We start from the raw sequence: 47504 nt of genomic DNA on the forward strand, positions 1-47504 counted from the left end.
CTCGGGCAGCACGTTCACGACGAAGCCGAACCGTCTAGCGCTACCGCCGCTGACCGGGTATCCCGTCATCCCTTCGTTCCGCCCGCTGTCATGCCACTCACGAGGAAGCGCTGGCTGAACAGGAAGATGATGAGGATGGGAAGGATCGACAGGAGCGTGGCGAGTGCAAGCGTCGGCAGTTCAATCACGCTCGTTGCAGCAGTCGTCGGGTTGAACTGCGGAACGTTCGCAAGCATGTTCGCGAGGCCCACCTGCACGGGGGACTTCGTCCCTCCGACCATAAGGAACGGCAGGAAGTAGTTGTTCCAGTTCCCGGTGAAGTTGAAGAACGCCGTCAACGCGATCACCGGCGCCGCGAGCGGCATGGCGATCTGCGCAAACACGCGGAGCTCCCCCGCGCCGTCGATACGGGCAGCGTTCAGCAGGTCGCGCGATACCGTCGTCGAGAAATAGATGTAGGTGAGGTAGACGCCGAACGGGAAGAAGGAGAACGGGAGGATCACCGCAAGCGGGGTCCCGATGAGCTTCAGAGCCGAGAGTTCCAGGAAGATCGGCAAGACGAGCGCCGTATTGGGAATCAGCATGACAACGAGCGTCGTCATCAGGAGTGTCTTGCGCCCCTTGAAGTCCGTCAGGGCGAGCGCATAGCCTGCCGGAATCGTGACGATGAGCATGATGAGGATCGCGCCGAACGAGTACAGCGTCGAGTTGCCGAGCCACGTCAGAAAGACGCCGTCCTGAAACCCGAAGAGCGAGTTCCAGTTCGCGGCGAGCTGCTCAAACGAACCAAACGAGAAGGGCCCGTCGAGCAAGAGCTGCTTCGGGTTCTTCGTTGGGGCAAGGAGCAGCCACACGATCGGCAGAATAAAGAAGACCGCGAAGCCGATGAGCACGACCCCGATCGTCACCCGCGAGAGCCACTGCTTCGGGTCGACTGCTGCGCGCGCGCCGCCGCGCTTCTGTGAGACCTGTTCGCTAGTCACTTTCAAACAACTTTCCGCGGAAGATGAAGATCGACGAGAGGATCAGCGCGATCGCGAGCAGCACGATCGAGATTGCCGCTGAGCCTGAGAAGTCGTTCTGCCTGAACGCATAGAGGTAGGCGAGCTGATTGAGTGAGTAGTCTTCGGGCACGACGCCGCGCGTCGCCTGCGAGAGGATTCGTGGCTCGACGAAGAGCTGAGTTCCCGCCGCGAGGCTCATCACTCCCATGTAGGAGATCCACTTCGTCATCATCGGCAGCTGGATGTGCCATGCGGTCTGCACAGCGTTCGCCCCGTCGATTCGCGCGGCTTCCATCACCTCGGCGTCGATGTTATTGAGCGCACCGTACATGATGACGATCCAGGAACCGGCGCCAGTCCAGAACGCAATGATCGTAAAGATGACTGGGAGGTTGTCGATCGAGACAGTACGCACGAGCGTGTCCAGACCGATCCCGCGGAGTAGGCCCGCGACGGGGCTCACAGTCGGGTCGAGCAGAAACAGCCAGAGCATCACGCTTGAGGCGCCGGCGATTGCCCCCGGGATGTAGTACAAGAATCGCGCGCTCGCCGATACCCATCGCACCTTGATCGCATGCACGATCAGCGCGAGGGCGACCACGACGACGATCAGGCTGATGAGCCAGAACAGAATGTAGACAGCGACGTGGGTTGCGGCTGGCCAGAACCTGTAGTCGGCGAAGATGCGGGTGAAGTTCTCAAAGCCAACGAATGCGCCGTTTCGCGTAAACGAGAGGTACAGCGCGTAGAGCGCTGGGACGATGCCGAACGCAAGCAGCAGCAGCGTGTAGCCGCTGATGAAGATCTGGCCGAACCGCGCTTCGCGGTGCCACAGCGATGTGCGCTGTCTGGGTACTGCCCGCCGCCGACGCGGCCCGTTTTGGGCCGCGTCGGCGAGCAGGATTGTGCGGGTTTCAGACAATTACTTCACCGTGTACCCGTTGACCGTGGCTTCATTCTTCAGCTTCTCTTCCCAGGCTGGGAGCAGCGACTCGATCGTCTTTCCCTCGGCAACGCCGGGGATCACAACTGTTGCCCAGGCGGTTTCAGGGCTCCACTTCGTGACCGACCAGCCTGACCAGATTGAATCGGCCGCGGACGTCATGATCTCCTTGAAGTCGGCGTTCACGAAGTAGTTGGTCTCCTCGAGCTTCGCGAGCCAGCCCTCCGCCGCCGCCGTGTATGCGGGGTAGGCAGCCGAGGCCTCAACCTGGAACTCCGGTGCACTCGTCACGAATGTCATGAACTCGGCAACAGCCGCGAGGTTCTTGCTGTGGCTGGATGCGTACCAGATTCCGCCGCCAACGTTGCCCGTGGCAACCTCGCCGCCTTCCCACTTGAGCGGCGCCGCTACGCCAATCTTGCCCGCGGGAGTTGCAAGTGCGCCCTGGAAGATAGCTCCCGTGTACCACACCGGCCCAGGCAGAGCGACGATCTTGTCCGCGTACTTGTCGGCAAACGTCGCGCTAAAGAAGCTGTCCTGCACGAGGGTGCCATTCTGCAGCATGCGGTCAAGGATCTTGGTGATCTTCTGAGTGTTCTTGTCAGAGATGTCGGTAGAGAACTCTGTCCCTTCAGCTTGGAAGACTGGCGACTCGGTGCCGCCGTAGTAGACATATGTCATGAAAGCGTCACCAAGGCTTCCGAGAATGTATCCCGGGTGCTCCTCTGCAAGTTTGTCGCCCAGTTCGCCATACTCTTCCCACGTGGTGGGAACTTCGTAGCCGAACTCATCGAGCAGGTCTTGGTTGTAGTAGGTCACCACCTGCGCGAGGTCGTTGCGAAGCCCGTAGACGGTACCGTCGACGGTGCCATAGTCGAGCGATCCCGCAGCGAAGCCCGCAAGGAACTCATCAGATAGGAGGCCCTTGTTCAGCGGTGCGGCAAATGGCTGCACACCATTTGTCTCCTGCGACGCCCAGATCGCGTCGTTCTGCTGCGACGAGAACACGACGTCCGGCCAGCCCTCGCCTGATTGGTCCATGAGAGCGACCTTCGTCTGGAAGGTACCTGAGCCACCCGCATTGCCGTCGTACACCTCGTACTCGACGGCAATATCTGGGTGCGCCTCTCGGAACGCAGCGATCGCGGGCTCGCGCGACGCGTCTACCCACACCGTGATCGGGCTGTCGGCTACCTGTTCTGCCGCCGCGAAGCCGAATTCCGACTCGTCGGCGCCGCCGCCAGCACCCGAGGCGCAGCCCGTGAGAGCAAGGGCGCCGGCGAGCAGCGCACTCCCCACTGCGAGCAACTGGGTACGACGGGAGATTGTTTGCTTTGGCATGTCGGTCCTTTGCTGGTCGACGTCGTTGACGACTAATGTTCCGGTCGGAATAAAGTTATTACATCATACGTGTGACCTTAGGCACAAGTGCGCGCTCAATCTCCCCCCAGGGCTGACGAAAAAGAGCGTGGCGCGGGACGCACACACTGCTCCCGAGCCACGCTCACTCTATTTGGTGGCAGTTCAATAACTGCCCCATCGACTACCTCTCAGCGGCGATCCTCCGCTGCCCCGCCATGAACTCGCGAAGCCCAACCGACCATCGCGGCAGCTCAGACATTCGTCGGACCGTGTTTCGCAGCGTCCCCAGATGTGGGCTACGAATCGTGACACTGTCCCCATACTCGTGGGTAAACCCAAGACCAGGCTCGCCACGGTCCGCCGTCGGGGCAAACAGGGTCCCAGTGAACAACACAAACCCATCGGGGTACTGATGATGCTCACCGTAGGTTGCGTCGACAAGATCCTCGAACGGCCGACTGATCCGCGCGACCGAGTTCACGCCAGTCATCACGTACCCATCCACGCCCTCAACTCTGAGCTCGATGTCCTCGCTCCGCACCGACTCAAGGGTGAAGTGCTCGTCGAACAGCCGCAAGAACGGCCCGACCGCGCTTGAGGCATTGTTGTCCTTTGCCTTTCCAAGCAGCAGCGCGCTCCGCCCCTCCACGTCGCGCAGGTTCACGTCGTTGCCAAGCGTGACACCGCGAATCTCGCCACGCGAGTTCACCGACAGCACGAGCTCTGGCTCAGGGTTGTTCCATGCCGAGAAGTCGGGGACACCAATACCCGCGCCGACTCCGACAGACGCGAGCACAGGCGCCTTCGAGAACACCTCGGGGTCAGGGCCGATTCCAACCTCAAGATACTGCGACCAGAACCCGCGATCCTGCAACACGCGCTTCGCATCGAGCGCCGCGGCCGAGCCAGGCTGGAGCGAGGCAAGGTCCCCTCCGATCGCCGCGGCAACTTCCGCTCGCACCGCCGAGGCGGCCGCCGGATCGCCCCCACAGCGCTCCTCGATGACGCGTTCTACCATCGAGTCAACGAAGGTGACGCCGCACGCCTTCACAACCTGCAGGTCAATCGGCGCGAGCAAGTGCGGTCGCTCAGTATCGCCCGCAAAGCTCGCCTCGAGCACCTCATCAAGGCTCCAGCGACGCGTTGACTCTGTTTCTCGGAGGCGAGCGACAGGGTCAAGCTCATCAAGCAAGTCAGATACGGTGGCGATGTCTCGGCTCAGGTCCACAAGCTCATCTCCGCGCACGACCGCGACTCGCCCAGCACGAACCACCGGGTCCCATACTCGGGCTATGAGCGTCGCCTCCGCAGCGTCGACAGGGAGCACATCAATTGATTTCAACACCATTGTCCTTTCAAATTCTTGCAGCAAGGCCGCCGCTCCCCTGCCCTCGGCAGGAGCGCGGCGGCCCGAGTGTGGAGGCGTGAGTTACGCCGTCGGCCGAAGCCGCAGTCCGTCCATACCGCCGTCGACGGCGATCGCGGTGCCCGTCGTGGATCCAGCGAGCGGGCTCGCGAGGTAGGCGACCGCGGCCGCAACCTCCTCGGGCTGCACGAGCCGCAGGTGCGGCTGGCGCGCCTCAAGCGCTGCGCGCTCCGCCGCTGGGTCCGGTGCCGAGTCCAACAGCCGCTGCACCCAGGGCGTGTTTGCCGTCCCGGGGTTCACGCAGTTCACGCGGATTCCCTCGCGAAGGTGGTCGGCAGCCATCTGCAGCGTGAGCGAGTAGACGGCTCCCTTTGACGCGCCGTAGAGCGCGCGCTCGGGAAGCCCGGCCGTAACAGCGATAGACGCCGTGTTGACGATCGCCGCCGATGGCGACTTACGCAGCCATGGCAGCGCTGCGCGCGAGACGCGAACGAGCCCGAGCACGTTGATGTTCAGCACGCGCATCCACTCAGCGTCGTCGTTGGCCTCGATTGTGCCCTGCGCGCCGACGCCAGCATTGTTCACGACAATGTCGATGCGGCCGAAGCGCTCGGCAACTGCTTGAATGCCGGCGTTCACGCTGTCGGTGTCAGCGATATCGACACGTACGGCGAACACGCCAGCTGGAACGTTCTCGGTGTTCAGGTCGAACACAACCGCTTCGGCACCGCCCGCGCGGAATCTGTCGACGATCGCGGCTCCGATACCTGAGGCCCCACCCGTGACGATCGCTACGAGTCCTGCAAACTCTCCGCTCATCAGTTCGCCGCCTCGTACGCGACGTACTCCTGACGCTGGCCGCCGAGGCCGTCAATCGACACCTCGACGACGTCGCCTGCCGAGAGGTAGGGGAACCGGCCAGAGAGCGCGACGCCCTCAGGGGTGCCGGTGAGCACAAGGTCGCCCGGCTCAAGCACCATGTACTGGCTCAGCTCGTGCACGATGTGCGCGATGCTAAAGATCATGTCTGAGGTCGACGAGTCCTGCCGAGTCTCGCCGTTCACGCTGCTCCGCAAGCGAACGTTCTGGGCGTCAATCTCATCGCGGGTGACGAGCCAGGGGCCAGTCGGCGAGAAACCGGGGGCAGACTTGCCCTTGCCCCACTGGCCTCCCGACAGGTCGATCTGCCAGGTGCGCTCCGATAGGTCGTTCACCACGACGTACCCCGCGATGTACTCCTCGGCCGCCTCGAGTGACTCGATGTAGCTCGCGCGCTTACCGATCACGACGCCAAGCTCGACCTCCCAGTCGGTCTTCACGCTTCCCTTCGGAATGACGACGACGTCGTTCGGCCCAACAACCGTGTTGGGCAGCTTGTTGAAGATGACCATGTTCTCGGGCGGCGCGGAGCCTGATTCGGCGGCGTGCGCGGCGTAGTTCATGCCGACGCACACGAGAGCGGAGGGTCGCGCGATGGGCGCGCCGACGCGCATCTCGGCTGCGCCCTCAAGCACTGGCAACTCGCCAGCGTCGAGTAGGCGCTGAACCTCGGCGGTACCCGCCTCGAGGAATGCGCCGTCAATCTTCGCCGTGATGGCACGCAGGTCGTACGTGGCCGAGTCGGTCACGAGGGCGGGAATTTCAGCCCCAATGGGACCAAGCTGGGCGAACTTCATTGAACACTCGTTTCTCGCAAAGGTGGGATGTTTACAAGAAACTGTACCCGAATCTAGGCGAGAAGCGCACCGAGTCTCCTACAAATGGGCTGAATATCCCTGCGGCCAGCCCCAAAAGTGGGATCTCTAAGGCTGTGCCGTGCCAGTCGGAGCCACGGTTGCCTCCCGCAACCAGCTCTCGATGCCCGCGATATGCGCGGTCATGAGCGCCGCGGCAAGCTCAGAGTCTCCTGCGGCGATTGCCTGAGCAATCGCGCGATGCTCGGACACCGTTCGACCGGTCGCGCCATCCTGCGTGAGCGCGCGCCAAACGCGCGCGCGCACTGTGTGGGCCGCGAGTGACTCGACGAGGCTCGACAGGTACCCGTTGCCGACCGCAGCGACGATCGCGCGGTGAAAGTCGGAGTCGTGGCGCACGAGCGCATCGGTGTCGGTCTCCTCGCTCACGCTCGCGACCTCGCGTTCAAGGTCGGCGATCGCCTGAGCGTCCATGACACGGGCCGCCTGCGCCGCGGCCTGCGGCTCGAGCATCCGCCGCACCGCGAACATCTCAAGCACCGAATCGTCGCTGTGCAGGTCTGCAGCGAAGTTCATCACCTCGAGCAGCATGCTCGGCTCGAGGCTCGTCACGTAGGTGCCGTCGCCGCGCCGCACGTCGAGCACCCTGATCACCTCGAGTGCCTTCACAGCCTCGCGCAGCGAGTTCCGGGAGGCGCCGAGCAGCTCACCGAGCTCCTTCTCCGGGGGCAATCTGTCGCCAGGCGCGAGATCCCCGGTCCGGATCATTTCCTTAATTCGAAAGATCACATCGTCAGTGACTGCCATGCTTTCGATCCTAGAGGAGGACGCCCGCCACGATTCCCCATTACGCTTGACAGCGCAGGCACCAGCAGGGGTGACCGCGCATACTCCCGAGGGGATCATCCATGGCTTCACACCCGGATCACTCACAGGCTGACCCGCACGCCTTCGCGTCTGTGTACGAACTGATCCGGTCGCGTGTGCTTCGCGAGGAGATCCCGCCGAACGCGCGCATCAACATTGACGCGCTTGCCCGCGAGCTCGAGGTGTCCTCGACCCCCGTGCGGGAGGCCCTCAGGCAGCTCCAGGGCGACAACCTCGTCGTGCAGGAGCCTGGTCGTGGCTATCGAACGACGCCGATCTTAAACGCCGCTGAGCTTCGCGAGCTGTTCGAGTTCAGGCTGCTCGTCGAGCCGTGGGCGGCAAAGATCGCCGCCACCGACAGGCTACAAAACCCCGGCTACGTGCTTGAGCGGGAGATCGCAGACATCACCGACCTCATCGGCCGACAGGCTGACATTCGCTACGAACTCATGGACCACGACATCAGGTTTCACGACGCGATCCTCAGCAGCACAGGCAACGAGGTGTTGCGCACCGCCTACTCGCAGACTCACTGCCATCTTCACGCATTCAGACTGCACCCTGGCGAGCGCACCGGGCAGTACACAGTCGCCGAGCATCGGGTCATCCACGAGGCGATTCGCAGCCGCGAACCAGAAGCCGCCGAGCAGGCAATGCGCGATCACCTCACCGCCGCCTACCTGAGGTTTGAGGTCGCGCACGGGGTGAATTCGGGTGCGCCGTACTTGCCGGGAGCCCATCAGGATCGGCCCGCACCGACAACCTCGCTCGCCCTCTGAGTGGGCGAGCTACTCGTGGTGGAAGACCTCGGGCAGCTCGGTCCACCAGTCGCCCTCTGCACGGTCGGGAAGCGGCTGCTGCAGCGGTTGCTGCACTGACCACCACCGCTGCGTTTCGGGGTCTGCGGCCATTTTCGCCATGTCGGCTTCGTAGTCGTCGCCCACGTACTCGAAGTACGAGAACAGCAGTTCGCCGTGGCGAAAGATCGAATAGTTCTGAATGTTGCTCGCGGTGATTCGTTCAAGTACAGTCGGCCAGACGTCGGCGTGATAGCGCTCGTACGCCTCGCGATGCTCTGCTGGCAGGCCGATGACCTGCGCCACCCGCTTCATCGCGCGCTCCCGGCCAGCGCCGCGGCAGCGGCACCGACAATTCCAGCGTCTGTGACGTCGAACTCAGGGGCACCGCCCCCTGGGCCGCTCGGGGCCGTACTCGTCGAGGGGCGCTTCGCCGAGAGATGGATCGCGGCGATCCCAGTCGCCACGAGCGTCGGGATCGCGTCGACTGTCACTCCGCCACCGGCCATAATGTCGAGTCTGTCTGCCGCGGCTTCGACGAGACGCGCGAGCGTTTCGGCGCCGTCGAGGCTCTGCGCGGCACCACCGGAGGTGAGTATCCGCGTGACGCCCGCGTCGACGAGCGACTCGAGCACTCCCTCCGGCCGCGCAAGAGTGTCGATCGCACGATGGAACACGAGATCGGCAGCGCCTGCCGCGTCGCGCCAGCGCGCGAGCGCCTCGGTGTCGACAAGCCCCGCCTCAGTGAGCGCGCCGACGACAACGCCGCCGGCTCCTCGCTTCGTCGCTTCGGCAATGTCACGGCTCACAAGCTCGATCTCGTCGGCGTCGTAGACGAAGCCACCGGGCCTCGGCCGCACGAGCACTGCGATCCGCTCGCCGCCGACGGCGTCGACAACCTGTTCAATTGTGCCGATCGAGGGAGTCAGCCCGCCGACGCCGAGCGCCTGGCAGAGCTCCAGGCGATCCGCACCAGCTCCGATCGCGGTGCGGGCACCGGCGACGTCTTGGACGGCGATTTCGAGGAGAGTCATACAGTGATCCTTACACGTTGACTGTGAGCATCGCGACAGGCTCGGCGCGAAGACCAGCGGGGATCGAGACGCGAACGACGCCGTCGGCGCCGGTCTGCTGCACCGCCGCGCTCCCGTCGGCCCAGACGGCGTCGCGACCCACGAGCTCGGCTGGCAGCTCGACCTCGCCAACCTCGGGCTCCATGACGTGCACGTGCACCGCCCCGGCCGACGTTGTGTACCGGCGAGAGACGCCGACGCGCTCCTCGGCACGGATCCACGGCCTGGTGCCATAGATGCCCTCGCCGTTGACGTTGAGCCACGCCCCCATCTCGCGCATCGCTTGGAGCTGCAGCGGCGGGATCTCGCCGGCGGCGGTGGGTCCGACGTTGATGAGCAGGTTGCCGTTCTTCGAGACAACATCTACGAGGTGGCGCACGAGCTGCGTGCCCGACAGTGAATGCTTCTCGCTCTCGTCTTGGTTGAACCCAAACGAGAACCCGAGGCCGCGCGTCGACTCCCACGGCTGCTGCTGGATCTCTGCAACGTTCGTGTACTCGCGCGTGAGGTAGCCGTTGTAGGGCACACCCCAGCGGTCGTTGACGACGCCGTCGGGGACGGCATCGAAGTAGCGCCCAAGCAGCGACGCAACGCCATAGTCCTCGTGACCTTTGCCGCCGTCAGGCCAGTCGATGTCGTTCCAGAGCACGTCTGGCGAGAAGCGCGCGATGAGCTCGTCGACCTGCTCGGCCGAGTAGCGTGAGAAGGCGGGGTCGTTGCGACGGAACCTGAACAGGTCGGTGTCCGACTCGATCGGCGGAAAGTCACTCACGTGCCAGTCGAGGGCCCCAGAAAAGTAGACGCCGAAGCGGGCGTTTGCGCGACGCGTTGCGTCATGCAGCTCGCCGATGAGGTTACGCTTTGGGCCGCGGGCGACCGAGTTGAACCCAGTCGTCTCGGTGTCCCAGAGACAGAATCCCTCGTGGTGCTTCGTGACGGGAACGATGTACTTCGCCCCGGCTCCGAGCAGCTCACCCACGAACTGCTCGGCGTCGAACGCGGCCGCGTCCCAGCGGTCCGCGAGATCCTCGTAGCTCACGCCGGGCCCGTAGACCTCCTGATGGCGCTCCCACGTCGGGCTCCCCGCGATGCGCACAGTGTTCCCGTACCACTCGGCGTACTGGTGCCAGGCGTACGCATCCTCCGTCGGAATGAACCGCTCGCCGTGCTCGACTGCCCAGGCAGGAACCGAGTACAGGCCCCAGTGAATGAAAAATCCAAGCTTCGCATCGCGGTACCAGTCAGGCACGCCGTTCGTTGGGTAGGTCGGGGCATTGTCGCCGAAGTCTGGTCCGACCCGAGACTCAAAGTTCATCATGAGAGGAGTACTCCTTAATCGTCTTCGCCACGGCGGCCGACGACAGCCGTGAGTGCGGGCGTCCCGCTGGTATCGAACGGGTAGACCCCCGAAGCGAGCTTGTGGTGGCCGAGCCGCAGCAGATCCTGATCCACGCCGCCCGGGGTGAGCGCGAGCGTCCACCCGCGCTGCAGGTCGTAGAGTTCTGGCTCGAGGTAGCCAATCTTCACGACGACGATGTCTGCCGCTTCGGGGTCGAGTCCGAGCATGCGGAAGTCGTCGAGGTGGTGGAAGGGTTTGCGCCGCTCGGTGATGATCGCATGCACGCCGCCGACAGCGATGACAACCTGCGTGCCAGCGTCGGGGTCGCCGTCGGTGATTGAGAAGACAGTGCCCCTGAGTTCTACCGGGCCGCTCGGGCCTGCATCGACTCGCGCGCCGGCGGTCACCAGCACGTCGGCGCCAACGCCTGCAGCCACCGCCTGTGCGACCGCATCGGCGTCGAAGATTGACGCGACAAGCGTCGTGACGTCGCCGTTCGTGAGTTCCTCTCGCTTCACGAGTTCGGTGAGCGTCCAGGTGACATCGCCAGCACCGCCAGCCGTCGGGTTGTCGCCAGAATCCGAGATGAGGTATGGGCGAGCGGCACCAGGAGCGAGGGCGTTCTCAAGCGCCCCATCGAGCGAGGCGGTCTCTGCAACGAACACGAAGTCCTCACGGGCGTCCCAGTACATCCTGGCAACGCGTTCGGCCTCTCGAGCAATGACCTCACTGTCGTCGCCGGTAACGACGACGTAGGCCTGGCAGCGCGGCTCGTCTGCCCACGCGTAGCCCACCCAGACGGCGGCGTCGACGACGCCATCGAGCGCCTCGATGCCTGGTAGCTCGGCGTAGATGCTCCGCGCGGGCTCGAGCCGGGTACTCGTTTTCTCGCCAGGCAGCAGCACGGGCACGGGAACCCAGGCCTTCAGCGGCCGACGCGCGAGCGGATCGGTGCCGTGCTCGCCGCGGAGCCGCGTGAGCAGCGCGTGCACCGCCCGCTCCTTCGTATTCAGCCAGTCCTCGTGTGGGGCCATGCGGTAGCAGGTGAGTAGGTCGACGGCGTCGCGGAGCGTCTCGGAGACGTTGCCGTGGAGGTCCATCGACGTCGTCACGAGGGTGTCGGGGCCGAGGGCCTCGCGCACCGCGGTCGCGAGGTCGCCCTCGGCGTCGACCATGCCCTGCACGCTCATCGCGCCGTGGATGTCGAAGAAGAAGCCATCGAAGGGGCCCTCGGTGCGGATCGCGTCGAGAATCGCCTGCTTCATGCGCTGATACGTCGCGGGGGCGACGGCGCCGCCAGGCAGCGAACGGCCGTGGTAAAGCGGCACCCACTCGGCGGCGTCGCCGAGCTCGCGCCCCTCGTCCAGGAATGGGTAGTACCCGCGCAGGTCTGCGCCTGTCCTGATCGTGAACGCCTCGTCGCCGGAGACGTGCGGGGAGAAGGTGCTCGATTCGATCGATATGCCCGCGATCCCGATCCGGGGCCTCGCCATGCCGCCCTCGGACAGCTCAGGCAGAGGCCCCATCCAGATCTCGTGTGCGTCAAGGTCGTTCTTCACCGTGCGGCTCCTTCACTTGTCTGTGTGCTCAACTGTGCGTGGGCGAGGGTCGCCCTGAGAAGCTTTTGCGCCGACGCTGCAGCGCCGAGCGCGACGGCGTCGCCGCCGCGCTTCGCCCGCTGGATCCGGAGCGGGGTTCCGGTGATTGGCGCCGCGGTCCGCAGCGTCTCGTCCATCGCCGGCGAGAGCAGATCCCACGCGTGCGAGACCCCACCCCCGACAATCACCTCGGCGACGTCAAGGAGGGTCGACATCGACGAGCAGGCGAGCGCGACCGCTCGCCCAGCGTTCTCGAACACGGCGCGCGCGTCGGCATCGCCCGCGCGCGCCCGATCCGCAATCTCCTTCGCCGTCAACCCGGACACTCCCGTGCGCTCCGCGTACCGCAGCCCGATCGACGTCCCCGACGCCAGCGTCTCAAGGTGGCCGGTCTGCTTGCAGGTGCAGACGAGGTCGCTGTACCCAGGGGTGTGGCCGATCTCGCCGGCGCCGCCGCGGGCGCCGCGACGGAGCGTGCCGTCGAGGATGAGCGCGCCGCCGACGCCGGTCCCGAGCATGACGCCGAACGCGTCGGGCTCGGCGTGCGCGTCGAACGCCACCTCGCCGAGCAGGAACGCGTTGACGTCGTTCTCGATTGCGATCGGAACGCCAAGGAGCTCCTCGAGTCGTGTGCGCAGCGGGAAGCCGACCCAGTCAACGAATGTCGAGGACGCCGCGGTCACCACACCCGTGTCGTAGTCGAAGACCCCGGCCGCGCCAACGCCCGCAGCGCCGAGCGTGCCACCGCTCTCGCCGAGCAGGTCGGAGGTGAGGCGGGCCGCCGTTGCAGCCATCGCTTCGCCGCCCTGCTTCGCCGGCGCGACGGCCGAGCCGCGGGCGAGGATCTCGCCCGCGGCGTCGACGATCACGACAGCGATCTTGGTGCCACCAATATCGATTCCCGCGAAGACGCCCGTGTGAGTGTCTGCTGTGTGCGTCATCGTCCGCCGAGACCTGCCATCGCAATGCCCTTCACGAGGTGCTTCTGCAGCGCGATCACCAGGATCGTCGTCGGGATCATTGAGATGATCGCTGCGGCCATCTGCAGGTCCCACCGCGTGCCGGTGAGGCCCGAGAAGCTCGCGAGACCAATCGGAAGTGTGCCACGCGCCGAAAGGTCGACAGTCACAATGAGCGGCCACAGGTAGCTGTTCCAGAAGCTCATGAACGTGAAGACAGACAGCACCGCCACAGCCGACTTCGACAGCGGCAGAATGATGCGCAGGAACGTGCGGATCGGGCCCGCGCCGTCGATGCGCGCGGCCTCCTCGAGTTCGTACGGGATGCCGCGGAAGAACTGCCGCATGAGGAATGTGCCGAACGCCGTGAACGCGAACGGGAAGATCAGCGCGGGGTAGGTGTCAACCCAGTTGAACCACTGCATGACCTGGAACATAGGGATGACAAGGACCTCAGCGGGAACCATCATCGTCGCGAGGAAGATCACGAAGACCGCGTCGCGACCCTTCCAACGCAGCCGACCGAACGCGTAGCCAGCCGTCGTCGACACGACGAGCACGACGAGGGTGCCCGCGACCGCGACGAAGAGCGAGTTGCCGATGTACGTCCAGAACGGCCCGAACTCGAATACCTCGGCGAAGTTCGACCAGCGAATCTCGGAGCCGAAGAGGCTCGGAGGCATCGCGAACATCTCACCGTTCGGCTTGAGCGCCGAGAAGAACGCGTAGATGAGAGGCAGCATGAACAGCGCAGCGGCGACGTAAATGCTGATGTGGGCGATGACGAGCCGGATGCGCTCGCCTGGGGTCATCGGCTCGCGCGAACGCTTCTTGGCCCCCCGCACCGCGGCCTCGCCGCCGGCAGCGGCGACAGCCATCACCCGTGTTGCGTTGAGATCAGTGCTCATAGTGCACCCACTTCTTCTGCAGTCGGAACTGGACCGCGGTGATGATGATGATCAGCGCGAACAGAATCCACGCACCGGCAGCGGCGAGGCCGAGTTCCTGGTACTTGAATCCCTGGTTGTAGATCCACATGACGAGAGGGGCGGTGGCGTTGCCTGGCCCGCCGCCCGTGAGCATTTGCGGCTGCACGAAGACTTGCAGCGACGTGATCATCGTCATGATCGTTGCGAAGAAGATCGACGGGGAGATCATGGGGATCGTCACGCTCCAGAGCAGGCGGAAGCCCTTCGCGCCATCGATGCGGGCTGCCTCCATCACGCTCTCGGGGAGCTGCTCAAGCGCCGCCGAGAAGATGAGCATGTTGTAGCCGAGGCCCTGCCAGACGCTCATGACGACGACCATAATCATCGCCCAGTTCTTGTCGGCGAGGAAGTTCGGCAGCTCGAGGCCGAACCATGTCTGCGCGAGCCCGTTAAAGAGGCCCTGCGGCTGCAGGAGCATCTTCCACACGAGCACGTTCGCGACCATCGGGGTGACGACAGGGATGAAGAAGAGCACCCGCAGCGCGCCGCGGCCACGAATCCTCGGGCCGAGAGCGACTGCGAGCAGCAGCGAGAGAATCACGCTTGCAGGCACGTACAGCACCGTGTACACGAGTGTGTTTCGAAGCGCGGGCATGAATGCCGGATCCTCGAAGAGACGGGCGTAATTCCCGATCCCGATGAAGGTGCGTTCGCCAAACGTCGGCCAGTTGAAGAAGCTCATCACTACGGACAAGACAACCGGAACGATCGTAAACAGGGCGAGGCCCACCAGGGCCGGGCTTGCAAAGCCCAGCGCCTGGCGCGCCTCCATCTTGGCGAACGACCGACGACTGCGCTGGCGCGCCTGCAATGTGGTCATTCTCTGCTACTTACCTAGTTGTGTGCTGAATCAGTTGCTGAACTGCTTCTGAGCGGTCTCGAGCACGGTACGCATGTCGGCCTGGCCGTTGTAGACGCTCACGAGTTCGGGCTGCACGAAGGTGCCAACCTTTGCCCAGTTGTCAGAAACACGCTGGCCCTCGACGTCCTTGAACGCCTCATCGAAGACTGCCCGCACATCATCGCGGTACGCCTCATCGAGCGACTCGAAGTAGAGCGGCTGGCTCTCGGCGCGTGCCGGGTAGCTGCGGCCCGACGATGCAACGTAATCCTGTGCATCCTTGCTGAGCAGCGAGCCCATGACCTTGAGCGCCGCTTCCTTGTTTTCGCAGGTCTCGGCAATGCCGAAGCCCGAGCCAAGCACGAGACTGAGGTTGCCGTTTGCGCCCGTAGGTAGCGGAGCGAGGCCCGCCTTGAAGCCTGCGTCGTTGGTGAGGTAGCCAACTGCGTTCCAGGTGCCGTCGACGGCCATCGCTGCGTTCTCGCTGGTGAACTGGTTCTCGCCCCAGCCGCCGTCGGAAGCCGATGCGACGGGTGCCGCGACCTTCTGCTCGGTGACGAGCGACGCGTACCACTCGGCAGCATCGGTGAACGCCGAGTCGCCGATCTGCAGCTCGCCGTCCTCGGTGACGGGCTGGGTACCCGACTTCGCGATCGGGAGCGCCTGCCACTGGAAGTCACCCATGCCGATGCCGAAGCCGTACTTGCCGCCAGTGGTCGCCTTCTTGGCGGTGGCCTCGAAGTCCTCGAAGCTCCAGCCGGCCTTCGGCAGGTCAGCGCCCGCGGCCGTCAGCTGATCCTCGTTGTAGTACGTGACCATCGTCGACACGTCGAATGGCAGGCCGTACATGTTGCCCTTGTTTTCAAGGATCTCGGTCGCGCCCGGCGCGAAGTCGTCCTTGCTCAGGCCGGCGGTCTTCAGATCCTCGTCAGTGAGCTTCACGAAGCCGTCGGTGTAGCTGGAGAGCATGCCGCTGTTCATGCCAGTGACGCATGCCATGTTGCCAGACGCCATGTTCGTGGTCAGCTTCGTGAAGAAGTCGCCCCACGGCGCGGTGCGAAGCTCAATCTTCAGGTCAGGGTTCTGCTCCTGAGCGATCTTGAGCTGCTCGTTGAGCGCGGTCGTGTCATCTTCCGAGCCAGCCCACATGTCGACGACGATCGTGTTGTCGTCCTTGGGTGCTGATCCGCTGCCGCTGCAGCCTGTGAGCACTGCGGCCGCTCCCACGGTCATGGCGACGAGTGGCACCAGGTTAATCTTCTTCATTGAACGCCTCCTCAGGCATCGGATAAGTTTGTTCGAGCACCGAACAAAGTTTGTTCGACTTCGACAGATGTCATACTGCCAGAAGATTCGCATCCCGACAAATACCAGTTTTTTGGCAGCGCCGAATCGAAACATTCACGCGGATACGGCCTTTCTTTCCGTGGATAGTACGGGCTAGGCTTCTACCAAGATCGAAGAAAGTTGGAACGTGCCACTCTCCCCGAACCCCCTCGATGACCAGAATCGTCGGATCGTCGAGCTTGTCGCCGGCGGGCAGGCGGCTTCGCGCAGCGAGCTTGCCAAGATCCTCGACGTCGCCGTCTCGACAGTCTCCCTGCGCGTGCAGACGCTCATCGACGCCGATGTACTGCGCGAGGACGGCCACGGCAATTCGAGCGGGGGCAGGCGGCCGCGCCGGCTGCGCGTGAATGTCGCGGAGGCCCGGATCCTTGCCGCCGAGCTCGGCGGCGGCCACGCCCGCATCGGCCTCCTCGACCTCACGGGCAAACTGCACGCGTCCGAGACAATCCAGATCAACATCGCCGCCGGCCCGGAAGAGACCCTGAAGAAGGTCGCAGCGGGCTGCCGAGCACTCGCAGGTGACACCGAGATCCGTGCAGTCGGAATCGCTCTTCCAGGGCCCGTGCGGCCCCAAACCGGCAGCGTCGATCAGCCGTCACGCATGCCCGGCTGGCAGGGGTACAGGGTGCGCGAGCGACTCACCGAGCTCCTCGGGGTCCCGGCTGTTGTCGACAACGACGCGAACCTCATGGCACTCGGAGAGCACCACAGGCGGCTCTCCCCTGCCGAGGACAGCATCACAGTCAAGGCAGGCACCGCGATCGGTAGTGGGATCATCGTGCAGGGCGCGATCCACCGCGGCGCGACAGCCGCGGCCGGCGATATCACGCACACTCAGATCGACCCGACGCTCAACGAGCCCTGCTCCTGCGGAAACCGCGGCTGCCTCGAGACGGTCGCAAGCGGCGCAAGTCTCGTGCGGCAGATGGGTGAGCTTGGCCACCAGGTGCCAGACGCCGCCGCTGTCCTCGCACTCGCGCGAGATGGTGACCCGACCGCGACGACGCTCATCCGCACCGCGGGAACCCACCTCGGCCAGGCACTCTCTGGCGTCGTGAACTTCTTCAACCCGCACGCGGTGTTCCTCACCGGGAGCCTGAGCGCGAGCGAGCCGTTCATCGCCGCAGTACGCAGTCGCGTCTACGAGGCCTGCCACCCGCTCGCGACGCAGACGCTACTCATCGAGGCTGCCGCGTCCGGGCAAGACGCGGCACTGTACGGTGCGGCACGAATTGCGCTCGACGCCGTCGACCTCACCGCGTAGTTAGGCCCCATCGACGAGGCGTAGCTCGATGACGGGCATGAGCACGTCAGGGCGCTGCACTGGCAGGTGCACGGTGAGCGTGCCCGCAGGCTGCCCGGCTGCCTCCATCTGCGAACCCTCCGAGCTAGGGTCGCTCTCCGACGTGCGCAACCAGGAGCCGTCGTTCAACAGGCGAGTAAACCTCACTTTGCCCGCGAGGCCAGGCAGGTGCACGTACCCGAGCGGCCAGCTGGCCATGTGCAGATAGAGCCGGTCGCCACGGCGGGTGTAGGTGCCCTCGCGAGGCGGCGCGAATCCGGCGTGGCCGGCGCCCACAATCGCGTCGCGGTGAAGGGCGGTCCACTCACCGAGCGTCTCGAGCACGGCTCGGTCTCGGGGTGAGATCGCACCGCGCCCGTCTGGCCCGATGTTCAACAGCATGTTCCCGCCCATCGAGACCGAGTCGGTGAGCATCTGCGCAAGCAGTGGCGCTGACTTCTGGTCAAGGTTGTCGCGATGGTACCCCCACGATCCATTGATCGTCTGACACGCTTCCCACCTCACCAACTCGCCACCGCGACGCACGGGCTCAGTCGGCTGGTACTGCTCGGGCGTGTAGAAGTCGCCGGGAATTCCGAGGCGGTCGTTCACGAGCATGTTCGGCTGGAGCTCGCGGCACATCGCGAGCATCGTCTCAGAGTCCCAGTCGGCGGGCCCCTTGCCGTCCCACCCGTCCTTGTGCTCCGGGTAGCTGAAATCGAAGAACATGTAGTCGATCTGCCCGTACTCGGTCAGCAGCTCGCGCAGTTGCGCGTGCATGAAGGCGCGGTAGCGCCCCATATCTCGGCCGGCATTGAGCTCGTGGGCGTTCTCGTCGTCGCGGCGTGGATGCACCCAGTCGACGAGGAAGTCGGGGTGGTGCCAGTCAATGAGCGAGAAGTACAAGCCAACACGAAGCCCTGCCGCGCGAAGCGCGTCAACGTGCTCGCGCACAAGGTCTCGCCCGCAAACTGCGTGTGCGGTGAAATCCGACTGGCGCGAGTTCCACAGCGCGAAGCCCTCGTGGTGCTTCGTGGTCAACACTACGTAGCCTGCGCCGAGTTGCTGTGCCTGGCGCGCGATCTCACCGGCGTCGAAGCGATCCGGATCGAAGTTCTCGACGTATGGCAGGTACTCGGCGTCAGTGAGTCGCTCGTAGTTCTGCACCCACTCGTGGCGGGCGGCGACGCTGTACGCCCCGAAGTGCACAAACATGCCGAGGCGCGCCTCGTCAAACCACTGATGCTCAGGCTGTGAAGACATGCGCACAATCTTCACACAGTTCTTTTGAGCGCGCTCGTCAAATCTCTCCCGGCGCGTGGGCTCGCGCAGCCCCCACCCGATCGCCGGCGGGCGCGCCACCCAGGCGTGGCCTCACCCATCCCTCCAAATACTCTTGTGCCCCCGTTCTTTCGCGAAGAATGGGGGCACAAAAGTGATTGAGTAAAAATGAAGGTCCCGAGCAGCCGGGGCACATCTGGCGACTGGGCTATGCCTCGTCGCGCGAGTCGGCGGCGATAGCAGTGTGGTGCTGGATCACCTCGGCAACAACAAAGTTGAACCACTTCTCGGCGAACTCAGGGTCGAGGTTCGCGTCCTCTGCGAGGCTCCGCAACCTGGCGATCTGCCGCGCCTCGCGGGCAGGGTCGGCGGGAGGCATCGCGTGCTCAGCCTTCAGCTGGCCCACCTCCTGCGTGCACCGAAACCGCTCCGCGAGCATGTGCACGAGGGCAGCGTCGATGTTATCGATGCTCGAACGGAGTCGCCCGAGGCGCTCCTCAGGAGTGGGGCTCGTCATCGCTCTCCTTCTTAGCTCAGCAGGTCGTGCAGCTCGACAACCTGCTCGCGCTCCGGACCAACGCCGACGGCCGAGAACCTGGCGCCGCTCATCGCTTCGAGCGCGCGGATGTAGTCCTGCGCGTTCTTCGGCAGTTCCTCAAACGAGCGGCAGTTCGAGATGTCCTCGTCCCAGCCAGGGAACTCCTGGTAGATCGGCTTCGCGTGGTGGAAGTCTGACTGGTTCACGGGCATGTCGTCGTGGCGAACGCCGTTCACGTCGTAGGCCACGCACACGGGAATCGACTTGATGCCCGAGAGCACATCGAGCTTCGTGAGCACGAAGTCGGTGACGCCGTTGATGCGGGCCGCGTAGCGTGCCATCGGAGCGTCGTACCAGCCGCACCGGCGCGCGCGACCGGTGGTGACGCCAAACTCGCCGCCCTTGGTCTGCAGGAACTCGCCCATCTCGTCGAATAGCTCGGTCGGGAATGGCCCCGATCCGACACGGGTCGTGTACGCCTTGATAACCGCGATGATGCGGTCGATCTTGTGCGGCGGAACGCCCGAACCCGTCGCGGCACCGCCGGAGGTCGCGTTCGAGCTGGTGACGAACGGGTAGGTGCCGTGATCGATGTCGAGCATCGTCGCCTGGCCAGCCTCGTACAGCACTGTCTTGTCATCGGCGAGCGCGTTGTGCAGCAGCAGGCCGGTGTCGCACACCATCGGCTCGAGGAGCTCGCGGTACGCGAGCAGGTCGTTCACAACCTCGTCGGCGTCGATCGCACGCCGGTTGTAAATCTTGACGAGCACCTGGTTCTTGAAGTCGAGCGCGGCTTCGACCTTCTGTCGAAGGATGCCCTCGTCGAAGATGTCTTGAATGCGGATGCCGACGCGGTTGATCTTGTCTGCGTAGGCGGGCCCGATGCCGCGACCTGTCGTGCCAATCTGGCGCTTTCCGAGGAAACGCTCGGTGACCTTGTCGAGGGTCCGGTGGTACTCGGTAATCACGTGCGCGTTCGCGCTCACCTTGAGCTTAGAGACGTCGACGCCGCGCTCCTTGAGCGCGTCGAGCTCAAGCTTGAGCACCGCGAGGTCAACGACAACACCGTTAGCGATCACCGGAACGACGCCCGGTGTCAGAATGCCCGATGGGAGCAGGTGCAACGCGTATTTCTGGTCGCCAATGACAACCGTGTGACCGGCGTTGTTACCGCCGTTGAACTTTACGACATAGTCAACGCGGCTCCCGAGCAGGTCGGTTGCGCGACCCTTTCCCTCATCGCCCCATTGGGCACCGGTGATCAGTACAGCGGGCATCTCAGCCCCTTCCTTCGCACTAGGCAGATACCGAGCCAGTCTAGCGGAGCCGCGCTTTCCATGCCCGGCAGGCGTAACACGAACGCCCCGCGGCGCCGCCTGACGGTGTGCCTGGGGCGCCGCGGGGCGTTCGCGAAAGGCTGCGGCTGCAGCGACTTGTCTACGCTTCGGCGATGTGGGAGTGCAGGAACCAGCGATCCTTATCGAGCTGCTGGGCGATCGCGATCGCGATGTCCTGACTCACAGGGTCGATCTCCTCGAGCCCCTCAATCGCGCGATAGATCGTCGCGAGCGTCGCGTCGAGCTGGGCGACCATTTCGCGCACCGTGACGTCAGACTGCTGGAAACCTGGCGACAGCTCGGGAGTCGTCGTGCGAGATGCGACCGTCGCGATGCGCGAGTCGACGGGAAGGCCGAGGGCGACGATCCGCTCGGCAACCTCGTCTGCACCCGCCTGGGCATTCGCGACGACGGTGTCGAGGAACTCGTGAACCCCGATGAAGTTCGCTCCGCGCACGTGCCAGTGGGCCTGCTTGGCGTTGACGTGGAGGGCGACGAGATCCTGAACGACCGGGCTCAGGTACTGCGCGACCCCACTCGGGCGGTTCATGTCGCCCTGCGCGGCCGGGATGCGGGCTTCTTGCATTGTCATACTGGCTTCCCTTCTCTCGGGAGCGCCCGTACGTGCCGGGCACTCGGTGTTGTCTAGGTTACGCGGAGAGTCTGGGCGCTGGCCTCAGAGTTCGATGAGTGTTTGCCAGGCGCTGGCTAGGCTATGACTAAGCCGACACGGGCCGTTCACTGCGAGGGGGATCATGGCACGCAGACGCATCGTCATCGGAGGCGCATCAGGGTTTCTCGGGTCGAGGCTCCGTCACGAACTCACCCAAGACGGATGGGAGGTCGTAACAATCGGCAGGGCCGGGGCTGACGCGTCGTGGGATGACAAGGCCGCTATCCTGAGCCTCGTTGACGGGGCCGACGCAGTAATCGGACTCGCTGGCAAGAGCGTTGACTGCCGCTACAACGACGCGAACCGTGACGAGATCCTCCGCTCTCGCGTCGACACCACTCGCGCGCTGTCGGAAGCGATTGCGGCGAGCACCGCACCGCCCAGAGTGTGGTTGAACTCGAGCACGGCCACGATTTACAGGCACGCCATGGACCGCCCACACACCGAGGCGAACGGCGAGCTTGGGGCGGGTTTCTCGGTCGACGTCGCGCGCAACTGGGAGCGGGAGTTCTTCGCCGCCAACCTGCCGGGTACCCGCCGCGTCGCGCTCAGGATCGCGATCGCCATCGGAGACGGCCCCGCCACGAACACGCTATTCAGGCTCGCCAGGCTCGGCGTCGGCGGGCCACAGTACGACGGCCCGTGGTTCCCGCACCGCCGCTACCGGGGCATCGGCCCCGAGCCGACCGAGCCGACCGCGAGCTGGCACCGCACCCGCGGCCGACAGCGTTTCAGCTGGGTGCACATTGACGACATCGTTGGCGCGGTGCGCTTCGCGCTGCAGAGCGAAACCCTCAGCGGTCCAGTGAACGTAGCGTCGCCGGGCCCGAGCGACAACCGCACAGTTATGCGGGCGCTTCGGCGGACTGTCGGGGCGTGGTTCGGGCTGCCCGCATTCCGCTGGATGCTTGAGCCGGCGACGTGGGTACTGCGCACCGAGTCTGAGATGGTGCTCAAGAGCCGCTGGGTTATACCCGAGAAGCTTCTCGCAGCGGGCTACGAGTTCACGTGGACCGAGATTGAGCCGGCTCTGCGCGACGTGTGGGAGGGGCGGCGGGGATAACGCCGAGGGCTCGGGCCCTGTGCTGGCCCGGCCTGGTCCGCCTGGCCCGGCCCGGTCCGGCCTGCCTGGCCCGGTCCGGCCCGGTCTGGCCTAGCCCTCCTGACCTGGTCCGGCCCACCTAGCCCGCCCCCGCCCCGCCCGCCCGGCCCGCCCGGCCCGCCGAAGAGCATCTTCCCCGCAAGAAGACCCGAACGCGACCGCCGGGAGGCACCTCTTTTGCGGGGAACAGGCTGTTTAGCAAGGCTCAGCCAGTGACAGAGCGCGGCATCGACAGTGCGCAGCAGCGGACACCAAGCCCGGACGCCCCAAGCTGCGGGTACGGTGGAGGGGTGCAGTCCCGTCGTAAGTACCCCAAGACGAGGTCGGCCGCCACAAGCGCCCGCTACGCGAAGCGGCGCAAGAATCGGCTCGCCCGCGTCGACAACGACCTCACTGACGATCAGTGGCAGACCCTGCTCGAGGCGTGGGGATGCTGCGCCTACTGCCAGGGCGACGGCGCCGCGCTGCAACGCGACTGCGTGCAGCCGGTCTCGCGCGGCGGCCGGTACACGCTCGGAAACGTCGTGCCAGCCTGCGCCTCGTGCAACGCAAGCAAGCACAACTCCGAGGTCACCAGCTGGCTCAGGCGCAAGAAGCTCGACGAACGAGCATTCCTGCTGCGGCACGCGACGATTCTGCAGCAGCTGCTCCCGGATCCTGAACCAGACGGCGGGCAGCTGGCCGAGCCCGAGGCTGCTGCCCTCGACACGCCTCCCGCCGCTCTGCACGACGACGTGCCACCCCACCCAGAGCACCACGCTTAGGCGGCCGCGCCGCCCGTCAATTGGTTAGGCGTCGAGCCTGAGCGACAGCAGCATCCGCTTCGCCTTCGCGTAGTCTTCGGTCTGCATGAACGCGCGCGCCTCGTCCATCGAGCCGAAGTGCTTCGTTGCATCGCTGATGCTCACTTGGAGAGTGTCTGCGAACCTGACCAGGGCCGATTCGGTCTGCAACAGGTTGTAGTAGAAGCAGTATGGTTCGCCCAGCGATGTGTCGCTCACCGCCATCGTCGCGAACACGCCTTCCGCGTGAGCGTTCTCAATAGCCCGATAGGTGAACTGCGTCGGGGTCGTGCCGGGTAGCGCGTCGCCGTACCGCACGTAGCCCGGAATCTCGACAGGCACCGTCTCGAGCTCGGTCACAGTCAGAAAGCTGGACTCGTCTGGCCCGCTCGCATCGCCTCCGCAGCCTCCCCCGAGCCCCATGACCTTGCGGGCGTAAGTGAGCTGCAGGTCGCCTTCCTCGTCGACGACATCGAACAGGTAGATTTCGTGCTCGGGCTCCAACCGCTCGCTCTCGACGACGCTCCACCCCGGCGCGACCTCAAAGCTGCCAACGGTCCGAGGGTCTGAGAAGCGCTCCCACTGCGCCTCAGGCTCCAGGGCGGGTTCTTCAGTCGGCTCAGGCGAGGGCTTCGGCGACGGCTTCGAGGTCGTCGGTGTCGGCCCAGGTTCGGGGCTGGGCGCACACGCGCTGAACAGCAGGGCCGCGCCGAGCGCGCCAATCGCGACGGCCCTACCTGAGGTGGTTCGCCGACGGGATCGAGGTGCGGGGCTCATAGCCCGATCCTAGGGGAGGACAGTACGCTCGGCCAGGAACAGTTCTCGGGGGCTCCAGGGCCACCGAATCTCGCTATTCGGCCTCGATTGCGGCGATCGCGGTCGCGTCCGCGCCGTTCAAGAACTCGGTGAGGCGCTCGACCTCGTGTGTCTCGCCGATCGCTGCGGCGCCTCGGCGCAGCGCGTAGAGCGCCCGCAGTACTCCGCGGTTGGGCTCGTGCGACCACGGTACAGGCCCGGCGCCTCGCCAGCCAGCCTTGCGGAGCGAGTCGAGGCCGCGGTGATACCCCACGCGGGCGAACGCGTACGCGCCAATCTCGTCGTCGGCCGCTGCCGCGCGGTCTGCGAGCACGGCCCAGGCGAGCGGGGAATCAGGGTGCGCCCGCACGACCTGTTCGGGGTCTGTGCCGGCGGCGAGCGCGGCCGTCACGTCCGCATCGGGAGCGAGCAGTGTGGGTTCTGGGCCGAGGAGGTTCTCACCGATCATGTCGCCAGTGTAGCGACAGCGCCGACCCAGGAGCGGCTACTCAGTAAAGGACAGAGAAGAGAGGACCCGGACGAGTTGTTCGTACTCCGCCGTATCTGCGTATTCCTTGGCTTCCTCGACTGAGCCGAACAACCAGGGAGACGCGGCGGGATCAAACGAGTCAACCTGGAGCTGAGTCGCGAACATCGCGAGCCCAGCCTCCGTGTGCAGCAGGTTGTAATACATGCACGCCTCGGGCGGGATGTCGTCAGAGAGCGAAAGGCTCGCGAGGGCGCCATCCTCGACCTCTGAGATGCGGTAGACGACTCGCGGAGCGACGAGTGGTGCAGGGGTCTCTGCCGCCGCGACGTAGCCCTGCAGCTCGACGCTCTGCGTATCTGCTTCCTGGATTCGCAGTACTGGGAGCTCCTGACATGCGCCACCGAGTCCCTGCACTCGGCTCGCAAACGTCAGGAGTTGCCTGCCCTCAGGGTCGATCACCCCAAACTGAAACGCGCCGATCTCAGCGTTGCCTCCGAGATCAGCGACGGTCCACCCGGGAGGCACTTCGAACGAGTGAGGCAGGCGCGAGTCGGTGAACCGCACCCAGGGCTCCTCACTAGGCGTCGGTTCCGGCTCTGGGCTCGTGGCCGGTGTCGGTTGCGGGCTCTCGGGCGCGGGTTGTGGTGAGCACCCGGCAAGCACCGCGCCCACGACGAGGATCGCGACGACGCCCACCACCGTAGCGAGAATTTGCGCGTATCGCTGAGCGCGCGAAAGGGCCCCAGATGCTCTCATAGCCTTAGCTTAGAGCGCAGCCGGGGCCAGCGCGGGTGCAGCCTAGCGGTAGTTCACGAACTGGAGGGCGACGTCGATGTCTGCACCCTTCAGCAGCGCCATCGTCTCCTGCAGGTCGTCGCGGCTCTTCGAGCTGACTCGAAGTTCATCGCCCTGGATCTGGCTCTTCACGCTCTTCGGGCCCTCGTCGCGGATGAGCTTGTTGAGCTTCTTCGCGGTCGCCTGGTCAATGCCCTCCTTGAGCTTCGACTCAATGCGGTACTCCTTGCCGCTCGGGTAAGGCTCACCCGAGTCGAGCACCTTCAGCGACATGCCACGCTTGATGATCTTTGACTGCAGCACGTCGAGGACGGCGTTCGCACGCTCCTCGGTATTCGCCTTGATCAGGATGGTGTCGCCGGAGTAGGTCACGTCGGCGCCAACGCCCTTGAAGTCGTAGCGCTGCTCGACCTCCTTGCGGGCCTGGTTCACTGCATTCTCGACCTCCATCGAGTCGATCTTGCTCACAACGTCAAAAGAGGAATCAGCCATGCCCTAAGCGTAGACGAAAGCTCGCACATTGCGCAGCGATCACACACATGCGTCATGAAACGTAATGTCTGTCATAACGGAACCGAATCTATTGGTACGATCGTTGTTTGTCGCCCACACCCGGCGCGACTCGCCTCGAAAGGATCACCATGTCGTCTTCGACAGCACCGCCCGCCCCCTCAGCGCAGCCGGCTGCGCCTCCAGCGGACCCCGGGAAGCGTCGCCTGCCGAAATGGATGACCTCCTTTGGCTGGCAGATTCTCGCCGCGCTCGTGCTTGGCCTGGTACTCGGAACCATCGCCCTCAATCTCGGCCCTGACGCGGAAGGCAACCCGAACGGGCTGCACGCAACGCTCAAGGTCATCGGATCGAGCTACGTCACGCTGCTGCGCGCGGCCGTCGTACCGCTCATCTTCACTGCGATCGTCTCGAGCATCGTCGGGCTCCGCAAGGTCACAAACGCCGCCCGCCTCGCAGGCCAGACGCTTTTGTGGTTCGCGATCACCGCGCTCATCGCTGTCGCCATCGGCATCACGCTCGGCGTCACGCTGCGCCCCGGCGCCGCAGCTTCGGGCTCTGAGCTAACCCCGTCTGACCCGTACACCGTCGGCACCTGGTGGAACTTCCTCACGGGCCTCGTGCCCCAGAACTTCCTCGGCCTCGGCGTCTCGGGCGGAGTCGACCTCGAGACAGGCGCACTCACTGCGGGCGCGAGCTTCAACGTGCTGCAGGTCATCGTCGTGTCAGCAGCGGTCGGCATCGCCGCACTGAAGATCGGCCAGAAGGCAGAACCGTTCATCGCGCTCACCGAGTCGGCACTCACCATCATTCAGAAGGTGCTCTGGTGGATCATTCGGATCGCACCGATCGGCACCCTCGGCCTCATCGGCAACGCCATCGTCGAGTACGGCTGGGGCAAGATGGGCACGCTCACGCTGTTTGTCGCGGTACTCTACCTCGGGCTCGCGATCGTGCTGTTCGTGGTCTACCCGGTTCTCGTGAAGGCTCACGGCCTCTCGATCCGACAGTACTTCTCGGGAGTGTGGCCCGCGGTGCAGCTCGGCTTCGTCAGCCGCTCATCGATCGGCACATTGCCGCTCACCCAGCGCGTGACCGAACGTAACCTCGGCGTGCCCCGCGGCTACGCCTCGTTCGCGGTGCCGCTCGGCGCGACGACCAAGATGGACGGCTGCGCCGCGATCTACCCGGCCGTCGCCGCCATCTTCATCGCCCAGTTCTTCGGCATCGAACTGTCGCTCGTTCAGTACCTGCTGATCGCCCTCGTATCTGTCGTCGGCTCTGCGGCAACCGCTGGCACGACTGGCGCGACAGTGATGCTCACACTCACCCTCTCCACGCTCGGCCTGCCCCTTGAGGGCGTCGGCCTGCTCCTTGCGGTCGACCCGATCATCGACATGGGCCGCACCGCGGTGAACGTCGCTGGCCAGGCGCTCGTGCCGACAATTGTCGCCAAGCGCGAGGGGATCCTCGACAAGGAGCTCTACAACGCCCCGCGCCATGGCCTTGCGTTCGACAACTCGGACACCGAGGAAGAGCTCGCTCACGACCAGGCGGTCGAACCGGCAGGGGCCGGCCGCTAGTCCCGTCTCGGCCGTCACCCGCTTCGCCCCGTGCACCTGGCTCGCCAGGCGCACGGGGCGAAGCGCGTTATGGGCCTCCGGCTAAGGTAGGAACGCACATAGGAACGCCCTTGCGAAAGCGCAGGGAACGAAAGGACAAGCAAAATTACTCTGTCACGCACCCGCCTCCGTTCAGCAACCGGGGTAACCCTTGCAACGCTCCTGCTGCTTCCCGCTCTCACTGGCTGCAGCATCTTCCCCGTAACGGCAGTCGAACGCGACGACTCGGGTGCAGTAACCGAACAGTCGCAGGCGTCGGTCGACCAGATCGCGGTAGGCGACTGCATGGACTCAACCGACGACTCCGTCGTGTATGACGTTCCGGTGGTGCCCTGCGCGGAGGAGCACGACGAAGAGATCTTCGGCGAGTTCGAGCTCGCTGGCGAAACGTTCCCTGAGGCTGCCGCGCTCGAGGAAGAGAGCAATGACAAGTGCATCGCAATGTTCAACGAGTTTGTCGGCATCGACTACTTCGATTCCGAACTCGACTTCTACACCCTCACGCCGACCGAGGACGGCTGGAACGAGTTCGACGACCGCACCGTGAACTGCGTCATCGTTGACCCGGCGGGGAAGATCACCGGCAGCCTGAAGGGCGCGGCCCGCTAGGTCCCACAGCGCGCGCGAGGGGGTGCGCGCCCGACACCACTTGGCTAGTCGGGCGCGCACCCCCTCGCCTATTGCCCCACGAACCTGGCAGACGCAGCCAACGACCAAGGTTGCCTCCTCAGATGATGCGTCAGTACCTTCCCTTTGACCCGTCACTGAACTCGATCTGAAGTGCCCCTGATCAGGGAAAACTCCCCCTGTACACTGGCGAATTGGCGAGACCTGGCGACGATCATTGTTCGCGTCAGACGCTCGACCGGTCTACCTTCCGACGTCGTCAGCAGAGGAGCACACCATGAACACCCCTACCGGCCGTGTCATCGTCAGCGCAGCAGCGCTCAGCATCGCCCTTGCCGCCACTGGCTGCTCCACCGCACCGACGCCCGACGGCTCCGGCGAGCTCGCGGGCGCAAGCCTCATTGTCGGGTCGAAGGAGTTCACCGAGCAGCTCGTGCTCGGTCAGATCACGGCCCTCGCGCTCGAGAACGCCGGCGCGACAATCACGGATGAAACCGGCCTCACTGGCAGCGCGACAGTCCGCGAAGCGCTGGTGAGGGGAGAGCTCGACATCTACTGGGACTACACCGGAACCGGGTGGGTAAACATCCTCGGGAACACCCCCTCCGACCTTCCAGATGACTTGTATGGCGCGGTCTCCGAGGCAGACGCTAAGAACGGCATCGCCTGGCTTGAGCCGGCGAACTTCGAGAACACGTACCGGATCGCCACTTCGGAGCAGTTCGCCAGCGAACACGGGATCGAGACGATGTCAGATGTCGCCGCCTACGTGAAAGCGCATCCGACTGATGGCAAGGTGTGTGCCGCGAGCGAGTTCATTGCACGCGATGACGGATTGCCTGGCGTTGAACACGCCTACGACTTCGCGTTCTCCGAGATCGTCGAGCTCGACTTCAACCTCATCTACACGCAAATCGGCGATACCTGCTCGTTCGGCGAAGTGTTCTCAACCGACGCGCGTATCCCCGCCAACAGCCTGAGGGTCATCACGGACGACCTCGGCTTCTTCGTCGAGTATTTGGGAGCGGTCACGTTGCGGCAGGAGACGCTCGACACGTACCCGGCAATTGCGGACATCTTTGCCCCCATCGCGGAGGCCCTCACGATCCCGACAATCACGGCGCTGAACGGCAAGGTCGATATCGAAGGTGAGGATCCCAGGGACGTCGCAGAAGAGTGGCTGCTCGCCGAGGGGTTCATCGGCTAGCAGCAGCAGCGCCTCCGCGCTGACTCACAGTTACACTCCGAAGTATGGAATCACCAGTACTGAGCTACCTTCGCAGCGTGCACGCCGAACTGGCGGAGCTGCGCGACGGCGTCCCGTATGCGGTCGGGCCGTCGAGCGCAGACCTTGATCCCTCCGACTTTGGCATCGCCCTCGCGACCGTTGACGGTCACATCTACGAGGTAGGAACCACACGCAAGCAGTTCTCGCTGCAGTCGATCTCAAAGCCGTTGAGCTACGGGTTCGCAATCGCCGAGCTCGGCATGGATGCTGTCGATGCGCACGTCGACGTTGAGCCATCGGGCGATCCATTCAACGAGATCTCGTCGAGCCCGGAGACCGGGAGACCCGCGAACGCGATGATCAATGCTGGCGCGATCGCAGTCGCCTCGCTCATCAAGGGTTCGGGCGGGCGCACCCCGATTCAACGCATTGAGCACACTTACTCCGAATTCGCTGCCCGTAAGCTCCGCAGTGACGGCCGTGAGTACCGGGCCGAGCGCGCGCGCAGCGACAGGAACCACGGGCTAGCGTACCTGCTGAGTGCCGCAGGCGTCGTCGAGGGCGACCCCACCCGCGCGCTCGAAACCTACCTGCGCCAGTGCACGGTGCAGGTTGACTGCCGCGACCTTGCGATGATCGCTGCGACGCTTGCCTCTGGCGGCACGAACCCGGTGACAGGCACCGAGGTACTCCCATACGAGGCAGTCGAGCGAGTGCTGTCAGTCATGATGACCTCAGGGATGTATGACGACGCCGGCGACTGGGCGACCAGTGTCGGGCTGCCTGCGAAGTCAGGCGTCGGCGGCGGAATCATCGCTGTGCTCCCGGGCCAGGTTGGGCTCGCGGTGTACTCGCCCCCGCTCGACACCCACGGCAATAGTGTGCGCGGCGCGGCAGCGTGCCGCCGCATTTCGTCAGACCTCCAGATGCATTTTGTGCGCTCGGCGCGCCAGGGGCGGTCAGCGATCCGCTCGATCCGCACGATCGACACGGAGCCGTCGAACATCCGTCGAACCGAGGCCGCCGCAGACGTACTGCAGGAGCAGAGCGAGCGGGCGCTCGTCATTGAGCTCGCGGGCGACCTGTTCTTCGCGGGCACCGAGACAGTCGTGCGTGAGTTGAGCTCCCTCGGCGACGAGATCGATGTCGTTGTCATTGACGTTCGCGACGTCGACGAGGTCGGCGAGGCCGGGATCCGCATGATCAACGCGGTGTTCCAGGACTTCAGAGACAACGGGCGCGAGATTCTGCTCGTTGATCCCGACGATGTGCTCGATGACGTCGACACGCGTGGCATCACAATATTCGACTCGCGCGATCGCGCAATCGCCGAGTGCGAGCACCGCCTGCTCGAGCGCTACGGTGGCCCAGAGGCAATGCCCCGCGCCGTCTCCGTAGTCGATTCCCCCGTGCTCGCACCGCTCACCCCAGCCGATGCCGACGCGCTGGCGGCGCACATGAGCCGTCGCCACTACGACGACGGCGAGGTGATTCGTCGCGTGGGGCAGCGTTTCGGCGGCGTGTTCTTCATCCTCTCGGGCACCATCAGCATCGTCGCTTCCCACACAGACGGCACGAGGTTCCGGCTACGCACCCTCGGCGCTGGGATGACGTTCGGCGAACTCGCGCTCGGCGAGGACGACCGGCAGGAGACCACGGCGAAGGCCGAGGGCCCCGTCGAGCTCATGGTGCTGACCGCAGACGAGATCGAAGCGCTTGAGGAACGCGATCCTGCCCTTGCTGTGCAGCTGTGGCGTGCGCTCGCCCGCGACGCCTACATGCGCGTCGACCGCTTCAGCCGCGCAAACGCGGCGCGTATCCGAGACTGATCGATAGGCGCTGAGTAAGCCCCTGAACTGGGGAAACGTCGTGCTGTACAATAGGTTCTTGTGGAAATTAATCCTCCTCCCCGTCGCTAACACTCTGGTTTCTTGAGTGGCGCCAACACCTTCGAGCACAACGAAGCGCGAGAACGATGAGGGCGGACAGCGAAAGGGACTGTGAGTTTTCTCGAATTTTTAATCAAGCGCGCAGACGACATGCTCGAAATGGGCATCGGCCATGCCGCAGTTGTCGGGATATCTGTACTCCTCGCCACGGTACTCGGCGTGGCGCTCGGCGTCCTCACGCACCGCAACGAGCGCGCGCGTGACTTCACCCTTGCGGTCTCGGGAGCGATGCTGACGATCCCGTCGTTTGCGCTCTTCATCCTGTTGCTCGGCCCCCTCGGCCTTGGCGCGAAGCCCGTCGTCGTGGCGCTCACGATGTATGGCCTCATGCCGATCATCCGCAACACTGTCGCTGGCTTGAACGGGGTCGACCCGGCGATCACCGAGTCTGCCCGCGGGATGGGGCTCACCCGAGCACAGCGACTCTTCCGCATCGAGCTGCCCCTCGCCTGGCCTGTCATCATCACGGGCGTCCGCGTGACCACGCTGTCGCTGCTCGGCATAGCCGCGATCGGGTCAATCGTGAACGGGCCTGGCTTCGGAAACTTCATATTCACCGGCCTCGCACGCGTCGGCACCCCCGTGGCGATCAATTTCGTGCTCGCGGGGGCGCTCGGCGTCGTCATCCTGGCCATTCTGTCTGACGTGCTGTTCCACATTGTGCGTCGACTCACGACTTCTAAGGGAATCCGATGACTGAACAGCCCACGACAACCGAGACCGTGATGATCAACCTCCAAGGGCTCACCAAGCGCTACCCCGGCCAGGATCGCAACGCTGTCGACAGCCTCGACCTTGAGATTCGCGCCGGTGAGATCGTCGTGCTTGTTGGCCCGTCTGGCTGCGGCAAGACGACGACAATGAAGATGATCAACAGGATCATCGAACCCTCTGGCGGGCGGATCATGCTCGACGGTGAAGACGTCACTCAGGTGAATCCAGACAAGCTCAGGCGCCGCATCGGCTACGTCATCCAGCAAATCGGGCTGTTCCCGCACATGACGATCGGTGAGAACATCGCGACAGTGCCGAAGCTTCTCGGCTGGGACAAGGCTCGCACCGCGAAACGCGTCGACGAGCTGCTCACGATGGTAAGCCTCGACCCTGCCGAGTACCGTGACCGGTACCCGAAGCAGTTGTCTGGCGGCCAGCAGCAGCGTATCGGCGTCGCGCGTGCGCTCGGCGCGGCCCCAGACGTGCTGCTCATGGACGAACCGTTCGGCGCGATCGATCCGATCACACGCGATAGGTTGCAGAACGAGCTGCTTCGCATGCAGGCCGAGATGCGCAAGACGATCGTGTTTGTCACGCACGACATCGACGAGGCGATCAAGCTCGGTGACCGCATCGCGATCCTGCAGGAAGGATCGCGCATCGCACAGTACGACACGCCAGAGCAGATCCTGACCGCGCCCGCGAATGAGTTCGTGAAGAACTTCATCGGTCGCGGCGCCTCGCTGAAACGGCTCGGGCTCACGCGCGTCTCAGACATCGCGCTCCGCGAATGGCCGACGGTGGCAGCAGGCGAGTCTGCAGAGGCGGCACTCGAACAGCTTCGCCATGCCGCAGAGAGCGCGCTCCTCGTGCTCGACTCCGCTGGGCGGCCGATCCGATGGGTTGACGGCGAGGAGTTGCAGGCAGCCGCAGGCCGACCCCTCGCCGAGCTCGGCACGTCGGTGAACCACATGGAGCCACACGCCACGCTGTCTGACGTGTTGAACGCCCTCATTACCTCACGCCACAGCGTCACTGCGGTTGTTGATGGCACGGGCGCATACATCGGCGTTGCCGACTTCGAACAGATCCACGACGCGATCCGCGCGATGCGCAGTCGCGCAGTCGGCGAAGCCCGTGCGGGCCTTCGGGACGAGGAGCACGGATGAGCGTCGTCGACGTCGCCGCGGCAAGCCGCGTCCAATCGGGAGGCGGCGCGGGAAGCACAGGGCGCTGGCGCAAGGCAGCCGGGCGCTACCTCACCATGCCGCTCGTGCTCGCGGCCGTCTGCCTCGCGCTCTACGCCTACGTCTCCAGCCAGACACTCGACACGATCGAGGCGCGTGCGCTGAGCACCGAGCGGCTCACCACTGCGATCTGGCAGCACGTCCAGTTGACCGCTGTCTCGACGCTCTGCACGCTTGTCATCGCTGTGCCCCTCGGTGTCCTGCTGAGCAGACGGTTTGCGCGCTGGTTCCGCCCGTATCTCATCACCCTGCTCACACTGGGCCAGGCAGTTCCGACGATCGCCATCCTGGTGATCCTCGCCGTCGCGTTCCTGTTTCTCGGTTTTAACGCGGCGATCGTCGGCCTCACCGCCTACGCGATCGTGCCGGTGCTGCTGAACACGATCGTCGGCCTCGAGCAGGTCGACAGGTCGGTGCTCGAGGCGGGCCGTGGGATGGGAATGTCTCGCTTCACTGTCCTGCGGAAGATTGAGCTGCCGCTCGCGGTACCAGTGATCCTTGCCGGGATTCGCACCGCCCTCGTCATCAACGTCGGCACTGCAACGCTCGTGACCTACATCAACGCGGGCGGGCTCGGAGACGTTATTGTCGCTGGCCTCACCACCAACCGGTTCGTCGTACAGCTTGTTGGCGCAACGCTGACCGCCGTGCTTGCGCTCACGATCGACTATCTCGCGGGGCTCGCCGAAGACATTCTGCGGCCGCGCGGACTCTAGACTCACCATCCATCAACTCAGAGGAGACACTCATGAAGACCTCACGTAAGGCGCTCGCGGTTCTCGCAGCAGGCGCGGGCATCGCGCTCGCGCTCACCGGCTGCAGTACCGGCGATTCCAAGGCGCCGTCCGCCGACGGCGAGCTTTCGGGCGCCAGCATTACCGTTGGCTCGAAGGAGTTCACCGAGTCACACGTGCTCGCGCAGATCACCGCGCTCGCGCTCGAGAACGCGGGTGCCAAGATCACCGACCAGACTGGCATTTCTGGCAGCGCGACGGTTCGCGAAGCACTTGTCTCGAACGAGATCGACATCTACTGGGACTACACGGGTACAGGCTGGGTGAACGTGCTCGGCAACACGACCGAGGACCTCCCCGAAGATCTCTACGCTGCGGTAGCCGAGGCGGACGCGGCGAACGGAATTGCTTGGCTTGAGCCTGCGAATTTTGAGAACACGTACCGCGTCGCGGTGAAGAGCGACTTCGCAAAGGAACACAGCATCTCAACGATGTCAGACGTCGCAGCCTACGTGAACAAGAACCCGAAGGATGCTGCGATCTGCGCGGCAAGCGAGTTCATCAACCGCGACGACGGGCTCCCGGGCCTCCAGGACGCCTACGGGTTCAAGTTCTCGGAGATCGTCGAGCTTGACCTGAACCTCATCTACACGCAGATCGGCGAGTCGTGCTCGTTCGGCGAGGTATTCTCAACCGACGCGCGCGTGATCTCGAATGACCTCACTGTCATCGATGACGACAAGCAGTTCTTCGTGGAGTACGCCGGAGCTGCGACGCTGCGTCAGGAGACGCTCGACGAGTACCCGGCGATCGCGACAATTCTTGCCCCCATCTCGGAGGCACTCACGAACGAAGCGATCACCGAGCTCAACGGCAAGGTCGACAACGACGGTGAGGATCCCCGCGACGTCGCCGAGGAATGGCTGACCGCCGAGGGGTTCATCTCGTAACCCAGCAGCGACACCAACGCGGCGGCCGGGGAGGAACGTTCCTCCCCGGCCGCCGCGTCGTTTCTGCCGGCCGAGGCTAGGCTTCGACGAAGCGCCCGACCGTGCGTTGGGCATCGATCCCCGGCAGCGCTTGCGAGAAGATACGGTAGTAGGCGAGCTCCTCTGCGGTGCGAAGCGGCGGGTCGAGCTCGGGGGCCGCTGCACGCAGCTCGTCCGGCGTTACCTCTGTCGCCTTCGGCACCGCCGAGAAGTGGTCGCCGAGCACATCGTTCATGCCTGTGCCCTCGCCGAACTGCTCCTTGCGACGCCAGAGCACCTCGTCGGGCAGCCAGCCGTCGAACGCGCGCCGAAGCAGCCACTTCGCGGGGCGCTTCTCACTGATGAGTTTCCACTCCGGCGGCAGCGCCATCGCAAGCTCAACGACGTCGAGATCCAAAAACGGGAGCCGCGGCTCGAGGCCGTGCGCCCCGGCGACCCTATCGACCCGTTGCAGGCCACCAGCGTGCATGCCGTCGAGCGTGTCGAGTAGTTCGCCGTGGAGAGCCGCGCCGTCGGTGTGCCTGCCGAAGTGCGAGTACCCGGCGTAGAGCTCATCTGCCCCCTCGCCCGCGAGCACGACAGTGACGTGCTCGGCGGCGAGCGCCGCTACAAGATGGTGCGGTACGGCAGAATGTACGAGCTTCGGGTCGAACGATTCGAGCTCACCGATGATTGTGGGCAACAGCTCTATCGCGTGCTCCGCGGTGTACGTGAGTTCGTGGTGGTCGGTGCCAACGTGCTGAGCGACAAGCTTCGCAGCGGCGAGGTCGCGGCTGCCGGCGAGCCCGACGGAGAAGCTCGGCAGCGTCACCCCGCGTTGTGCTGCGAGCCGCGCCGCGATCGCGGCGATGATGCTCGAATCTACGCCGCCTGAGAGGAGTATTCCGACTGGCCTGCGCGCGTCGAGCGTCTCACCGACAGCGCGAATGAGCGTCTCCCGCACAGCGTCGAACACCCACGCAGGCGGTTCTTCGTCGGCCGCTCGACTCTGTAACAGGACCGGCACGGTAGACACCGCTGCGGGGTCGGCGACGAGACCACCGCTCGGAGTCCAGGCGTGGCCGGGAGGAAAAGGCTCGACGAACTCGCGCCATTCTTCATCAAATGCCTTCATCTCAGACGCGAACAGCGTCGTCGCACCCCGCCTTGCCCAGTACAGCGGCGCGATTCCGAGAACGTCACGACCGACCGCAAATTCTCCGGCCTCGCCTGCGATGGCAAGCGCGAACGTGCCCCACAGTCGGGTGAAGGCTGCGACTCCGTCTCGAGCGTAGAGCCGCAGGGCGGCCTCCAGGTCGGAACCTGTTGCGAATCCGGCGTCGCCGAGTACCTGCCGGATGCGCCGATGGTTGTAAATCACCCCGTCGCCGACAAGCCAGAGCCCCGCATCAGGGGCCGACAGCGGCGGCGGGTTCGCCCCGGGGTCCATGACCGCAAGGTGGTGTGTCCCGATCCAGGCCTCACCGACCCGCTTCACACCGCGGCCGTGCGGGCCTCTGTGCTGCATTCGATCGAGCATGCGCTGCCCGAGGTGTTCATCAAACGGTCCGTACGCGGCAACGATGGCCGACATCACGATCACTTCCTTGGAGAGAGTTGCGACGAACCTCCAGGCTATCGGCTGCCGCTGCGGGCGCGCTCTGAACCAGCGCGCCCGCAGTGTGGCTTAGCCGTCGGTCGGCTCTGAGGCTTCGCCTGCGCTGTCGGCCCGCGAGGAGGCTCGCCCGCGCCTGACCAGGAGCAACGCAGCACCGAGCAGGATCACTGCCCCACCGCCGAGCAACCAGGGCAGGGTGCTCACGCCACCCGTCTCCTCGAGCGGCGGAACTGGCTGCTCCGGCGTCGGAGACACTGGGTTCTCGGTGCACAGCGTCGATTCAGGCTCGCAGACACTCGGCGGAGTCACACCGGGCTTCAGCACGAAGTTGCCGAGAACGTCATCGCCTCGGTCGGCGTCGGGGAGCACCCTCACCGTGTAGGTGACGTTGACTGTCTCGCCTGGGTGCAGTTCGCCTCCGATCAGGATCTTGTCGCCGACGAGCGTCGCCGAGAGCAGCTCGCTGTCGCTATCTGGCCCTGACACGAGGGTCGCGTCGTCGAGCACGCCACCGAGGTGATCCTCGTACGCGACCTCGCCAGGAGCGTTTCCGAGGTTCGAGAATGTCAGCGTGTAGGAGAGCTCCTGGCCGGCAACGACAGTGGTTCCCGACTCGGGGTCAACGCCCTTCGTCACGACGAGGTCGGCCGCGGGGTGCGTGGTGCACGAGTCGTCGCCGGGCTCGCAGGTCGTCGGCGGCTCGGTGCCCTCACCGAACACGAAGTTCGCGAGTTGGTTGTTGCCTGTGCTCTCGCGCTCAGTGTCGGGCTTGACCTTCACGCGGTACGCGACGGTGCCTGTCGCACCGGCCTCGAGCGATCCTGTCACGATGATCTCGTTCTCAGTCGGACCTGAGGCTTCAAGCCCCTCGCTGGCTGCGAGCGAGCCATCAACGAAATCGGCGTCGTCGAGTACGTCACGCAGGGTGTCGCGATAGGCGACCTTCCCGGCCGCAGTTCCAATGTTTTCAAACTGCAGCGTGTAGCCAACTTCTTGCCCCTCGACGACGGGCTCGCCCGAAGCCGGGTCAGAGAGTTTCTTCGCCACGACGTTTGGCATCGGGTTGACTGTACAGTGCCAGTCGGTCGGCAGGCACTCGGTCGGCGGCTCGCCACCACTCTCAATGACATGGTTGCCGAGCTGATTTGGAGTCGTTCCTGTGGGAGCTTCGCCCTCTGGCACCCGTTCGGCGTCAGGCTTCACTTTCACCTTGTAAGTGACAGTTGTCTCAGTGTCGGGCGCAAGTGTGCCAGTGACCCGGATCTCATCGCCCGCGAGAACTGCCTTGAGCGCTGTCGTGTCGACGACGAGCGACCCCTCGACGAAGTTCGCGTCGTCAAGCACGTCGATCAGGGTGTCGACGTAGTCAACACGCTTCTCGGCGGGGCTCCAGTTGTGGAACCAGAGCGTGTAGGTCACGACCTGATCGGCCTCTACCGGCGTGCCGGAGGCTGGATCGGCGCTCTTGTCGACGTCGAGCTCGGGTACCACAGCGGGGTGGTCGGTGCAGCGCGGGTTCTCCGGGAGGCAGAGCGCAGGCACCTCCTCGCCAGGGGTGAGCAGGTAGTTCGTCAGTCGGGAGCCGTGGTCGATGCCGACCTTCACCCTCGCTGTGTACGTCACAGTCACGGTGTCGCCCGGCGCGATGGGGCCAGCGACGTCGATGCCGTCGCCGCTCAGCGTCGCGGTCGCACTTGATCCCTCGCCCTGCGTGACTGTCGGGCCGCCGACGATATCCGCAGCGTCCAGGACCTCTGCAAGGTTGTCGCGATATGCGAGTGCGCCAGCACCGGTGCCGGTGTTCGTGAAGGTGAGGGTGTACCGAACCTCGTCGCCCTCGTGCAGCACTGTCCCTGAGGCAGGGTCGGAGCCCTTCGCGGGCTCAATGGCAGGGAACACGACAGGGTGCTCTGTGCAGTTCTCTGCCTCAGGGTCACACACAGGGTCCTCGCCGGTCTCGACGACAACGTTGCCGAGGACGTCGTTGCCGCGCTGACCGTCAGCGTTGACAGTGACCTCGTAGCTGACTGTCACGGTTGCGCCGGCCGCGAGCCGACCGGTCACCCGGAGCTCATCGCCAGTGAGTGTCGGAGTCAGCGACGCGTCGGACGAGGCAGGCTGCGCGGTGATCCCTGCGTCGTCGAGCACATCACTCAGATTGTCTGTGTAGTCGACGTCGCCGGGCGCAGTGCCTGTGTTCGTGAACGTCAGCGTGTACTTCACAGCCTGGCCGGCAACAACCTCGGTTCCTGTCTCCGGGTCTGACGACTTCTTCACCGAGACGTCAGCTGACTCCGCCGGGTGTGTGGTGCAGAGATCATCACCAGGCTCACACGTCGTCGGCGGCTCAACTCCCTCCTCGAACAAGAAGTTCGCGAGCTGCTCGTTCCCACGATCGCCATCAGCCTTCACCTTGACCGTGTAACTCACAGTCGCCTTCGCGCCAGCAGCAATCGACCCCGAAATCGGGAACAACCCAGTCGCCTCATCAATCACACCAACAAGCGCGCCAGCAGGATCAACAACCGGCCCGGCCACAAGCTCAGCATCATCAAGCACGTCACTGAGATCATCGACATGGGTCACCTCTGCAGGCGCCTTCCCAGTCGAATTATCAAACGTCAACGTGTACGTCACCTCTTGACCAGCGATCACAGACTCACCAGAAGCGGGGCCCGCTGATTTCGAAACCTTCAGGTCGGGCTTCTCGACGGGGTGCGTCGTGCACGTGTCGTCGCCAGGCTCACACGTGGTCGGCGGCTCGCTACCCTCCTCGAACACGAAGTTCGCGAGCTGCTCGTTGCCGCGCTCATCGTCGGCCTTCACCTCGGCGGAATACGTCACAGTGATTGTCTCGCCCGCCGGCACAGCACCTGTCACACTCAGAGTTGCCCCTGTTCGCACAGGAACGAGCCCAGGCGCCGACGCCACCGGCTCAACCGAAATATCGGCATCGTCGATCACGTCACTGAGATCATCGACGTGGTTCACTGCTGCTGGGGCGCTGCCCGTCGAGTTGTCGAACGTGAGTGTGTACTTCACCACATCTCCCGCAATGACTGCCTGCCCTGATTCGGGGTCGGCAGCCTTCGATACGCGAAGCTCGGGCTTCTCGACAGGGTGAGTCGTACACGTGTCGTCACCAGGCTCACACGTCGTCGGCGGTTCAGCGCCCTCCTCGAACACGAAGTTCGCGAGCTCCTCGTCCCCTCGCTCGCCGTCGTTGTTCACTGTGACGCCGTAGCTCACCGTGATGCGCTCTCCCGCAGGGACTTTGCCCACGATTGTCAACGTCTCACCGTCACGTGCGGGCGTGAGACCTGCGGCCGATGCTGTCGGCTCGGTGGTGACTGTCGCGTCATCGAGTACGCCAGTGAGATCATCGACATGGTTGACAGTGGCGGGCGCTCCGCCGTCGGTGTTGTCGAAGGTCAGCGTGTACTTCACTTCCTGGCCAGCGACAACAGCCGAACCAGAGGTCGGATCTGCCGACTTACTCACGACGAGCTTCGGCAACTCGACAGGGTGCGTGGTGCAGAGCTCATCTCCCGGCTCACAGACCTCGGGCGGTGTCGTGCTGCCCTCGGTAACGACGTTCACAAGCGCCGGCGTTCCTGCTTCCGGGGACGTTATCGGGTCGTGCACCCGCACCACATACTCGACGCGGCCGCCGTTCTTCGGGTGCATCTGCCCGGTCACACGGATGCTCTGCGTCGCCTCGTCATACTCCGCATCGATTGAGTACTCTTCTGGCGCGGGTGGGGGTGCGCTTCCGGGGACGTATGCGCCATAGATCTTGATGCTGTCTGGGTACAGGTCAGCGTACTTCAGCACCTCAGCCAAGTGATCCGTGTAGTCCACGGGCGCGATCGCGGTACCGTTGTTGACGAAGTCAATCCGGTAGGTGACAGTATCGCCGGGGCTCACCGGCCGGCCGTCGCCCGGCATTGAGCCCTTCTTGACCTGAAGGTCGGAGCCAAGCACCTCATGCGTCGTGCACCGTGGGTTGCTTGCGAGGCACTCGTCGGTCTCCTCGTCCGGGAAGGGCTCGCCATCATCGTCGACGTGCAGCAGATAGTTTTCGAGGATGTCGCCGGCCGCGGTGGCGGCCTTCACAGTCACCTTGTAGGTGATGTTGACGATCTGCCCCGGCTGCATCGTCCCAGTGATGTCGAGGCGCGCAGGGCTTCCAGTGGGGCCGTCACCGACGACCTGGATCCCATGCGGGTCGGGCCCGTTGAGTGACTCAATCGAGATCGAGCCAGGTACGAATTCTGCCTTCTCAAGCACACCGCCGATGAAGTCGTCGTACACAATGTCGCCAGGTACTTCGCCGATGTTGCGCAGGGTCAACGTGTAGGTGATCTCTTCTCCGGGTAGAACAGGAGACCCCGAGAGCGGATCCGATTCTTTGAACGCCTCAATCAGGGGCACGCCGAGCGCGTAGTCCTCTACCTCGCCTGCAGATCCGACTCCAGTCGGCACGAGCACGCCGGTGGGGTTCAAGCCGTCGACCGATGCCGCGATCCGCAGCCGAAGGTACACGACGGGGGAATACGCGCCTTCGGCGGGCCCAAGTTCTGCGAGGTCGGGCCACGCGAGCTCGGCTGACCCTCCGCTACACTCTGCGACTGTTGACCGCTCGGTGTCTGGATCGAACGCGCCGTCACGATTCCAGTCCAGCCAGCCAGCCACATAGCCGTCTCCGCGGCACTCGACAAGGAGTGGGTCGCCGTCATTGAACAGCTGCCCCTCTTCGGCGCGCGGGAGCGCGTCGAGCGGAAGTGCGTCCTCATCGCTGCCGGGGAAGGTCCCGTCGTCCAGGTCCCTACCGGTCTCGTCATCGAGCAGCGCATCCCAGCTGTGCAGGTGATGGGTTTCGGCGTCGATTCGGCTGCCAAGCGTCAACGGCGATTCCCCCGGCGCACCGAGTACGAAATCATCGGCAAACACATCGCGCGGAGCATCGCCCTTGTGAATCTCGGTGCCCGTCCACTCGGGCTGGAAGATCGCGCCTGCCGCGCCGAATGAGGCTGGGGCGTCGCCGAAGTCGACGCTCATCACCATTCCCAGCGCGACGGCGCTGTGTCCGCCGCCGTTCATCGAGACATGCGCCGAGGTCGCGCCCTCCATGAAGCCGACAGCCATCGGCCCGAAACCTTCGCTCGCCCAGCCGATGCATTCGTAGCGAGTGGGCTCGAGACGCAGGCCCCCCTCGACGGTGGGTGTCGCCATCGTCGTGTCGTCGGTAGGGCAGCTCGCATTCTTTGCTCGATCGATGATGCGCCAGGTCACGTCAGCGTCTGCTGGGCGCGGGTCGACCTGGATCCACTCGTTCGTTGATTTACTCGACGATTCTGCGTCAGCGACGACGAGCCCTTGCAGCGGAATCTCTGTCGTCGCCCCACTCGAGGTGACGTAGGTGGCCGAGCAGTCGAATAGGAAGTTGGCTGATGTCCCGAAGCGAGTATTGGTGATGCCGCTCACCATCGTATTCGCCCCGCCTGGACCTCCGTTGTAGTAGAGCCGCGAGAGCCCATCTCCTAAGTACTCGCCCGAACGATACGTGCTTACCTCGCCGTTGATCCCGGATATAGTGCACGTGGAGACAATCTTGTCGTCACCGACCGCACGCTCGTTTGTGTACGTTTGCCCCTCAGCAATCGGCTGGCCCGGCTCCCCGAAGGTGAACCAGTCAATCGATGCGCGATGGCCGCCCGTACCCCCCTCTGCGAACTCGGCCTGCGCCGCACTGGGAGCGCTGACAAGAGTGCCTACGACGAGAACCGCGCCAAGTAGGACCGCCAGCGCCGACTTGCCCCGCGGGCTGACCTTCCTCGTGACGCGTTTGTTGACCCAAACCATGCGTTCCCCCACACTTCCTGCTGTCTTGACGTGATCCCCGAGCGCCTCTCTGCGCCGCGACGTGATCGGCTTCTCTCAAGCCAAGTAAATGCTCGTTCACAAATTCCGGCGAGTTCTTGCAAATATACACAGTGGGTGCGCTCCTGCATATGGGCAGGTTCCTCCACCCCCTGCGGCAGAGTCCTCGCATCGTGCCCGGCGAGACCTCAATGAAACGGATGCCAAGGCACTCGACTTCCGTATAACATTCAAGAACACAGTGCACCCCGAGTTGTTGCACACTTGACCCCGGTCGGACACATAGCGGTTGACGACCCAGAGAGAAGCGGTGGCATGCGCGCAAAGGAACTGAGCAAGCTGCTTCACCACGCACGCCGTCATGAAAGCGTGCGACTTGTTTCCAGCAAAGAGTTTGGCCGCACGACGCTCCTCGAAGAGCTAGAGGCTGCGCTGAACGCACAAGGGTTCACAGTCATCCGTATCGCAGGCGAGCCGGCCCTCGCCAATACGCGCTACGGCGCCCTGCGGCAAGCGTTGTCCTCTGGCGATCGCCTCGCGCCGCAGATGACCCCTAGTGAAGCACGTGACATCGTCGCTATTGAGCTCAGCGGTTCCCCAAGCCCGGTGATCATCATCGACGACGCTGAGTGGCTCGATCTCTATTCGGCGGAGGCTCTGGCCCCGCTCTTTCAACGCGGAGGGGTTTCGGGAGTATTTGTCACCCCGCCGTTCCAAAACCTCTCTGCAGAGCAACGAGTGATCTCACACATGCTTCGCGCCGAAGCTCGGGTGGAGCTGAGCGCGCTCAGCTTCGAGCAGGTCGGCGTACTTTCCCAGCGATTTCTGCAGGGCAACGTCAGCCCAGAGATCACATCCGAGATCTTTTCAATGTCGTCGGGCATTACCGGTGTTGCAGCCGACATCCTCCGGACCACCCAAGCGGCAGGCCAACTCGTCCAGCACCCGGATCGCTGGATCTCGACTGAGCGCAGCCTCTGGAACAAGGGGCTGGAGGAAATCATCGAGCGCCTGCTCGCACCCCTCGACGATACCTCTATTCGCCTACTTCACGCCTTGTCACTCGTCGGGGACCTGGCGGCTGAGGAATTTCAAAACTTCGACCCGGTGTCCGCTGACAGACTGTCTCGAAGTGGCCTCGTGACGGTCTTCCGGGATCCACAGGGCCGATCACGAGTCTCACCGCGGCCCGCGCTCGTTGCCGATTACTTTCGCCAGCGCCCAATCGATCTGCAACACATCGCGGCACGCGAGTTGCTTGGCCGCTTCGCCGCGAATCTCAAGGCACGCCCTGAGCCAACTGCTGATCTCACGTCCCTGCGTGCGGACTTCTACTCAATGCACTCTGATACCGAAGAGACTCACAACGCCGGGTTGGCTCGGTTCTTGAGAGAACAGACTGAGCATCGGCTGGTGCTGTCAGGGCGCGAGTGGCGCCGCAATCAAGACCCTACTCGGGCCCTGGCCTATCTCGACACGCTCCTCCAGTCTGGAACCTACGTTGCGACAGCTGTCGAGGTACTCGAACGAACTTCTCCAGAGGCTGCGACGGATTCCGAGCTCCTTCAGCTCGCCCTACACGAGCAAATCCTTCGCCAGCAGAACATTGCCCTGCCGCTCCGACACTCAGAGGCGCTCAGAAAGCTCCATCCAAATTTCGCTCCAGCCCTCGACGCCTACGACATGTACCTGCTCTTCGGGCGCGAGGGTCTCAAGCCCGAGATCAAGCGGTGGCTGAAGCAGTCCAAGACAGATCCCGTGGGCTTTAGCCGCACGATCGCCGCCTACATTCGGACAACATCTGGTGATGTGCTTTCCGAAGCCGAGATTGCGGAGCCCTCGGGCTCACTGCCAATACAGCGTGTGATCTCCGAGCAAAGCCGCCTCGTGACGCTTGCCCACCGCGCCGTGGCGATGGACGCAGTCGAGGAGTTTCTGACCGATCCGTTGAGCCTCGGCCCCGGCGACGACCCAGTTCCGTTTCTTGTCAACTCATACGTTCGAGCACAGCTGCTGCTCGGAATCGGCCGCGTGACTGAGGCGCGCCAGATTCTCAGCCAAGCTCTGTCGATCGGTGACCTAGATCTGCGCTACGGCGCACTCTACGCTGCCATGCTGCGCTGGTCCGCGTTTCTGCACTTCCGCGATGGACGATCCGACATCGCGACGGCGCTGCTCAGCGAAAGCAAGGGCTACGCTGCGCTCCGCGGCCCGCTTCCCGCGATGCGGCCGGAATTCGGCGACGCACTCGAGGTTCTGCTCACCGGTGACCGGCAGGCAGCGGGTCAGATCTTCTATAGCGAGGCCCTCGAATGCTATGAGCATTCCTTCTTTGATGCGGCTTGGTCTTCAGCACGCTTCGCCTTTCAACTCGCCCCGTCGGAGGATACGCTTGCGATCCTTGAACGGATCGGCGCCAAGGATCCATTCGTGTGGACGAAACCGTTGATCAGATTCGCACGTGCTGCATTGCATCAGGATCCGAAGTTGATGGTGCATCTTGGAGAGCTTGTCACCCAGTCGGAGCTCACTACCGCTGCCGATTTCCTCGAGGATGTCGAGTATTCGCAGCAGGAAGCAGGGATTATCCCTTCGGGTGACTACGCGCGGGCTGCCTCCGAGGCGCACCAGTCTTTCCAGATCTACCGTGAGCCCCTAAGCCATGTGGTGGTCCGCGAGCCGGTGCGTTGGGTTGAGACGCTGACGCCTCGCGAGCGTGAGATTGCCCCGTTGACGGCAACCCTGAGCAATCGGGAGATTGCTGAGCGCCTCACGCTGAGCGTCCGCACCGTTGAGAATCACATCGCTAGGTCCATGAAGAAGCTCGGTATCTCGTCCCGAGGGGAGCTGAGCGCCGCAGTATCCAATGCGCCGAAGAGTGCAGGATCGACGCCAACAGGTGCTGTCGCTTAGGTTCGGCGACGCGACGTCGTCGCGGGCCTCAACGCTGCGTTGGCGGATTTTCCGGTCGATGCAGGCCCACGCTCACAGGACACTCCCCAGCGATACCCACACCATGTGCAGGTTGCCGCTGCTAGCGTCGTAGGCACCCGAAAGACCTAACGTTCCGCTCTGGGAGTGCCCCACACAAGCGCCTCCCGGCGCGGAGGACGGGAGAGACAAGATGCAAGACTCGATGCACCCCAAGCTTGCCGGCGCGACCGGCCCTGACGATAGCAAGGAGCTCGACGACCACGAGGGCGCCGACGCGTTCGAGACCGTCGAGGCTGCCGAGCGAGAACCGCGTAAGGGTTCAGCCGAGCGCCAGGATGAGGAACTCATCACCCTCGATACGCCCGACTAAGGTGCGAACACCACATCAGCACGCGAAGGGGAAGGAAGCTGGAGATGCCGAAGCAGCAGACGCCACAGTTGAAGGACCCAGAACTCTACGACCGGCTACGTGCCGAAGGAAATTCTGAGGAGAAGGCCGCAAGGATCTCGAATGCCGCCGCGCGGGAGGGGAGGCAGACGCTTGGCCGCCGAGGTGGTGAGGCGAAAGACTATGAGGATCGCACTGTGCCTGAACTCCGTAAGCGCGCGAAAGAGCTCGGCCTCACTGGCTACTCGCGTAAGCGCAAGACTGAACTCATTCGCATGCTGCGCGAACACTAACCGGCGAACACCGCCCGCCACTTCTCAGCAAGTGTGTCCACGTTCTCGTGCGCGTTGAGACCGCTGGGCTGCGGCACTACCCACAGCTCAACACCGCGCGGCCAACCCTCGATGCGTGAGGAATCCTGCTTGCCGAGTACTGCCTTGGGATGACTAAAGGCGATCCTAAACGCGGTAATTCCTGCCACGGCGACCCGCTGCGGTTGGAGCTCCGTGACAACGCCTCGTAGCTTGTCCGCGCCGGCAATCAGCTCGGCTCGGCTGAGCTCGTCGGCTCGCGCAGTGGCGCGGCCGACGAGATTGGTAATGCCGATACCAGCGCCAATCAGCGCCCGCTCGTCGGCCTCGCTGAGACCGCGCGAGGCATCGACGAGGGTCTCAGTGAGACCGGCGCGATGGAGCGCGGGCCAGAAGCGGTTCCCCGGCCGCGCGAAGGGAGCGTTCACTGCGGCCGTCCACAGGCCCGGATTCACCCCGACGATGAGCAGTCGGAGACGCTCACCTCCGGGCTGCGGAAGCACGTCGTCGAGGGCGTTGGTGTCGAGACCCGCGAACTGGGCCAGGTCCGCTGTCGTGGGCTTGCGCCCACCCATGGGCGAGGGTCGTCGATCCATACTCAAATCCTACGACGTTGACTCCAACACTTCCGCGCGGGCGGCCGGGTCGCCAAGCACACGAAAGTGCCCGCCGGTTGGCAACTCGACGTTCTTCGCGCCTGCGAGAAAGCTTCCCTCTGGGATGTGCGGATCGAAGCTCGGGAAGATCGAGACGATCTTGGCGTTCGCATCAACGGCGCGGGCCAGCGAGACCATAGTCTCATTCGTGGGAGCGAGCGCACGAAGCGTTCGATTCAACAAGTACGTCGCGTAGCGAGAGCCGGCGAAGGGCGTCGAGATGGTAACCACGATACGCACCCGCGCTGCTGCGTCGCCAAAGACAAGCAGGTGCTTCGCGATGAGTCCGCCCTTGCTATGCGCAACAAGTGCGACGTCGGTCAGGTTCTCACGTTGGAGGTACGAAGCCAGCATGCTCGCACCTTCCATGACCGGAACCCGATTCCGGCCGAGGCCGGGAACGATATGGACCGGGTGCCCGTTCGCATGAAGTTCGCGCACAAGCGGAAGCATGAACTTCCAGGACTCGTAGACCCCGGGCAGGACAATCACAGGAGCTTGGTCACCGTCGAGAAACTGTTCGGGCTTGGGCCCGGGGAGTAAGGAACGAACCTGCCAAGCAGCTGCGTACCCATAGTCGAGCACCCACCAGTACGCCTTACGCAACCGGCCAACGCCTTTCATGCAGCCCCCAAAACCTTCGGGCGGCGCACCCACTCCGTGCCCCACACTGGCTATCGTAGCTTCACTGCGGCGCGGGTGGACAAAGGTCCCTGAAATGACGAAAGCCCCGGAGCGCAATTGCTCCGGGGCTTTCTCAACAAAATGTTCGGCGGTGTCCTACTCTCCCACGAGGTCCCCCTCGCAGTACCATCGGCGCTGTCAGCCTTAGCTTCCGGGTTCGGAATGTGACCGGGCGTT

43 protein-coding genes and 1 rRNA gene (1 of these 44 cut by a window edge) are annotated in these 47504 nt (G+C 64.3%); 15 read left to right on the forward strand and 29 right to left on the reverse strand.

Annotated features, from left to right (window positions below; genetic code table 11):
• From ACF07D_RS06480 to ACF07D_RS06515, 8 genes are all read right to left on the reverse strand, one after another.
• Positions 1-69, reverse strand: partial view of an L-rhamnose mutarotase gene (locus ACF07D_RS06480; protein ID WP_391504326.1) — the beginning only. Its footprint begins 285 nt before the window's first position; the window shows 69 of its 354 coding nt (coding positions 1-69); it begins with the start codon at positions 67-69; the stop codon falls past the left edge of the window.
• Complete coding sequence (locus ACF07D_RS06485) at positions 66-983, reverse strand: carbohydrate ABC transporter permease (RefSeq protein ID WP_391504327.1); 918 nt, start codon at positions 981-983, stop codon at positions 66-68. The genes ACF07D_RS06480 and ACF07D_RS06485 overlap by 4 nt, the downstream gene beginning before the upstream one ends.
• Positions 976-1926, reverse strand: coding sequence for a carbohydrate ABC transporter permease (locus ACF07D_RS06490; protein WP_391504328.1), 951 nt, complete (start codon positions 1924-1926; stop codon positions 976-978). Before ACF07D_RS06490 ends, ACF07D_RS06485 begins: the two co-directional genes overlap by 8 nt.
• Complete coding sequence (locus ACF07D_RS06495) at positions 1927-3288, reverse strand: ABC transporter substrate-binding protein (protein WP_391504329.1); 1362 nt, start codon at positions 3286-3288, stop codon at positions 1927-1929.
• Positions 3289-3490: 202 nt separating this feature from the next.
• Positions 3491-4657: a fumarylacetoacetate hydrolase family protein gene (locus tag ACF07D_RS06500; RefSeq protein WP_391504330.1), complete on the reverse strand. Its 1167-nt coding sequence runs from the start codon at positions 4655-4657 to the stop codon at positions 3491-3493.
• Between the two features lie 81 nt (positions 4658-4738).
• Entirely contained in the window at positions 4739-5494 is a 756-nt protein-coding gene (locus ACF07D_RS06505; protein WP_255808573.1) for an SDR family NAD(P)-dependent oxidoreductase, read from the reverse strand.
• Positions 5494-6351, reverse strand: a complete 858-nt coding sequence (locus ACF07D_RS06510) for a fumarylacetoacetate hydrolase family protein (protein WP_391504331.1) — start codon at positions 6349-6351, stop codon at positions 5494-5496. Before ACF07D_RS06510 ends, ACF07D_RS06505 begins: the two co-directional genes overlap by 1 nt.
• Before the next feature lie 126 nt (positions 6352-6477).
• Positions 6478-7176: a FadR/GntR family transcriptional regulator gene (locus ACF07D_RS06515; RefSeq protein WP_391504332.1), complete on the reverse strand. Its 699-nt coding sequence runs from the start codon at positions 7174-7176 to the stop codon at positions 6478-6480.
• Between the two features lie 101 nt (positions 7177-7277).
• Here ACF07D_RS06515 and ACF07D_RS06520 point away from each other — a divergent pair, with 101 nt between their 5' ends.
• Entirely contained in the window at positions 7278-8015 is a 738-nt protein-coding gene (locus ACF07D_RS06520; RefSeq protein WP_255808576.1) for a GntR family transcriptional regulator, read from the forward strand.
• A gap of 9 nt (positions 8016-8024) precedes the next feature.
• Here the strand turns inward: ACF07D_RS06520 and ACF07D_RS06525 are convergent, their stop codons facing one another.
• From ACF07D_RS06525 to ACF07D_RS06560, 8 genes are all read right to left on the reverse strand, one after another.
• Complete coding sequence (locus ACF07D_RS06525) at positions 8025-8348, reverse strand: L-rhamnose mutarotase (protein ID WP_119282565.1); 324 nt, start codon at positions 8346-8348, stop codon at positions 8025-8027.
• Positions 8345-9067, reverse strand: a complete 723-nt coding sequence (locus tag ACF07D_RS06530) for a copper homeostasis protein CutC (RefSeq protein WP_391504333.1) — start codon at positions 9065-9067, stop codon at positions 8345-8347. Before ACF07D_RS06530 ends, ACF07D_RS06525 begins: the two co-directional genes overlap by 4 nt.
• Before the next feature lie 10 nt (positions 9068-9077).
• On the reverse strand, positions 9078-10424 hold the full coding sequence (locus tag ACF07D_RS06535; RefSeq protein ID WP_391504334.1) for an alpha-L-fucosidase: 1347 nt from the start codon (positions 10422-10424) through the stop codon (positions 9078-9080).
• Between the two features lie 14 nt (positions 10425-10438).
• Positions 10439-11938 carry a M81 family metallopeptidase gene (locus tag ACF07D_RS06540; protein WP_391504364.1) on the reverse strand — a complete coding sequence of 500 codons (1500 nt, stop codon included), beginning with the start codon at positions 11936-11938 and terminating at the stop codon, positions 10439-10441.
• Positions 11939-12000: 62 nt separating this feature from the next.
• Entirely contained in the window at positions 12001-12984 is a 984-nt protein-coding gene (locus ACF07D_RS06545; RefSeq protein ID WP_119282562.1) for an ROK family protein, read from the reverse strand.
• Complete coding sequence (locus ACF07D_RS06550; protein ID WP_220663722.1) at positions 12981-13910, reverse strand: carbohydrate ABC transporter permease; 930 nt, start codon at positions 13908-13910, stop codon at positions 12981-12983. Before ACF07D_RS06550 ends, ACF07D_RS06545 begins: the two co-directional genes overlap by 4 nt.
• Positions 13900-14811 (reverse strand): carbohydrate ABC transporter permease, encoded by a 912-nt coding sequence (locus tag ACF07D_RS06555; RefSeq protein WP_119282560.1) that lies wholly within the window; start codon positions 14809-14811, stop codon positions 13900-13902. The genes ACF07D_RS06550 and ACF07D_RS06555 overlap by 11 nt, the downstream gene beginning before the upstream one ends.
• 30 nt (positions 14812-14841) lie before the next feature.
• Positions 14842-16098: an extracellular solute-binding protein gene (locus tag ACF07D_RS06560; protein ID WP_391504335.1), complete on the reverse strand. Its 1257-nt coding sequence runs from the start codon at positions 16096-16098 to the stop codon at positions 14842-14844.
• Positions 16099-16306: 208 nt separating this feature from the next.
• Here ACF07D_RS06560 and ACF07D_RS06565 point away from each other — a divergent pair, with 208 nt between their 5' ends.
• Positions 16307-17443: an ROK family transcriptional regulator gene (locus tag ACF07D_RS06565; protein WP_119282558.1), complete on the forward strand. Its 1137-nt coding sequence runs from the start codon at positions 16307-16309 to the stop codon at positions 17441-17443.
• Here the strand turns inward: ACF07D_RS06565 and ACF07D_RS06570 are convergent, their stop codons facing one another.
• From ACF07D_RS06570 to ACF07D_RS06585, 4 genes are all read right to left on the reverse strand, one after another.
• On the reverse strand, positions 17444-18724 hold the full coding sequence (locus tag ACF07D_RS06570; protein WP_391504336.1) for an alpha-L-fucosidase: 1281 nt from the start codon (positions 18722-18724) through the stop codon (positions 17444-17446). It lies immediately after the preceding gene.
• A 226-nt stretch (positions 18725-18950) separates the two neighbouring features.
• The gene (locus ACF07D_RS06575; RefSeq protein ID WP_255808591.1) at positions 18951-19259 is read right to left on the reverse strand and encodes a chorismate mutase; all 309 of its coding nucleotides are present in this window, start codon (positions 19257-19259) and stop codon (positions 18951-18953) included.
• A gap of 11 nt (positions 19260-19270) precedes the next feature.
• Positions 19271-20557, reverse strand: a complete 1287-nt coding sequence (locus ACF07D_RS06580; RefSeq protein ID WP_391504337.1) for an adenylosuccinate synthase — start codon at positions 20555-20557, stop codon at positions 19271-19273.
• Between the two features lie 160 nt (positions 20558-20717).
• Positions 20718-21203 (reverse strand): Dps family protein, encoded by a 486-nt coding sequence (locus ACF07D_RS06585; protein WP_370647896.1) that lies wholly within the window; start codon positions 21201-21203, stop codon positions 20718-20720.
• Positions 21204-21372: 169 nt separating this feature from the next.
• On the opposite strand from ACF07D_RS06585, the gene ACF07D_RS06590 reads away from it, so the two are divergent.
• Positions 21373-22353 carry an epimerase gene (locus tag ACF07D_RS06590; RefSeq protein ID WP_391504338.1) on the forward strand — a complete coding sequence of 327 codons (981 nt, stop codon included), beginning with the start codon at positions 21373-21375 and terminating at the stop codon, positions 22351-22353.
• A gap of 251 nt (positions 22354-22604) precedes the next feature.
• Positions 22605-23156, forward strand: coding sequence for an HNH endonuclease (locus ACF07D_RS06595; RefSeq protein ID WP_391504339.1), 552 nt, complete (start codon positions 22605-22607; stop codon positions 23154-23156).
• 24 nt (positions 23157-23180) lie between these two features.
• Here ACF07D_RS06595 and ACF07D_RS06600 read toward each other — a convergent pair whose 3' ends face one another.
• From ACF07D_RS06600 to ACF07D_RS06615, 4 genes are all read right to left on the reverse strand, one after another.
• Entirely contained in the window at positions 23181-23951 is a 771-nt protein-coding gene (locus ACF07D_RS06600; RefSeq protein WP_391504340.1) for a hypothetical protein, read from the reverse strand.
• A 73-nt stretch (positions 23952-24024) separates the two neighbouring features.
• Positions 24025-24438 carry a DUF3151 domain-containing protein gene (locus ACF07D_RS06605; RefSeq protein WP_391504341.1) on the reverse strand — a complete coding sequence of 138 codons (414 nt, stop codon included), beginning with the start codon at positions 24436-24438 and terminating at the stop codon, positions 24025-24027.
• Between the two features lie 36 nt (positions 24439-24474).
• Positions 24475-25215, reverse strand: a complete 741-nt coding sequence (locus tag ACF07D_RS06610; RefSeq protein WP_391504342.1) for a hypothetical protein — start codon at positions 25213-25215, stop codon at positions 24475-24477.
• A 42-nt stretch (positions 25216-25257) separates the two neighbouring features.
• The gene (locus tag ACF07D_RS06615) at positions 25258-25746 is read right to left on the reverse strand and encodes a YajQ family cyclic di-GMP-binding protein (RefSeq protein ID WP_119282538.1); all 489 of its coding nucleotides are present in this window, start codon (positions 25744-25746) and stop codon (positions 25258-25260) included.
• Between the two features lie 149 nt (positions 25747-25895).
• Between ACF07D_RS06615 and ACF07D_RS06620 the strand changes: the two genes are divergently transcribed.
• The 8 genes from ACF07D_RS06620 (at position 25896) to ACF07D_RS06655 (ending at position 34835) form a co-directional block, all read left to right on the forward strand.
• Positions 25896-27347: a dicarboxylate/amino acid:cation symporter gene (locus ACF07D_RS06620; RefSeq protein WP_391504343.1), complete on the forward strand. Its 1452-nt coding sequence runs from the start codon at positions 25896-25898 to the stop codon at positions 27345-27347.
• Positions 27348-27578: 231 nt separating this feature from the next.
• Entirely contained in the window at positions 27579-27995 is a 417-nt protein-coding gene (locus ACF07D_RS06625; RefSeq protein ID WP_391504365.1) for a septum formation family protein, read from the forward strand.
• A gap of 295 nt (positions 27996-28290) precedes the next feature.
• Entirely contained in the window at positions 28291-29220 is a 930-nt protein-coding gene (locus ACF07D_RS06630) for a glycine betaine ABC transporter substrate-binding protein (RefSeq protein ID WP_391504344.1), read from the forward strand.
• 44 nt (positions 29221-29264) lie between these two features.
• A complete protein-coding gene (glsA, locus tag ACF07D_RS06635) occupies positions 29265-31070 on the forward strand; it encodes a glutaminase A (RefSeq protein WP_391504345.1) in 1806 nt (601 codons plus the stop codon).
• 171 nt (positions 31071-31241) lie between these two features.
• Complete coding sequence (locus ACF07D_RS06640; protein ID WP_391504346.1) at positions 31242-31886, forward strand: ABC transporter permease; 645 nt, start codon at positions 31242-31244, stop codon at positions 31884-31886.
• Positions 31883-33073, forward strand: a complete 1191-nt coding sequence (locus ACF07D_RS06645) for a betaine/proline/choline family ABC transporter ATP-binding protein (protein ID WP_391504347.1) — start codon at positions 31883-31885, stop codon at positions 33071-33073. Before ACF07D_RS06640 ends, ACF07D_RS06645 begins: the two co-directional genes overlap by 4 nt.
• Positions 33070-33867, forward strand: a complete 798-nt coding sequence (locus tag ACF07D_RS06650) for an ABC transporter permease (protein ID WP_119282532.1) — start codon at positions 33070-33072, stop codon at positions 33865-33867. Before ACF07D_RS06645 ends, ACF07D_RS06650 begins: the two co-directional genes overlap by 4 nt.
• A 32-nt stretch (positions 33868-33899) precedes the next feature.
• Positions 33900-34835 carry a glycine betaine ABC transporter substrate-binding protein gene (locus ACF07D_RS06655; RefSeq protein WP_391504348.1) on the forward strand — a complete coding sequence of 312 codons (936 nt, stop codon included), beginning with the start codon at positions 33900-33902 and terminating at the stop codon, positions 34833-34835.
• Positions 34836-34911: 76 nt separating this feature from the next.
• On the opposite strand, the gene ACF07D_RS06660 is transcribed toward ACF07D_RS06655, so the two are convergent.
• Entirely contained in the window at positions 34912-36447 is a 1536-nt protein-coding gene (locus ACF07D_RS06660) for an asparagine synthase-related protein (RefSeq protein WP_391504366.1), read from the reverse strand.
• Between the two features lie 93 nt (positions 36448-36540).
• A complete protein-coding gene (locus tag ACF07D_RS06665) occupies positions 36541-42336 on the reverse strand; it encodes a CshA/CshB family fibrillar adhesin-related protein (RefSeq protein WP_391504349.1) in 5796 nt (1931 codons plus the stop codon).
• 333 nt (positions 42337-42669) lie between these two features.
• On the opposite strand from ACF07D_RS06665, the gene ACF07D_RS06670 reads away from it, so the two are divergent.
• The 3 genes from ACF07D_RS06670 to ACF07D_RS06680 all read left to right on the forward strand — a co-directional run bounded on the left by ACF07D_RS06670 (position 42670) and on the right by ACF07D_RS06680 (position 45969).
• A complete protein-coding gene (locus ACF07D_RS06670) occupies positions 42670-45267 on the forward strand; it encodes a LuxR C-terminal-related transcriptional regulator (protein WP_391504350.1) in 2598 nt (865 codons plus the stop codon).
• Between the two features lie 211 nt (positions 45268-45478).
• Entirely contained in the window at positions 45479-45658 is a 180-nt protein-coding gene (locus ACF07D_RS06675; protein WP_391504351.1) for a hypothetical protein, read from the forward strand.
• Positions 45659-45702: 44 nt separating this feature from the next.
• Entirely contained in the window at positions 45703-45969 is a 267-nt protein-coding gene (locus ACF07D_RS06680; RefSeq protein WP_391504352.1) for a Rho termination factor N-terminal domain-containing protein, read from the forward strand.
• Here the strand turns inward: ACF07D_RS06680 and ACF07D_RS06685 are convergent.
• The 3 genes from ACF07D_RS06685 to rrf form a co-directional block, all read right to left on the reverse strand.
• Positions 45966-46583, reverse strand: a complete 618-nt coding sequence (locus tag ACF07D_RS06685; protein ID WP_391504353.1) for a mismatch-specific DNA-glycosylase — start codon at positions 46581-46583, stop codon at positions 45966-45968. The two genes, ACF07D_RS06680 and ACF07D_RS06685, sit on opposite strands and share 4 nt — an antisense overlap.
• Positions 46584-46592: 9 nt before the next feature.
• Positions 46593-47267 carry an esterase/lipase family protein gene (locus ACF07D_RS06690; protein WP_391504354.1) on the reverse strand — a complete coding sequence of 225 codons (675 nt, stop codon included), beginning with the start codon at positions 47265-47267 and terminating at the stop codon, positions 46593-46595.
• A 143-nt stretch (positions 47268-47410) separates the two neighbouring features.
• Positions 47411-47504 (reverse strand): 5S ribosomal RNA (gene rrf / locus ACF07D_RS06695); the annotation flags it as partial.

This window comes from Leucobacter sp. NPDC015123 (assembly GCF_043080205.1).
In the GTDB taxonomy this organism is placed as follows: Bacteria; Actinomycetota; Actinomycetes; order Actinomycetales; family Microbacteriaceae; genus Leucobacter; species Leucobacter aridicollis_A.

Coding starts and splice junctions, on each gene's coding strand:
- ACF07D_RS06555 (WP_119282560.1), bottom strand. CDS start 14,811: ATGACCACATTGCAGGCGCGCCAGCGCAGTCGTCGGTCGTTCGCCAAG.
- ACF07D_RS06680 (WP_391504352.1), top strand. CDS start 45,703: ATGCCGAAGCAGCAGACGCCACAGTTGAAGGACCCAGAACTCTACGAC.
- ACF07D_RS06505 (WP_255808573.1), bottom strand. CDS start 5,494: ATGAGCGGAGAGTTTGCAGGACTCGTAGCGATCGTCACGGGTGGGGCC.
- ACF07D_RS06520 (WP_255808576.1), top strand. CDS start 7,278: ATGGCTTCACACCCGGATCACTCACAGGCTGACCCGCACGCCTTCGCG.
- ACF07D_RS06660 (WP_391504366.1), bottom strand. CDS start 36,447: ATGTCGGCCATCGTTGCCGCGTACGGACCGTTTGATGAACACCTCGGG.
- ACF07D_RS06645 (WP_391504347.1), top strand. CDS start 31,883: ATGACTGAACAGCCCACGACAACCGAGACCGTGATGATCAACCTCCAA.
- ACF07D_RS06675 (WP_391504351.1), top strand. CDS start 45,479: ATGCAAGACTCGATGCACCCCAAGCTTGCCGGCGCGACCGGCCCTGAC.
- ACF07D_RS06655 (WP_391504348.1), top strand. CDS start 33,900: ATGAAGACCTCACGTAAGGCGCTCGCGGTTCTCGCAGCAGGCGCGGGC.
- glsA (WP_391504345.1), top strand. CDS start 29,265: ATGGAATCACCAGTACTGAGCTACCTTCGCAGCGTGCACGCCGAACTG.
- ACF07D_RS06570 (WP_391504336.1), bottom strand. CDS start 18,724: ATGTCTTCACAGCCTGAGCATCAGTGGTTTGACGAGGCGCGCCTCGGC.
- ACF07D_RS06535 (WP_391504334.1), bottom strand. CDS start 10,424: ATGATGAACTTTGAGTCTCGGGTCGGACCAGACTTCGGCGACAATGCC.
- ACF07D_RS06670 (WP_391504350.1), top strand. CDS start 42,670: ATGCGCGCAAAGGAACTGAGCAAGCTGCTTCACCACGCACGCCGTCAT.
- ACF07D_RS06545 (WP_119282562.1), bottom strand. CDS start 12,984: ATGACGCACACAGCAGACACTCACACGGGCGTCTTCGCGGGAATCGAT.
- ACF07D_RS06590 (WP_391504338.1), top strand. CDS start 21,373: ATGGCACGCAGACGCATCGTCATCGGAGGCGCATCAGGGTTTCTCGGG.
- ACF07D_RS06575 (WP_255808591.1), bottom strand. CDS start 19,259: ATGACGAGCCCCACTCCTGAGGAGCGCCTCGGGCGACTCCGTTCGAGC.
- ACF07D_RS06585 (WP_370647896.1), bottom strand. CDS start 21,203: ATGCAAGAAGCCCGCATCCCGGCCGCGCAGGGCGACATGAACCGCCCG.
- ACF07D_RS06525 (WP_119282565.1), bottom strand. CDS start 8,348: ATGAAGCGGGTGGCGCAGGTCATCGGCCTGCCAGCAGAGCATCGCGAG.
- ACF07D_RS06685 (WP_391504353.1), bottom strand. CDS start 46,583: ATGGATCGACGACCCTCGCCCATGGGTGGGCGCAAGCCCACGACAGCG.
- ACF07D_RS06515 (WP_391504332.1), bottom strand. CDS start 7,176: ATGGCAGTCACTGACGATGTGATCTTTCGAATTAAGGAAATGATCCGG.
- ACF07D_RS06605 (WP_391504341.1), bottom strand. CDS start 24,438: ATGATCGGTGAGAACCTCCTCGGCCCAGAACCCACACTGCTCGCTCCC.
- ACF07D_RS06620 (WP_391504343.1), top strand. CDS start 25,896: ATGTCGTCTTCGACAGCACCGCCCGCCCCCTCAGCGCAGCCGGCTGCG.
- ACF07D_RS06495 (WP_391504329.1), bottom strand. CDS start 3,288: ATGCCAAAGCAAACAATCTCCCGTCGTACCCAGTTGCTCGCAGTGGGG.
- ACF07D_RS06600 (WP_391504340.1), bottom strand. CDS start 23,951: ATGAGCCCCGCACCTCGATCCCGTCGGCGAACCACCTCAGGTAGGGCC.
- ACF07D_RS06500 (WP_391504330.1), bottom strand. CDS start 4,657: ATGGTGTTGAAATCAATTGATGTGCTCCCTGTCGACGCTGCGGAGGCG.
- ACF07D_RS06550 (WP_220663722.1), bottom strand. CDS start 13,910: ATGAGCACTGATCTCAACGCAACACGGGTGATGGCTGTCGCCGCTGCC.
- ACF07D_RS06690 (WP_391504354.1), bottom strand. CDS start 47,267: ATGAAAGGCGTTGGCCGGTTGCGTAAGGCGTACTGGTGGGTGCTCGAC.
- ACF07D_RS06510 (WP_391504331.1), bottom strand. CDS start 6,351: ATGAAGTTCGCCCAGCTTGGTCCCATTGGGGCTGAAATTCCCGCCCTC.
- ACF07D_RS06530 (WP_391504333.1), bottom strand. CDS start 9,067: ATGACTCTCCTCGAAATCGCCGTCCAAGACGTCGCCGGTGCCCGCACC.
- ACF07D_RS06615 (WP_119282538.1), bottom strand. CDS start 25,746: ATGGCTGATTCCTCTTTTGACGTTGTGAGCAAGATCGACTCGATGGAG.
- ACF07D_RS06650 (WP_119282532.1), top strand. CDS start 33,070: ATGAGCGTCGTCGACGTCGCCGCGGCAAGCCGCGTCCAATCGGGAGGC.
- ACF07D_RS06630 (WP_391504344.1), top strand. CDS start 28,291: ATGAACACCCCTACCGGCCGTGTCATCGTCAGCGCAGCAGCGCTCAGC.
- ACF07D_RS06610 (WP_391504342.1), bottom strand. CDS start 25,215: ATGAGAGCATCTGGGGCCCTTTCGCGCGCTCAGCGATACGCGCAAATT.
- ACF07D_RS06665 (WP_391504349.1), bottom strand. CDS start 42,336: ATGGTTTGGGTCAACAAACGCGTCACGAGGAAGGTCAGCCCGCGGGGC.
- ACF07D_RS06580 (WP_391504337.1), bottom strand. CDS start 20,557: ATGCCCGCTGTACTGATCACCGGTGCCCAATGGGGCGATGAGGGAAAG.
- ACF07D_RS06560 (WP_391504335.1), bottom strand. CDS start 16,098: ATGAAGAAGATTAACCTGGTGCCACTCGTCGCCATGACCGTGGGAGCG.
- ACF07D_RS06540 (WP_391504364.1), bottom strand. CDS start 11,938: ATGGCGAGGCCCCGGATCGGGATCGCGGGCATATCGATCGAATCGAGC.